This window comes from Priestia sp. YIM B13490 (assembly GCF_042787735.1).
GTDB classification, from domain to species: Bacteria; Bacillota; Bacilli; order Bacillales; family Bacillaceae_H; genus Priestia; species Priestia megaterium.
Genome location: NZ_JBHZOT010000001.1, coordinates 846,836 through 902,143, shown reverse-complemented (window position 1 = coordinate 902,143; position 55,308 = coordinate 846,836). Strand labels below are relative to the sequence as shown.

66 protein-coding genes (2 of these 66 only partly in view) are annotated in these 55,308 nt (G+C 38.1%); 31 read left to right on the top strand and 35 right to left on the bottom strand.

Features of this window, described 5'->3' with window-relative positions; all coding sequences use genetic code 11:
- From nfsA to ACFX4R_RS05140, 3 genes are all read left to right on the top strand, one after another.
- Positions 1-670, top strand: the 3' portion of a protein-coding gene (gene nfsA, locus ACFX4R_RS05150) for an oxygen-insensitive NADPH nitroreductase (RefSeq protein WP_016764733.1). Its footprint begins 68 nt before the window's first position; only the last 670 of its 738 coding nucleotides appear in the window; its start codon lies off the left edge, out of view; its stop codon occupies positions 668-670.
- Positions 671-762: 92 nt separating this feature from the next.
- Positions 763-1,200, top strand: coding sequence for a hypothetical protein (locus ACFX4R_RS05145; protein ID WP_016764734.1), 438 nt, complete (start codon positions 763-765; stop codon positions 1,198-1,200).
- Between the two features lie 115 nt (positions 1,201-1,315).
- Positions 1,316-1,996 carry a DUF4397 domain-containing protein gene (locus ACFX4R_RS05140; protein ID WP_165574963.1) on the top strand — a complete coding sequence of 227 codons (681 nt, stop codon included), beginning with the start codon at positions 1,316-1,318 and terminating at the stop codon, positions 1,994-1,996.
- A gap of 36 nt (positions 1,997-2,032) precedes the next feature.
- Here the strand turns inward: ACFX4R_RS05140 and ACFX4R_RS05135 are convergent, their stop codons facing one another.
- Complete coding sequence (locus tag ACFX4R_RS05135) at positions 2,033-2,566, bottom strand: GrpB family protein (RefSeq protein ID WP_013083815.1); 534 nt, start codon at positions 2,564-2,566, stop codon at positions 2,033-2,035.
- A 560-nt stretch (positions 2,567-3,126) separates the two neighbouring features.
- Between ACFX4R_RS05135 and ACFX4R_RS05130 the strand changes: the two genes are divergently transcribed.
- On the top strand, positions 3,127-4,647 hold the full coding sequence (locus ACFX4R_RS05130; protein ID WP_377569028.1) for an N-acetylmuramoyl-L-alanine amidase family protein: 1,521 nt from the start codon (positions 3,127-3,129) through the stop codon (positions 4,645-4,647).
- A 29-nt stretch (positions 4,648-4,676) separates the two neighbouring features.
- Here the strand turns inward: ACFX4R_RS05130 and rpsN are convergent, their stop codons facing one another.
- Positions 4,677-4,946 (bottom strand): 30S ribosomal protein S14, encoded by a 270-nt coding sequence (rpsN, locus tag ACFX4R_RS05125; protein ID WP_043981488.1) that lies wholly within the window; start codon positions 4,944-4,946, stop codon positions 4,677-4,679.
- Positions 4,947-5,358: 412 nt separating this feature from the next.
- Between rpsN and ACFX4R_RS05120 the strand changes: the two genes are divergently transcribed.
- The 3 genes from ACFX4R_RS05120 to ACFX4R_RS05110 all read left to right on the top strand — a co-directional run bounded on the left by ACFX4R_RS05120 (position 5,359) and on the right by ACFX4R_RS05110 (position 7,177).
- The gene (locus ACFX4R_RS05120) at positions 5,359-5,634 is read left to right on the top strand and encodes an AbrB/MazE/SpoVT family DNA-binding domain-containing protein (protein WP_013057736.1); all 276 of its coding nucleotides are present in this window, start codon (positions 5,359-5,361) and stop codon (positions 5,632-5,634) included.
- 120 nt (positions 5,635-5,754) lie between these two features.
- The gene (locus ACFX4R_RS05115; RefSeq protein WP_098965111.1) at positions 5,755-6,216 is read left to right on the top strand and encodes a DinB family protein; all 462 of its coding nucleotides are present in this window, start codon (positions 5,755-5,757) and stop codon (positions 6,214-6,216) included.
- A 193-nt stretch (positions 6,217-6,409) separates the two neighbouring features.
- Positions 6,410-7,177 carry a class I SAM-dependent methyltransferase gene (locus ACFX4R_RS05110; protein ID WP_043981486.1) on the top strand — a complete coding sequence of 256 codons (768 nt, stop codon included), beginning with the start codon at positions 6,410-6,412 and terminating at the stop codon, positions 7,175-7,177.
- Between the two features lie 15 nt (positions 7,178-7,192).
- Here the strand turns inward: ACFX4R_RS05110 and ACFX4R_RS05105 are convergent, their stop codons facing one another.
- Positions 7,193-7,873, bottom strand: a complete 681-nt coding sequence (locus tag ACFX4R_RS05105) for an FHA domain-containing protein (protein WP_043981485.1) — start codon at positions 7,871-7,873, stop codon at positions 7,193-7,195.
- Between the two features lie 318 nt (positions 7,874-8,191).
- On the opposite strand from ACFX4R_RS05105, the gene ACFX4R_RS05100 reads away from it, so the two are divergent.
- Positions 8,192-8,326 (top strand): hypothetical protein, encoded by a 135-nt coding sequence (locus ACFX4R_RS05100; protein ID WP_013057740.1) that lies wholly within the window; start codon positions 8,192-8,194, stop codon positions 8,324-8,326.
- Positions 8,327-8,384: 58 nt separating this feature from the next.
- Here ACFX4R_RS05100 and cobT read toward each other — a convergent pair whose 3' ends face one another.
- Positions 8,385-9,422, bottom strand: coding sequence for a nicotinate-nucleotide--dimethylbenzimidazole phosphoribosyltransferase (cobT, locus tag ACFX4R_RS05095; RefSeq protein ID WP_237074425.1), 1,038 nt, complete (start codon positions 9,420-9,422; stop codon positions 8,385-8,387).
- A 162-nt stretch (positions 9,423-9,584) separates the two neighbouring features.
- Here cobT and ACFX4R_RS05090 point away from each other — a divergent pair, with 162 nt between their 5' ends.
- Positions 9,585-10,451 carry a YitT family protein gene (locus tag ACFX4R_RS05090; protein ID WP_013057742.1) on the top strand — a complete coding sequence of 289 codons (867 nt, stop codon included), beginning with the start codon at positions 9,585-9,587 and terminating at the stop codon, positions 10,449-10,451.
- Positions 10,452-10,518: 67 nt separating this feature from the next.
- Positions 10,519-10,875, top strand: coding sequence for a hypothetical protein (locus ACFX4R_RS05085; protein ID WP_377569024.1), 357 nt, complete (start codon positions 10,519-10,521; stop codon positions 10,873-10,875).
- Positions 10,876-11,203: 328 nt separating this feature from the next.
- Here the strand turns inward: ACFX4R_RS05085 and ACFX4R_RS05080 are convergent, their stop codons facing one another.
- Both ACFX4R_RS05080 and ACFX4R_RS05075 read right to left on the bottom strand, forming a co-directional pair.
- Positions 11,204-11,650: a GNAT family N-acetyltransferase gene (locus ACFX4R_RS05080; protein WP_162214534.1), complete on the bottom strand. Its 447-nt coding sequence runs from the start codon at positions 11,648-11,650 to the stop codon at positions 11,204-11,206.
- Between the two features lie 184 nt (positions 11,651-11,834).
- Positions 11,835-13,004 (bottom strand): MFS transporter, encoded by a 1,170-nt coding sequence (locus ACFX4R_RS05075; RefSeq protein ID WP_377569020.1) that lies wholly within the window; start codon positions 13,002-13,004, stop codon positions 11,835-11,837.
- A 359-nt stretch (positions 13,005-13,363) separates the two neighbouring features.
- Here ACFX4R_RS05075 and ACFX4R_RS05070 point away from each other — a divergent pair, with 359 nt between their 5' ends.
- Positions 13,364-13,927, top strand: a complete 564-nt coding sequence (locus ACFX4R_RS05070) for a YitT family protein (RefSeq protein ID WP_016764744.1) — start codon at positions 13,364-13,366, stop codon at positions 13,925-13,927.
- A 28-nt stretch (positions 13,928-13,955) separates the two neighbouring features.
- Here ACFX4R_RS05070 and ACFX4R_RS05065 read toward each other — a convergent pair whose 3' ends face one another.
- The gene (locus tag ACFX4R_RS05065; protein WP_237074423.1) at positions 13,956-14,840 is read right to left on the bottom strand and encodes a diacylglycerol/lipid kinase family protein; all 885 of its coding nucleotides are present in this window, start codon (positions 14,838-14,840) and stop codon (positions 13,956-13,958) included.
- A gap of 188 nt (positions 14,841-15,028) precedes the next feature.
- Between ACFX4R_RS05065 and ACFX4R_RS05060 the strand changes: the two genes are divergently transcribed.
- Positions 15,029-15,493, top strand: a complete 465-nt coding sequence (locus ACFX4R_RS05060) for a DUF4306 domain-containing protein (protein WP_230183450.1) — start codon at positions 15,029-15,031, stop codon at positions 15,491-15,493.
- Positions 15,494-15,548: 55 nt separating this feature from the next.
- On the opposite strand, the gene ACFX4R_RS05055 is transcribed toward ACFX4R_RS05060, so the two are convergent.
- Positions 15,549-16,652: a citrate/2-methylcitrate synthase gene (locus ACFX4R_RS05055; RefSeq protein ID WP_280559905.1), complete on the bottom strand. Its 1,104-nt coding sequence runs from the start codon at positions 16,650-16,652 to the stop codon at positions 15,549-15,551.
- Positions 16,653-17,061: 409 nt separating this feature from the next.
- Between ACFX4R_RS05055 and ACFX4R_RS05050 the strand changes: the two genes are divergently transcribed.
- Positions 17,062-17,976, top strand: coding sequence for a LysR family transcriptional regulator (locus ACFX4R_RS05050; protein ID WP_013083830.1), 915 nt, complete (start codon positions 17,062-17,064; stop codon positions 17,974-17,976).
- Positions 17,977-18,089: 113 nt separating this feature from the next.
- Here ACFX4R_RS05050 and ACFX4R_RS05045 read toward each other — a convergent pair whose 3' ends face one another.
- Positions 18,090-19,007: a DMT family transporter gene (locus ACFX4R_RS05045; protein WP_280559907.1), complete on the bottom strand. Its 918-nt coding sequence runs from the start codon at positions 19,005-19,007 to the stop codon at positions 18,090-18,092.
- A 144-nt stretch (positions 19,008-19,151) separates the two neighbouring features.
- Here ACFX4R_RS05045 and pdxR point away from each other — a divergent pair, with 144 nt between their 5' ends.
- Complete coding sequence (pdxR, locus tag ACFX4R_RS05040) at positions 19,152-20,585, top strand: MocR-like pyridoxine biosynthesis transcription factor PdxR (RefSeq protein ID WP_377569015.1); 1,434 nt, start codon at positions 19,152-19,154, stop codon at positions 20,583-20,585.
- An 85-nt stretch (positions 20,586-20,670) separates the two neighbouring features.
- Here pdxR and ACFX4R_RS05035 read toward each other — a convergent pair whose 3' ends face one another.
- The 3 genes from ACFX4R_RS05035 to ACFX4R_RS05025 all read right to left on the bottom strand — a co-directional run bounded on the left by ACFX4R_RS05035 (position 20,671) and on the right by ACFX4R_RS05025 (position 22,765).
- A complete protein-coding gene (locus ACFX4R_RS05035) occupies positions 20,671-21,495 on the bottom strand; it encodes an STAS domain-containing protein (protein ID WP_025751158.1) in 825 nt (274 codons plus the stop codon).
- Positions 21,482-22,147 (bottom strand): cobalamin B12-binding domain-containing protein, encoded by a 666-nt coding sequence (locus ACFX4R_RS05030; RefSeq protein WP_034650750.1) that lies wholly within the window; start codon positions 22,145-22,147, stop codon positions 21,482-21,484. The genes ACFX4R_RS05035 and ACFX4R_RS05030 overlap by 14 nt, the downstream gene beginning before the upstream one ends.
- 354 nt (positions 22,148-22,501) lie before the next feature.
- Positions 22,502-22,765 (bottom strand): hypothetical protein, encoded by a 264-nt coding sequence (locus tag ACFX4R_RS05025; RefSeq protein ID WP_080781662.1) that lies wholly within the window; start codon positions 22,763-22,765, stop codon positions 22,502-22,504.
- Between the two features lie 152 nt (positions 22,766-22,917).
- On the opposite strand from ACFX4R_RS05025, the gene ytvA reads away from it, so the two are divergent.
- Together ytvA and ACFX4R_RS05015 are read left to right on the top strand one after the other, a co-directional pair.
- Positions 22,918-23,700: a YtvA family blue-light photoreceptor gene (gene ytvA / locus ACFX4R_RS05020; protein ID WP_377569012.1), complete on the top strand. Its 783-nt coding sequence runs from the start codon at positions 22,918-22,920 to the stop codon at positions 23,698-23,700.
- A 239-nt stretch (positions 23,701-23,939) separates the two neighbouring features.
- Positions 23,940-24,773 carry an STAS domain-containing protein gene (locus ACFX4R_RS05015; RefSeq protein ID WP_043981475.1) on the top strand — a complete coding sequence of 278 codons (834 nt, stop codon included), beginning with the start codon at positions 23,940-23,942 and terminating at the stop codon, positions 24,771-24,773.
- Positions 24,774-24,809: 36 nt separating this feature from the next.
- Here ACFX4R_RS05015 and ACFX4R_RS05010 read toward each other — a convergent pair whose 3' ends face one another.
- From ACFX4R_RS05010 to ACFX4R_RS05000, 3 genes are all read right to left on the bottom strand, one after another.
- Positions 24,810-25,292, bottom strand: coding sequence for a hypothetical protein (locus ACFX4R_RS05010; RefSeq protein WP_043981474.1), 483 nt, complete (start codon positions 25,290-25,292; stop codon positions 24,810-24,812).
- A gap of 138 nt (positions 25,293-25,430) precedes the next feature.
- Complete coding sequence (locus ACFX4R_RS05005) at positions 25,431-25,907, bottom strand: hypothetical protein (RefSeq protein WP_014459392.1); 477 nt, start codon at positions 25,905-25,907, stop codon at positions 25,431-25,433.
- 143 nt (positions 25,908-26,050) lie between these two features.
- A complete protein-coding gene (locus tag ACFX4R_RS05000) occupies positions 26,051-26,815 on the bottom strand; it encodes a GNAT family N-acetyltransferase (RefSeq protein ID WP_043981473.1) in 765 nt (254 codons plus the stop codon).
- 198 nt (positions 26,816-27,013) lie between these two features.
- Between ACFX4R_RS05000 and ACFX4R_RS04995 the strand changes: the two genes are divergently transcribed.
- Both ACFX4R_RS04995 and ACFX4R_RS04990 read left to right on the top strand, forming a co-directional pair.
- Positions 27,014-27,277, top strand: a complete 264-nt coding sequence (locus tag ACFX4R_RS04995; protein ID WP_013083841.1) for a GlsB/YeaQ/YmgE family stress response membrane protein — start codon at positions 27,014-27,016, stop codon at positions 27,275-27,277.
- 158 nt (positions 27,278-27,435) lie between these two features.
- Positions 27,436-27,621: an aspartyl-phosphate phosphatase Spo0E family protein gene (locus ACFX4R_RS04990; RefSeq protein ID WP_013057763.1), complete on the top strand. Its 186-nt coding sequence runs from the start codon at positions 27,436-27,438 to the stop codon at positions 27,619-27,621.
- Positions 27,622-27,664: 43 nt separating this feature from the next.
- Here the strand turns inward: ACFX4R_RS04990 and ACFX4R_RS04985 are convergent, their stop codons facing one another.
- Positions 27,665-28,480: an STAS domain-containing protein gene (locus ACFX4R_RS04985; protein ID WP_043981472.1), complete on the bottom strand. Its 816-nt coding sequence runs from the start codon at positions 28,478-28,480 to the stop codon at positions 27,665-27,667.
- Positions 28,481-28,830: 350 nt separating this feature from the next.
- Here ACFX4R_RS04985 and ACFX4R_RS04980 point away from each other — a divergent pair, with 350 nt between their 5' ends.
- Positions 28,831-29,100: a GlsB/YeaQ/YmgE family stress response membrane protein gene (locus ACFX4R_RS04980; protein WP_043981471.1), complete on the top strand. Its 270-nt coding sequence runs from the start codon at positions 28,831-28,833 to the stop codon at positions 29,098-29,100.
- A 279-nt stretch (positions 29,101-29,379) separates the two neighbouring features.
- Here the strand turns inward: ACFX4R_RS04980 and ACFX4R_RS04975 are convergent, their stop codons facing one another.
- From ACFX4R_RS04975 to ACFX4R_RS04960, 4 genes are all read right to left on the bottom strand, one after another.
- Positions 29,380-29,796, bottom strand: a complete 417-nt coding sequence (locus ACFX4R_RS04975; protein ID WP_016764756.1) for a YhfM domain-containing protein — start codon at positions 29,794-29,796, stop codon at positions 29,380-29,382.
- Positions 29,797-29,957: 161 nt separating this feature from the next.
- Entirely contained in the window at positions 29,958-30,122 is a 165-nt protein-coding gene (locus tag ACFX4R_RS04970; protein ID WP_165574957.1) for a hypothetical protein, read from the bottom strand.
- Positions 30,123-30,134: 12 nt separating this feature from the next.
- Positions 30,135-30,716, bottom strand: a complete 582-nt coding sequence (clpP, locus tag ACFX4R_RS04965) for an ATP-dependent Clp endopeptidase proteolytic subunit ClpP (protein WP_013057768.1) — start codon at positions 30,714-30,716, stop codon at positions 30,135-30,137.
- A 427-nt stretch (positions 30,717-31,143) separates the two neighbouring features.
- Entirely contained in the window at positions 31,144-31,566 is a 423-nt protein-coding gene (locus ACFX4R_RS04960; RefSeq protein WP_043981470.1) for a MerR family transcriptional regulator, read from the bottom strand.
- 242 nt (positions 31,567-31,808) lie between these two features.
- Between ACFX4R_RS04960 and ACFX4R_RS04955 the strand changes: the two genes are divergently transcribed.
- A complete protein-coding gene (locus ACFX4R_RS04955) occupies positions 31,809-32,252 on the top strand; it encodes an HIT family protein (protein ID WP_080781661.1) in 444 nt (147 codons plus the stop codon).
- Between the two features lie 32 nt (positions 32,253-32,284).
- On the opposite strand, the gene aspA is transcribed toward ACFX4R_RS04955, so the two are convergent.
- On the bottom strand, positions 32,285-33,715 hold the full coding sequence (aspA, locus tag ACFX4R_RS04950) for an aspartate ammonia-lyase (RefSeq protein ID WP_013057771.1): 1,431 nt from the start codon (positions 33,713-33,715) through the stop codon (positions 32,285-32,287).
- A gap of 20 nt (positions 33,716-33,735) precedes the next feature.
- On the bottom strand, positions 33,736-34,719 hold the full coding sequence (locus tag ACFX4R_RS04945) for an asparaginase (protein WP_043981468.1): 984 nt from the start codon (positions 34,717-34,719) through the stop codon (positions 33,736-33,738).
- A 267-nt stretch (positions 34,720-34,986) separates the two neighbouring features.
- Between ACFX4R_RS04945 and ACFX4R_RS04940 the strand changes: the two genes are divergently transcribed.
- A complete protein-coding gene (locus ACFX4R_RS04940) occupies positions 34,987-35,343 on the top strand; it encodes a helix-turn-helix domain-containing protein (RefSeq protein WP_013057773.1) in 357 nt (118 codons plus the stop codon).
- Positions 35,344-35,366: 23 nt separating this feature from the next.
- Here ACFX4R_RS04940 and ACFX4R_RS04935 read toward each other — a convergent pair whose 3' ends face one another.
- The 3 genes from ACFX4R_RS04935 to ACFX4R_RS04925 all read right to left on the bottom strand — a co-directional run bounded on the left by ACFX4R_RS04935 (position 35,367) and on the right by ACFX4R_RS04925 (position 37,853).
- Complete coding sequence (locus ACFX4R_RS04935) at positions 35,367-35,759, bottom strand: hypothetical protein (RefSeq protein WP_162214540.1); 393 nt, start codon at positions 35,757-35,759, stop codon at positions 35,367-35,369.
- A 146-nt stretch (positions 35,760-35,905) separates the two neighbouring features.
- Positions 35,906-36,076: a hypothetical protein gene (locus ACFX4R_RS04930; RefSeq protein ID WP_013057775.1), complete on the bottom strand. Its 171-nt coding sequence runs from the start codon at positions 36,074-36,076 to the stop codon at positions 35,906-35,908.
- Between the two features lie 286 nt (positions 36,077-36,362).
- A complete protein-coding gene (locus ACFX4R_RS04925; RefSeq protein WP_043981466.1) occupies positions 36,363-37,853 on the bottom strand; it encodes an MFS transporter in 1,491 nt (496 codons plus the stop codon).
- A gap of 295 nt (positions 37,854-38,148) precedes the next feature.
- Here ACFX4R_RS04925 and ACFX4R_RS04920 point away from each other — a divergent pair, with 295 nt between their 5' ends.
- The 5 genes from ACFX4R_RS04920 (at position 38,149) to ACFX4R_RS04900 (ending at position 42,152) form a co-directional block, all read left to right on the top strand.
- The gene (locus ACFX4R_RS04920) at positions 38,149-38,463 is read left to right on the top strand and encodes an ArsR/SmtB family transcription factor (protein WP_013083854.1); all 315 of its coding nucleotides are present in this window, start codon (positions 38,149-38,151) and stop codon (positions 38,461-38,463) included.
- A 70-nt stretch (positions 38,464-38,533) separates the two neighbouring features.
- Complete coding sequence (locus ACFX4R_RS04915) at positions 38,534-38,962, top strand: DMT family transporter (RefSeq protein ID WP_043981465.1); 429 nt, start codon at positions 38,534-38,536, stop codon at positions 38,960-38,962.
- Positions 38,963-38,974: 12 nt separating this feature from the next.
- Positions 38,975-39,427: a DMT family transporter gene (locus ACFX4R_RS04910; RefSeq protein WP_013057779.1), complete on the top strand. Its 453-nt coding sequence runs from the start codon at positions 38,975-38,977 to the stop codon at positions 39,425-39,427.
- A gap of 241 nt (positions 39,428-39,668) precedes the next feature.
- The gene (locus ACFX4R_RS04905; protein WP_014459377.1) at positions 39,669-40,124 is read left to right on the top strand and encodes a hypothetical protein; all 456 of its coding nucleotides are present in this window, start codon (positions 39,669-39,671) and stop codon (positions 40,122-40,124) included.
- A gap of 405 nt (positions 40,125-40,529) precedes the next feature.
- Entirely contained in the window at positions 40,530-42,152 is a 1,623-nt protein-coding gene (locus tag ACFX4R_RS04900) for a glutamate/serine transporter AimA (RefSeq protein WP_043981464.1), read from the top strand.
- 30 nt (positions 42,153-42,182) lie between these two features.
- On the opposite strand, the gene ACFX4R_RS04895 is transcribed toward ACFX4R_RS04900, so the two are convergent.
- The 6 genes from ACFX4R_RS04895 to ACFX4R_RS04870 form a co-directional block, all read right to left on the bottom strand.
- Positions 42,183-42,602 carry an Rrf2 family transcriptional regulator gene (locus ACFX4R_RS04895; RefSeq protein WP_013057782.1) on the bottom strand — a complete coding sequence of 140 codons (420 nt, stop codon included), beginning with the start codon at positions 42,600-42,602 and terminating at the stop codon, positions 42,183-42,185.
- A gap of 99 nt (positions 42,603-42,701) precedes the next feature.
- Positions 42,702-43,346: a hypothetical protein gene (locus ACFX4R_RS04890; RefSeq protein ID WP_043981463.1), complete on the bottom strand. Its 645-nt coding sequence runs from the start codon at positions 43,344-43,346 to the stop codon at positions 42,702-42,704.
- Positions 43,347-43,538: 192 nt separating this feature from the next.
- Positions 43,539-43,904: a hypothetical protein gene (locus ACFX4R_RS04885; RefSeq protein ID WP_043981462.1), complete on the bottom strand. Its 366-nt coding sequence runs from the start codon at positions 43,902-43,904 to the stop codon at positions 43,539-43,541.
- Positions 43,901-44,206 (bottom strand): antibiotic biosynthesis monooxygenase family protein, encoded by a 306-nt coding sequence (locus tag ACFX4R_RS04880; RefSeq protein WP_043981461.1) that lies wholly within the window; start codon positions 44,204-44,206, stop codon positions 43,901-43,903. Before ACFX4R_RS04880 ends, ACFX4R_RS04885 begins: the two co-directional genes overlap by 4 nt.
- A gap of 163 nt (positions 44,207-44,369) precedes the next feature.
- Positions 44,370-45,602, bottom strand: a complete 1,233-nt coding sequence (ystJ, locus tag ACFX4R_RS04875; RefSeq protein WP_043981460.1) for an NADP-dependent malic enzyme — start codon at positions 45,600-45,602, stop codon at positions 44,370-44,372.
- A gap of 270 nt (positions 45,603-45,872) precedes the next feature.
- Positions 45,873-46,667, bottom strand: a complete 795-nt coding sequence (locus ACFX4R_RS04870) for an AAC(3) family N-acetyltransferase (RefSeq protein ID WP_377569006.1) — start codon at positions 46,665-46,667, stop codon at positions 45,873-45,875.
- A gap of 316 nt (positions 46,668-46,983) precedes the next feature.
- On the opposite strand from ACFX4R_RS04870, the gene ACFX4R_RS04865 reads away from it, so the two are divergent.
- Entirely contained in the window at positions 46,984-47,988 is a 1,005-nt protein-coding gene (locus ACFX4R_RS04865; RefSeq protein WP_043981458.1) for a DUF3231 family protein, read from the top strand.
- A 235-nt stretch (positions 47,989-48,223) separates the two neighbouring features.
- Positions 48,224-48,754 carry a GNAT family N-acetyltransferase gene (locus tag ACFX4R_RS04860; RefSeq protein WP_377569003.1) on the top strand — a complete coding sequence of 177 codons (531 nt, stop codon included), beginning with the start codon at positions 48,224-48,226 and terminating at the stop codon, positions 48,752-48,754.
- Between the two features lie 40 nt (positions 48,755-48,794).
- On the opposite strand, the gene ACFX4R_RS04855 is transcribed toward ACFX4R_RS04860, so the two are convergent.
- Positions 48,795-49,544 carry an SDR family NAD(P)-dependent oxidoreductase gene (locus tag ACFX4R_RS04855; RefSeq protein WP_377569000.1) on the bottom strand — a complete coding sequence of 250 codons (750 nt, stop codon included), beginning with the start codon at positions 49,542-49,544 and terminating at the stop codon, positions 48,795-48,797.
- 199 nt (positions 49,545-49,743) lie between these two features.
- Between ACFX4R_RS04855 and ACFX4R_RS04850 the strand changes: the two genes are divergently transcribed.
- Positions 49,744-50,010: a hypothetical protein gene (locus ACFX4R_RS04850; protein WP_043981455.1), complete on the top strand. Its 267-nt coding sequence runs from the start codon at positions 49,744-49,746 to the stop codon at positions 50,008-50,010.
- Positions 50,011-50,061: 51 nt separating this feature from the next.
- Here ACFX4R_RS04850 and cysI read toward each other — a convergent pair whose 3' ends face one another.
- A complete protein-coding gene (gene cysI, locus ACFX4R_RS04845) occupies positions 50,062-51,783 on the bottom strand; it encodes an assimilatory sulfite reductase (NADPH) hemoprotein subunit (protein ID WP_377568997.1) in 1,722 nt (573 codons plus the stop codon).
- 22 nt (positions 51,784-51,805) lie between these two features.
- A complete protein-coding gene (locus ACFX4R_RS04840; protein ID WP_377568994.1) occupies positions 51,806-53,614 on the bottom strand; it encodes an assimilatory sulfite reductase (NADPH) flavoprotein subunit in 1,809 nt (602 codons plus the stop codon).
- A gap of 618 nt (positions 53,615-54,232) precedes the next feature.
- Here ACFX4R_RS04840 and ACFX4R_RS04835 point away from each other — a divergent pair.
- Positions 54,233-54,415 carry a YolD-like family protein gene (locus tag ACFX4R_RS04835; protein WP_013083869.1) on the top strand — a complete coding sequence of 61 codons (183 nt, stop codon included), beginning with the start codon at positions 54,233-54,235 and terminating at the stop codon, positions 54,413-54,415.
- 25 nt (positions 54,416-54,440) lie between these two features.
- The gene (locus ACFX4R_RS04830; protein ID WP_165574954.1) at positions 54,441-54,593 is read left to right on the top strand and encodes a hypothetical protein; all 153 of its coding nucleotides are present in this window, start codon (positions 54,441-54,443) and stop codon (positions 54,591-54,593) included.
- A 34-nt stretch (positions 54,594-54,627) separates the two neighbouring features.
- Here the strand turns inward: ACFX4R_RS04830 and ACFX4R_RS04825 are convergent, their stop codons facing one another.
- Positions 54,628-55,308, bottom strand: partial view of an MDR family MFS transporter gene (locus tag ACFX4R_RS04825; RefSeq protein ID WP_237074414.1) — the final stretch only. The gene runs 927 nt beyond the window's last position; 681 of the gene's 1,608 nt are visible here — the last part of the coding sequence; its start codon lies off the right edge, out of view; the stop codon is at positions 54,628-54,630.

The following is a 55,308-nucleotide window of genomic DNA, read 5'->3' as shown; positions in this document are numbered from 1 at the left end:
TGACGAGCATTTAGATACGATTATTCAATCTGCTCAGTCAGCCGCTTCTTCTATTAATGGACAGCAAGTGACTATTATTAGCGTCCAAGATAAAGAAAAGAAGAAAAAACTTTCAGAGCTTGCCGGCAACCAAGCGTGGATTGACCAAGCTCCTCTATTTTTAATCTTTTGTGCAGATTTTAATCGTGCTAAGATTGCAGCTGAACTTAACGATGCCCCTCTTGGCGTAACCGATGGGCTTGAGTCAATTTTAGTCGGGGCAACTGATGCTGGAATTTCTTTAGAAGCCGCAACAGTTGCAGCAGAATCACTCGGTTTAGGTACAGTTCCAATCGGAGGAATTCGCAGAAAGCCGCTAGAAGTCATTGAACTGCTAGATTTACCGGAATACGTATTCCCAGTAAGCGGTCTTGTGGTTGGACATCCGGCAGATCATTCTGCGAAAAAACCTCGATTGCCACAAGCTGCTGTGCACCATCGTGAAAGCTATAATCACGACTTAAAGTCATTGATTCAAGACTATGATGCTGAAATGGCAGAGTATATGAAAAAGAGAACAAACGGTGCTGATGACCGCAACTGGTCACAAACTGTATCAGCTATTTATAAAACCATTTATTACCCAGAAGTGCGAGCGATGCTTGAAAAACAAGGATTTAAATTCGAATAACCAAAAGCTGCGATGAACATCGCAGCTTTTTTATCTACTTTAACAGCGTGCTGAATAGACTAAAAGTAATACTCGATAAATGAGGTGTTGATATGGAGTTTATTTTAATTTGTAATTTTCTTTTAAGCGCAACCGCAGCGTTTTTATTGGTGCCGGCTTTTACAAAAAAGCACACTCTTCACGTGACTTTACTTTCTCTCCTTTTCCTCCTTTCAATTGTTCCGACTTTTCTTCTTGCTAATCCACATATCGGCGTTTTACCTTGGGCTATTCGAGACGGTCTTCTATTGTTCGCTGCTTTCCTTTTCTTTTGTTTAACCTTCACTTCAAACAAATGGAAAACGCTTTTGTTTTTTCTTCTATTTTTACTGTCGATTGCTCCTCTTTCCTACGTCGTATATGATGACTTCACGCATACGTATATAGATGCCAATATTGGGCTTGGCCTAGGCTTTTTACTGACATGGCTCTTAACAGCTCTGTACAATATTTTGGCTATTCTTCGATTTTTTCGTCAGAAATCTCAGTAAACACATCAAAAGTTAACAAACAAACGAATAGTTGATTTTATTTAGTATACGCTAACAACTGCACAGTCCTTCTCTTTACATAAAGCTGTGTATACTAAAAAAGGAGTGATACTTGATGAAACGACTATTCGTAATGGCAGCAGTGATTGCCTTCTTGGCACTTAGCCGCATGTTAGTATTTGCCGCTGAAACACCTCCTGCTGCAGATGAGCGAACAGCTCAAAATGCAGAAGTTCGCATCGTTCATGCTTCACCGGATGCTCCGGCTGTAGACATTTTTGTGGATGACAAAGCTTTAGTAGAAGGAGCAAAGTTTAAAGATGTCGCCAACTCTTTGCCTTTGGCAGCCGGTTCTCATAAAGTAGAAGTATACGAAGCGAAGACAAAAGGGACAAAAGATTCCATCATCGAAGCTACCCTTGTTGTAGACGGCGGAAAATCGTATACAGTGGCCGCTATAAATAAAGCAGAAAACCTTGAACTACAAGCTTTCACGAATAATAAGCAAGGAATGGATGGAAAAGCAAGCTTACGTGTTGCTCATTTATCTCCTGATGCTCCTGCGGTAAACGTAGGTCCTAAAGGTGCTGCTCCTTTATTTAAAGATCTGTCTTTTAAAAGCATTTCAGGTTATCAAGTAGTAAATCCGGGTTCGTATGATCTATCTGTTTCCACGGCAGATGGAAAAGAAATACTAAGTCTTCCTGGAACAAATCTTCAAAGCGGTAAAAACTATACGGTTCTCGCAGTAAATACTGCTGACAAGCTTGAGACCATTGTTTTACAAGATAATTAATTAAAAAAAACGTCATTTCAATTGAAATGACGTTTTTTATAGACTGCGCTGAATGAATTCCTCTTTTTTGTACTCATAGGTAGAAATATCGTTCCACAGTCGTTTTGAAAGCTCGTATTTCATACCTTCATATTTTTTTCTAGCACGTTCGTTCGAGCGTAACTGCTCCCTGAAATTAATTCGTTCGTTCCAGTAAGGTGATTCACTGACCGTTACGTACACATGACTTCTTCTCGCATCATGTGGAATGAGTTTACGGGCATTTTTAGCTGTCATAATTGGAGGGTAGTGTGCAGCTGGAACGCCTTCTTTTAATAAGACAAACATCTCTTTTTCCGCTACATATACGTGAGATTTATTTTTTAATATAGCGCGCACTTCATTTATATCTTCTTCGCGTTTGACTCCGATTAAAATATCAACGATTGGTGAACCAGCTAATCCTGGAACGGACGTGCTTCCAATATGTTCGATGTCTACTGAAAAATCTTTTAGTGTATTAAGCAACGCTTCTTTTTCCATTTGATACAAAAGCGACCACTTTGTTTCATACTGAACAATCTTTCGCATATCAGTTTCCACCCTTTCACTTTTTTATACTGTACCATGTTTCAAAGTAAAAAGAAAGAATTTTCTAACTATTTACTTTTAGTTTATGCTACGAGCTTTATACTCCTCCAGACAGGCTTTGTATTATTTTATATATTTTTGTTATTTTTATTCTACATGTTTCATAATTGTGGATGTTTCCTCCTCCAAAAGATAGATACGCTTTTATTTTCTATCTCTCCTCTATCATATTCACACTCAGCTGTTTTATACTATTTTACGTTCTTACTAGTAGAAGACATATCCTCAAAATGTAGATGAACAAAGGATTAAAGGTCTTTAATATCGCTAAATTCCACCTTTAATATAATTATATTTTACATTAATGTAAAATTTTATCGTTAAGGATGGCAGATAGTTCAAATTCATTATACAATTGAATTTCGACATATAGTATGATGGATAATATCGGTATTATGAGATAATAGTAGATTTAACTCAAAATTTTGGACTATTTGCCGATATATGCTTTGTATACCAATAACCTTATGTTGAAATTTGTAATTTGCAAGGAGGAAAAAATGAATAAAAAACATGTCATGTACACAGCCGTTTCTTCTGTTCTTTTAAGCTCTTCATTGCTTTTGCATTCAATTGATGCAGATGCAGCTGAATCGGCCAAAGTAACTGCTACATCGTTAAATGTACGTGCAACGCCTAGTACAAGCGGTGCTATCGTTGGAAAAATAACGAAGGGAAACACCGTTGATATAGTAGATGAAAGCAAAGGATGGGCTAAAATTACCTATAACGGTAAAGAAGCTTGGATTTCATCTCAATACATAAATAAAACGCAAATAAACAGTACGTCTACCGCAAATTCGACATCGAAGTCAGCGGTCGTTAATGCCAGCTCATTAAACGTTCGTTCTTCTGCGAGCACAAGTGCCTCCATCGTGACGAACTTACCGCGCAATTCGAAAGTAACGGTGGTAAAAGAAAGCGGGTCTTGGTCACAGGTTAAAACGGCAAGCGGTCAAACGGGCTGGGTAGCAAGTCAGTACCTACAAGCAAGCTCCGGTTCTTCTACGCCGACTAATGACTCTGGTTCTACGGCAACCAAGCCAGCGGTCGTTAATGCCAGTTCATTAAACGTTCGTTCTTCTGCGAGCACAAGCGCGTCCATCGTGACGAACTTACCGCGAAATGCAAAAGTAACCGTGTTAAAAGAAAGCGGATCCTGGTCCCAGATTAAAACAGCAAGCGGCAAAACAGGCTGGGTGGCAAGTCAATACTTACAAACAGGTTCTGGACAGTCTTCACAAACAGCCCAGTCGATTCAAATTACAAAAGCTTCAAATTTACGCACTCAGCCGAGTTTAAGTGCTGGAATTATCCGTGTAGCAAAAGCAGGTGAAAGATTCAAAAAAGTAAACGAAACGAATGACTGGGTGCAAATTCAGTACTCTGCCAGTCAAACAGCATGGGTATCAAAAGGGTTAACAGCTGCGGCTGATTCTACAACTTCAGCTAGCTTGCCTTCCTCATCTGCTGCTTTAAAAGATAAAATTATTGTAGTAGACGCTGGGCACGGCGGATATGATCCTGGCACTTCAGGCAAGTCATCGATTGAGAAAAATTTAGCGTTAACAACAGCAAAACTTGTGGCAAGCCGCTTAGCTAATGCTGGAGCAAATGTATTTATGACGCGTTCAAACGATACTTTTATTTCACTGAGCGGACGGGTGAATGTTAGTGAAGCAAAGCATGCAGATGCATTTATCAGCATTCACTATAACGCGTCTACTTCATCTTCTGCAAACGGCATCGCATCATTTTATTACAGTGAATCTAAAGATAAAGAATTAGCAAAATACATTCAAGAAAGCATGGCTGAAAACGCGCCTTCTATGAAGGATATGGGGGTTCGTTTTGGAGATTATTATGTTACTCGAGAAAACAACCAGCGGGCTGTACTTCTTGAATTAGGCTTTTTATCAAATGCTCACGATGAGCAAGTTGTTTCTTCTAACGCGTATCAGCAGCAAATATCTACAGGTATTTACCAAGGGATTGCTCGATATTTTGCAGCTAATAAATAATAAAAGCCCTCATAATGAGGGCTTTTATACTACCAGCTTGCTTTTTTAACCCCTGGAATTTGTCCTTTGTAGGCCAATTCCCTAAACGCGATGCGTGACATTTCAAATTTTCTAAGATAGCCTCGCGGACGACCGGTAACGCGACAGCGATTATTTAAACGCGTTGGTGAAGAATCTCTAGGCAATTTTTTTAACGCTTCGTAATCTCCTTTTTCCTTCAGCTCCTGGCGTAATTGCGCATACTCCGCTACCATCTCTTGACGTTTTTGTTCTTTTACCACTTTTGATTTTTTAGCCAAACTCTTTGTCATCCTTTCGTTTTAATAATTTTTATTTGAAATACGTAATCATTACGATTTAATTATTTTGAGCAAGTTACTTTTTAAATTTAATCATATTTGCTTCATTTTTTCAACTTGTTTGCTTTCACGCTTAGATGTACTCTACCCCCACGCTGCTGTATAAACATAAAAAAAATTGTATGTCAAATGTAATTAATTCCTGCATCTCCTATATCATACAAAGAGCCCTACATATTCCATATTGTAGGAGGATTTGTATTTACAGATAATATTTCAATAATATTACAGTTCATTTACATATTAATAACTTCGACAAATTTAGCGGTTATCTAGTATATAATCATCTTAGAAATTCCAAAAATAATATTTTGCGTACTCAATAAAATATAAAAGTAAAGGTGATTAAAAAATGAAATCGACTGGTATTGTAAGAAAAGTAGATGATTTAGGTCGTATCGTAATTCCTAAAGAGTTAAGACGTGTTCTTGAAATAGATGTAAAAGATCCTGTTGAAATTTTTGTCGAAACAGATCGAATTATTTTAAAGAAATATGAGCCGAACGGTGCTTGTGCGATTACTGGCGAAGTATCTTCTGACAACGTAACAATCGCAGATGGCAAATTAACTTTAAGCCGCGAAGGTATGGAGTTATTGCTTGAAGAATTAAAACAACGTAATTTCTAATAAAAAGAAAAGCAGCTGCTCACATGCAGCTGTTTTTCTTTTTGTTAAAGTTTTTTCTTCGCTTTCTGATTTCCAGATGCTATACTCAGAAGCGAATACATAATAAAGGAGCCTTTTATCATGACAGTTGAACAAATGACTCATCACTTTTTAGCACATCGAAACGTAACTAATGAATTAATCAACAAAATTGAAGCAGATCACTACGAATACAAGCCTGCCCCGACATCTATGTCCGCTTTTGACTTATCTACGCATATTTTAACATCCTTTTATGCATTTGCATCAGTGGTAAAATCCGGTGATTTATCGCCACTTGGTCAAAAAGCTGATTTTAGCGGTAAGTCATTATCGGACCTTGCAGCTGAATATACCCAAAAAACAGTAGACGTATTACGTTCACTTAGCGAAGATGATTTAAACAAAACAATTGACGCCACTGCAGCGTTTGGAAGAAAGCTTCCTGGAAGTCAACTTTTACAAATGGCCATTGACCATGAAATTCATCATAAAGGAAATTTATACGTCTACGTACGTGAGATGGGTCATACGGATCTTCCCCTATTTGTTCAGTTTGGTTAAGTTAATGGTTATAAAATAGTTCGTGCTTGTAAGCGCCCAAGCTAGAAGTTTGGTGCGCTTTTTCTTTGCAGTTTTCGGCATAATAAGTAAGATATATGGTATAATTCTATCAATAACTTCATATCTACTATTCAAAGCTTGTTTCTTCTTATAAAACGATAGTCATCATCTTTTACAAAGGAGGAATCACTTCATGAGTCAAACTGTTAACCAACAAAAAATTGCTCAAGTGTATCATCTTCCGTTTGTTTCTTCATTTGGAGGAAGTGCTATGAACCTTCTTTCTCCTCAAGCTGGCGAACATATTTTAGATATTGGCTGCGGCACTGGCGAATTTATTTCGCAGCTCCATAAGCTTCATGTCCGTGCAACGGGCATCGATTGCTCTGAAAATATGATTGAACAAGCTCGTCATCAGTACCCGACTCTATCCTTTGAACAGTTAAATGCCCTTAACCTTCCTTATTACGAACAATTTGACGCAGTTTTTTCAAATGCAACTTTACACGACATCCATCCCCCTCACCTTGTCATTAAAAACATTTACAATGCTTTAAAACCAAACGGCCGATTTGTAGCAGAATTTTGGGGAAAAGGAAACATGGACGAAATTTTCACAGAAATCATTCGTCAATTTAAAACGTTTGATATCCCTTATAACGATGTAGATTTCCCATGGTACTTTCCTTCTGTAGCTGAATATTCTTCTCTTTTGGAATCACAGAATTTTCAAGTCACCACGGCTATTCACTACAGCCGTCCCTTCTTGTTAAAAGGGGAAAACGGCTTGCGTAATTGGCTGGAAACAAATGCAGCCCCTCTTTTTGCTCACGTGACGACAGAAACTAAAAATGTTCTCATTACGCGCTTAGAAAATCGAATGCAAGACAAACTATTTCAAAATGGATCTTGGCTAGCAGAAGCTAAACATATACGTGTACATGCTGTAAAACGAGATTAAAAAATGGACGTGATTCTATTCACGTCCATTTTCGTTAAAGTGCAGCCAATACCCTTTTCCTCGAATCACTTCGATTTCTAAATATGTTCCTATTTTTTTGCGAACCCGGTAAATCAGCGCATTCAGCTCTTCTGCTGCTACTAGAATTTCTCCATTTGACTCTACTCGTTCAGGCCAAACGCTTTTTTTTAATGCTTCTTTTGAAACAAATTGATTGTTGTATTCTAGAAGATAAGCTAAGCACGAGTATTCTTTATCTGACAGAATATACGTTTCCTCTTTTACTTTTACTTTCTGCAAAATTGGATCTAATGTGTAAAATGGCTTATTTATTTGTTTTAGCAAAGGTCCTAAATCGAGGGTTGCATCCATATCATCATTTCTAAATACTAAAGCTGCCTCCTCATTTGCTAAGGTAATGACATCCTGCTCTTTCAATAAACGAGGGGTTCCAGGCTGTAACTCTTCTCCGTTTACTTTTGTCCCGTGTTTACTAAACAAGTCTGTAATGAAAAAGGCATTGCTTTCGTACGTTACTTCAAAATGCTTGCGTGAAATGTAAGCACTTTGGAAGGCCAGATAAGGCTCCCATTCTTCACTGCTTCGTCCGATAATACAGGCTTTATCTTTTGGAATAGGCACGGAAGCTCCTTCATAAAAAGGAGCACCGTTCCGAATAATCAACATACCGTTCATTGTTTGCTCACACTCTTTTTTAAAATTTTCTGACTCTTATCATGTAATTATAACACTCACATTTATTGAGATTTCTTCCAACTTTGGATAACATCATAGTATAGTCAGTTATATGATAAAGGTTGTTGCCATGTAAGTAAACCTTTAGAGCAGTCCTTTTCTAACTGAAAAAATACGTATTCTTTGCCCTACTGTAACGGGGATACAATTTTTTTGTAAAATAGTTTGATTTTTAGTAACTTTGACATATGTTCTCTCTTTTTAAAGCGAAGTAAAATAGGAAAATACGTGAAATATTTACATAATGGAGGAAGACCAATGGGACGTTTGCCAAAAGATAGAGAAATTCAAGCGATTAAACGACGCGTTGCACTGGTATTGTTAATTATTGGATCATTTATTTTAACAGGTGCTAGCTTTAGCATTTATTGGTTTATGATGTTAAAAATATAAGATTTTTTTATAAAATAAAGAAAAAAGACATGGTTTTGTTCCCATGTCTTTTTTAGGTTTATTCTTTCTCAGACACTCCCGCAGATTGAAATGTGGCCATATTGGCAATCATCAGTGAAGCTGAGTGCAGCAGTGGAAATGTAACAGCAGCTCCACTTCCCTCACCTAAACGAAGATTGAGGTTGAGGAGCGGTTTCTTGTCAAGAAGCTTCATTGCACACGCATGACCTTGTTCAACAGATTCGTGACTAGCAAACATATAGTCTCTTGCTTGTGTATTGATTTCTGTCGCTAGAAGGGCTGCAACTGTACATATAAAACCATCTACTAAAATAGGAATACGGTGAGCAGCTGCCGCCAGCATAGCACCTGTCATCCCGGCAATTTCAAGCCCCCCTATTTTACTAATAATATCAATCGGATCCTGAGGGTTAATGTGCCTGTTTTGCAGCGCTTCTTCAATCACATTCACTTTGTGGCGCAGTTGTTCGTCAGAAATCCCTGTGCCCATTCCTGCAAGCTTAGAGACTTTTTCTCCTGTCAATACAGCTAAAATAGCCGTGCTTGATGTAGTATTTCCGATGCCCATTTCTCCTACAATCAAACATTTAATTCCTTGGGCAATAAGCTCTTCAGCTTCTTCATATCCGACTTGAACAGCCAGTTCTGCCTCACTGCGCGTCATCGCATCTTCTTTATAAAAACTTGCTGTGCCCAGCTTCACTTTGCGTTGTACAAGGTCCGTATGGGAAAGGTCAGAAGCAATTCCGATGTCAATCAGTTTGAACTGGGCATCTATTTGCTGACTAAACACGTTAATAGCTGCTCCTCCCTGCAAAAAATTCAGCGCCATTTGTGCCGTTACGTCTTGCGGATAAGCTGAAACTCCTTCTTTTACAATTCCATGATCGCCTGCAAAAACGAGGACTCCTGGCGGCGTGACTGTCGGAAAAACTTCCCCGGTCATGGCCGCTAATTCCACTGCTATTTCTTCGAGTCTTCCAAGGCTTCCTATCGGTTTGGTTAATGTATCAATATAGCGTGCCGCTTTTTCGCCAGCGCTTGTTTCAAGCGCTGGAATATAAACGTTTATCATATGTACAGCTCCTTTATTTCAGCAAATGTCTACCGTTTAATTTAACAGGATTTTGTTTATTCTGGCTAGTCTTTTTTAAAGTAGATAATTGGATAGAGTTCCCAAGACTTAGTTATACTAGTAAGAGTTGCGTATAGGCAGTATTTTGAAAGGAAAGATTTTATGACAACGAAACAGCACAAAAAGGAAAAGGCAGGTCGGCTCATTTATCGCTACATTATGATGTTAATTGGGGCTTCCTTGGCTGCCGTTTCTATCGAATTATTTTTAGTCCCAAATTCTGTAATTGATGGCGGTATTATCGGTATTTCTCTAATTTTAGTTTACTTAACGAAATTGCCGTTCAGTCTTCTTATCATCATCTTTAATCTCCCTTTTTTATATAGTGGATACAAACAAATTGGTCGTAACTTCTGCTTTTCATCTATGTTTGCAGTTGTTGCTTTATCCATTGTAGAATCTCAGTTGCACCATGTTCCAGCTGTAACATCTGAACCGCTTCTTGCTACTGTATTTGGCGGGCTGCTGTTAGGAGCAGGTGTAGGAACGGTCATCCGTCACGGCGGAGCGTTAGACGGAACTGAGATTTTAGGTATTTTATTAACAAAAAAAATCCCGTTTTCTGTGGGCGAATTTGTGATGTTTTTAAATATCTTCATTTTTGCTTGGGCAGGTTTTGTGCTAGGTTGGGAACAGGCCATGTACTCGATCCTTACGTACTATATTGCTTCTAAAACAATCGATGCGATTATTCAAGGACTTGATGAAACAAAAGCAGCCTTTATTGTTTCAAATCACTATGAAGAGCTATCAGATGCTATTACGCATCGTCTAGGCCGTGGTGTGACGAAACTGTATGGTAAAGGCGGATTTGAAGGTACGGAAAAAGAAGTCATATACGTAGTGGTGACGCGTTTAGAAATTACCAAGCTTAAAACCATTATTTCCGAAATAGATCCGCATGCCTTTACAACCATTATGGATACCCAAGAAGCGCATGGCGGCAAATTCAAATCAGCCATCCACTAACTTATACATAAGCGTGGATTTCTCTGAGCATGCTAATAGCTGACTACCGGTAAAGGAGATCACCACTATGAAAGAACAAATGTCCAACTTATTTCACCAATTAAAACAGTCGGTTTCCGATGTATCTGATAAGTTATATGACAAAGTACATACGCTGCAATCATCACCAGGAGTGAGTGTGTTTGAACTGTATGAATGGATTAAAGAAAATCCAAGCACAAGCGTACAAAAGCAAACGCTGCTCGGGATTTCGTACTCTTTTTATACACTGCGCACAGACGGGGTTTTTTTCTATATGGAAACGAAATATGATTATTTACTTTACATGACTATTTATAGTCCAACACGTCATTATTTCACCTATCATTCTTACAGAGGTTCTTTATCAACAGTGACTCCCTTGAAGTTTCCTATTACTAAATAATAAAAAGCTCCTCAATCGAGGAGCTTTCTTTATATGGTTATCTTCCTTTTCGGACTTTAAAGATAAACAGCGCAAGTAAAAAACCGCCCGTCGCAGTTACTATTTTCCACGCGTTTAAGATTGGATTTTTTTTCAAGGTCCTGCTCCTTCCTTGCGGCTATACTAAAAATAGGATGGCCGCCTTTCAAACAGCTAGTCCAACTTCCCCCTACTATTGATACGATCATCTAACATATAGCCCACCGACATTTTCATCAATTTCACTTTTCATACTATAACATATTTTTGCCATTTAGTAGAAGTCTTAAAAGTAAAAGCTGCACTTCTCTTAAAAAAAACGATATTGAACCCCTGCATTTTCTTTACCGTTCATTTTTTGATAAAGGTTTTGAGCCACTTTATTTTCACTGCTGCACTCAGCGGTCATCCCTGCAAACTCATACTTTTGAGAATAGGCCAGGCAGATCTTAAACAAACGTTCACCAATTTTATTTCCTCTGTTTAAAGGAGATACGTACAAGTCTTTTAAGACGGCTGTTTCTTTAAAATAATAGGTGTTCCACGATAGGTACACCGTCGCAAAACCTACTAGTTTCCCTTCCAATTCAGCAACAAACTGGATACCATAGGAAGGATTATTCAATAAGCGCTTAATATGTAAAGTTAAAGCTTTCCTGGAAGGGGCAGGCTGCTCACAGAATTTCACTATATATTCTTGCATTAACGTAGCCAGTCGCTCTCGATCAGTTTCAACCGCCTGTCGAATGACAACCATTTAATCACTCCTTTTAGCTCAACGCTCTTAACATAATTCGATAGCCATACTCTTTTTCCTTTCGTTTTCGTGAAAAGCTCTCTACTTTTACACAAGGGGTATTTAAAGCAAACAACCTTATACGGCTTATGGTTGATGAGAGAAAATACGATGTTTAAAAAAAGGTTGCAAATAGCAACCTTTTTTAGTTAGCAAGCGCATAATTTCGCAAGAATAAACCTACACAGCCGCTGATTACAATCAGTCCTCCTGCTGTTAGAAACGCCGCCGTTACATTTAGCGAAGCAACAGCTCCAAGCAGCAGCACCGAAAGCCCAAACGTCACATATGAAACGCTAAGCGTAGCGGAAAGTACCTTCGAAAGCTTTTCTAAAGGAACGGCCGTTTGTGTAAGCGTGTAAGAACATGTAGCGCTTATTTGAAGGGCAATGCCAATAGCAAAACTAAGTAAAAGTGAAAGAAAAGGAGCAGGCATCACTCCGAACAATAATGTAAAGAAACCTGATAAAAGACTGCCTAGTGTTACAATATGATAAAGACTTTTCTCTTGTTCAACTGAAATCTTTAACAAAACGAAACCTCCAAGAACCGTTCCAACAAAAAAACTGCTGTTGATATATCCCCACCAAGCTTCATTTTTATTTAATATCTCTTTCACAAACACGTAGACAATTGCTGATGCCCAAACGCCGGCAGCCATTCCTTCTAAAATCTCCATGACTAATAAAACCCGCAGGCGCGGATAATGCCAAATTAGCTTCCATCCCTCTTTTAACCCTTGTTTTTGCTTCATTTTAGAAGAATGAGCGTTAATGCGAATAGCCTGCATAAATACGATTGACAAACTGAATAACGAAAATGACAGCCATAAAAGGCCAGTAGCATCCCAGCTAATGATCAGAAAGCTTCCAAGCGGATAGGCTGCAATTTGAGTCGTTTGATCAGTGACGTTAAACATACTGTTCCATTTCAACAGCTTCTCTTTATCTACTAAATGAGGAAGCATAGAGCTTTGAACCGGAGCTGCCCACCCATCGAAAAAAGCAATAAGCGCCACGCAGCACAGCATGCTGATAAGCGACATATGCCACAAGAAAAACATAGATAAAACACTGGTTTTTAACAGCTGAGACACAACAAGAATACGCTTAGCCCTGTAGCGATCTATAAGAAAAGGCACAATAAAACTGCTCAAAAACTTAGCAGTCGTAATGGTAAATGGAATGCATGAAAGCAGCACAGGAGAACTATTTTGAGCATAAAGAATACTGATTAACGCAACAATATATAATACATCTGCTAAATTGGCTTGACTTTGACCAAACCATAAAAAAAGTACGGAACGATTTTTCACGACAATCCCTCTTTCTTTTTAGTATGACTGAAAAGAAAGAGAATCCTACACGTAATCAACCCCTTTTATATAGCGGCTTGCTTTTATCGAATTATTACAATCGTATGCTTTTTGCAGAACGAACCTTTTTTATATAGTAAAAATACAAACAGTTAAACAGTATCGTAAAAAATCAAGAAATTGTCGTGAAAACGAAGTTAGATTAACTATAGAATATCAGAGTTATAGAATCAATACTTTTTACATAATTTTCTTTTTCTTCTTCTTCACTTCTAAATAACCTAAGCTCGCCATATACATAGAGGGACGAGTACTCCTATTAAAATTTAACGTATAGGGTGAGGAATATTTTTTCGAGGGTGGTTTCGATTTGCTGTGGCAGCTTATTAATTGGACTAGGGCTAAACGGATTTATTGCTCCGTATCACTTACTAGACGGTGGACTTATAGGATTTGGACTTATCGTATATTATGTGTTTGGAACTCCTATCGGACTGTCCATTTTCTTTTTGAACGTACCTGTCTATTTATATGCTTTTTTTCGTCATCGTCAAAACTTTTTTTACGGAAGTATAGGTTTATTTGTTTCTTTTTTTATGACAGAATGGCTGTCTATTCTCGAAGGCACGCTAGAGCTTCCTTTGCTCTTTAGCTCATTGCTTGGAGGCGCACTCGTAGGAATGGGAATAGGACTGATGCTTCGCTACGGCATCAGTTCGGATGGGCTTGATTTAATTGCCATTATTGTATCGAAAAAATGGAAAATCAATATAGGAATAACCATTTTTATCTTAGACAGTACGATTATGATAGTGGGCTTACATATTATCGGATTTACTGCTTTTTGCTACTCCATGCTTGTTATTACGATGAGTAGCATAATGATTATGCTCTTTACTTCTCCGCGATGGCTGTCTTCATAAAAAAAACGCTGGAACTTCCAGCGTTTTTTTATCTGTTTCCGACTATCATATTGATGTGATTGTGGAGAACCGTAACCGTTGAAGGTGTCGTCGTTTCTTTTTCTCCATCACAATCTACCGTTTTTTCAGGAGTAGTTTCAATATGAACTTCTTTTGCACGAAAATGCATAAGGTTGCTTTCAGGGTTAAGCTGTTCCTCATCAGGGCTTGTTTGTAACCATGCCATAACCGGCTCGATTCCCATTTCTTTAATAACGAATACATCTAATAATCCGTCTTGAAATGAGCTGTTTCCTAGCATAGCGCGAGTTCCTCCTAAAAAAGGGCCGTTTCCAATTAACACCATAACAGCTTCTCCTTCATAGGAAGCTTTTTCGCTCGTCATTTTTAATTGAAAAGGCTCTGCTTGATTTAAAGTTCTGCCTACGCTCATGTAGTAAGAGAGCTTACCAAATTTCTCTTTATTTTCTTCCAAAATATTTTCAGATACATCAGCTACGAGGCCGATTCCCCAAAAGTTTAAAAAATAATCTTCGCCATGTTTTCCAACATCCACTGCCTCCGTCTGCTTTTCTATAATTTGCTCCACTGCCTTTAAAGGATTTTGATTCATTCCAATTGCACGCGAAAAGTCGTTGCACGTTCCACCAGGTAAAATAGCAAATACAGGACGTTGCTGCAGCGGAGCAAGAGCATTGATGAGCTCATAAATTGTCCCGTCTCCTCCTGCTCCAATAATGACATCCGCTTTGCCTTCCAATTTCCTTACCAGATCGGCGCCATCTCCAGGTTGCTCTGTTTTATATAAAGTAACCGTCTCAAATGCAGTGTTTAACCGATCACATATAAAGTCAATTTCATTTACTAATTTTTTGTTTCCTGCGTTTGGATTCAAAATCACTGCTGCCTTCATCTTTCTCTCTCCTCTATTCATATCTTCCGTTTCACTTTTTTTCCCTTTCTTTTAAAAAAACAAACCTTTTCAAATATGAACGTTTTATGAAACCATTCCAATAGTACTTTTTTTACTTTCAAAACCTGCTATAATAATTTTCGGACTTGTATTAACAAAAGATGGTTATTGAGAGGAGCTTTCTATACGTGTCAATAAAATGCATGACGCAGCTATTTGCAAGTTGTTTTGTTTTTTTACTTTCCTCAGTCGCTACTTGGTATAACGGCTCTTCGATGCTTGAAGGACCTTTATCAGCTAGTTTGACCGGAGGGCTAACAAAGTCCTCGGCGGTTCATCACTATTCTCACATCGATTATTTGTTATATACAATTAAATTCCACCCTCAGTTTCCAATTATGATGATGGTGAGCGGAATTTATTTGATTGTATTACTATCTATTATTGGCTTCAAAAAGCGGTATGGATTGATTAGCTCCTGCTGTTTATGTATCACAGCTCTCTTATGCTACAGCAGCTATAAACTTTCACATACCCCTACCGAAGGTGAGCACGCCATGATTACCTCTAGCTTAGCTGCAGCAAGTTTATGCTTAGCAGTCGGATTATTCTATTTATTAAAGCAATTTTATTCTCAAAAAGAATATATTTAACCATATGAAAAAAACGTCGGATCTACCGACGTTTTTTATGTGAAAGCGAGTTTATTTATTGATTTTGTTCAACTGGCGTATAACCTATATACGCAGACTGAGGTCGGTAAATACGATTATTTTCTGACTGCTCTACGACATGAGCTGTCCAGCCAACTACACGGCTTGCTGTGAAGGTTGGTGTGAATAGTTCAGACGGAAGCTCAACCGCTTTCATAACCGCTGCAGCGAAATATTCTACATTGGTATAAATGCCTCGACCCGGCTTGTATTCATTGAGTAATTCAATGGTTTTATCTTCAATTTTAACAATTAAATCAAATAGCCCGTTGTCTCCTGAGATTTGTTTCGATACTTCTTTTAATGCTTCTGCTCTTGGATCATGTGTACGATAAACGCGATGACCAAATCCCATGATTTTCTCTTTATTATCTAATTTTTTACGAACCCAAGGCTCAATATTCTCTTCACTTCCAATTTCATCAAACATGGTAATAACACCAGAAGGAGCTCCTCCGTGAAGCGGACCTTTCATCGCGCCAATTGCTCCGCAAATAGCTGAAATCATGTCAGATTCGGTAGATGAAATAACGCGTGATGAGAAGGTTGAGGCGTTCATCCCATGCTCAATTGTCAAAACAAAATATGCGTTCAGTGCAGTAACCAAACTTTGATCTGGAATTTCTCCGTTAATCATATATAAATAGTTTGCTACATGATCCAAATGCTCGTTAGGCTCTACTACTTCTAAATCATTCATTTTACGATACCAATAGGCAATAATGGTAGGTGTGACGGCTGTAATCGCAAGTGCCTGCTCTTTTGTCGGAGGCCAGCTGTATGAAGGGTCTCCTAAAGCTGAGATACATGTGCGAAGCGCGCTCATCACTTCTGTATCTTTTGGCAAACAGTCCATTAATGCAACAATATTAGCCGGAAGCGTACGATGAGTCACCATTTTTTGTTTAAATACTTTTAACTCATCATGATTTGGCAGCGTGCCGTTCCAAATTAAATAAGAAACTTCTTCAAAAGAATAATTGATCGCCAAATCTTTTGCCCAATATCCGCGATAAATCAGCTGACCTTTCTCTCCATCAACATGCCCTACTTTTGTTTCAGCTGCAACGATTCCTTCTAATCCTTTAACGTATGTCATCTCAACCACTCCCCCAATTATTTTTAACAAACAGGCCCTTTTTTCTATGTACGGCTCGTTTGCAGAATGAATAGACTCACCTTAGTGGTGCACTATACCATTTTATTCCTCTTTCTTAATTGTCAGAACAGTATACAAAATGAACATTTCAACACGCGTTATTTCTGCGCTCGCGGCTTTGTTTTACGGGAGAAAAAAATATTTTTCTAGGATTTTCTTCGAGGGTGCTTTTTTGTTAACGCTTACAAACATGCGGGTTTCTAACGTATTTAGAGGAATTTGATGTACTATTTTTAGATGAATCACTATTCACTTCCTTATGTAAGAGTTTACATTTATTTGAATCATAAGTAAAATAGATAAATAGAATAAATAGTATGAAAACTAAGAATACTAGTGAGGAGAATTTATGGATATTCGAGAACTGCAACATTTCATGGAAGTAGTTAATCAAAAAAGTTTCACAAAAGCAGCAGCCGCAATTCACTTGTCTCAGCCAGCATTAAGTAAAATTGTAAAAAAACTAGAAGAAGAACTCGGCGTAGATCTTTTTGATCGCTCTACTCGAAAGCTGACGTTAACCGATGCAGGACAGATTGTGTATGGGCAAAGCCAAAAGCTGGTATCCACTCTTCACGAGCTGCATGCTCTGTTAGATGATTTACGAAATCTCCCTACAGGAGATATTAAAGTAGGAATTCCTCCTTTAGTAGGGACTGTTGTTTTCCCGATGATTGCAAAAAACTTTACATCAAAACATCCTCAGGTGAAATTAGAGCTTGTGGAGCTTGGCGCAAAGCGAATTGTCGAACTTGTAGAAAACGAACAAGTAGACCTTGGCATTATCGTGTTGCCTATTCAAAACCCTCTTTTTCACGTCTATCCGTTTATTGAAGAAGAGTTTAATTTATACATTCATCATGAGCATCCGCTGGCAGCTAAATCAATCGTTGCTTTGAGCGAGCTTAGAGAAGAACCGTTTGTCCTATTCAGCAAAGATTTCTCTCTTCATGATCGCATTATTCATGAGTGCATTCAAGCGGGTTTTCATCCGAAAATAGCGTACGAAAGTTCTCAATGGGACCTAATTATTGAACTAGTCGCTTCTGAATTAGGTATTGCAATTTTACCAAAGTCCGTGTTTCCAAAGATCAATAACCCTTTTATTAAAAGTATTCCAATTGCCGCACCTACTCCAATGTGGGAGCTCGGCATCATTTTGAAAAAAGATCGCTATATGTCATATGCTACACGGGAACTTTTATCCTTTCTCGTCGACCAAGATATCATTTTACCGTCTCATACGATGTCAGCAAACTCTTAACAAAAAAGCCTCTTCTTTCATTAGGAAGAGGCTTTTAGTCATCTTTTATATCTTTCTTCAATCTTTTTTGTCTTGCGATCAACTAAAAACAAGTCAGCAAATGGCGACTTGTTTTACAGCTGCTTTTTGAATAGCACACCTTTTTTTAAATGTACTCCCAAAGCTTCACGATTGGCCATAAACACTCCTATTAAAATAAGAAGGCCTCCGCCAATAATAGAAGGCGTAATAGCTTCATTTAAGACTACATAGCCGATTAACACCGCGATTAAAGGAGATACATACAACCAAGTAGATGGAAAAACCGGATTTGTTTGGGCGATGAGCCAATAATATAAGCCGTGTCCAGCAATTGAACCAACAAAAATTAAATATACAATAGACCATACTGCGTTTCGAGGGATAATAGTTGAAACATGGATCTGCTCTGTACATAAAGATAGCACCAGCAGAAATATTCCCCCGTAAAACATTTGAATACCGTTAATTAAAAATGGTGACACTTCTTTTAGTTCATTTAACAAGGCTTTCGAATAATTGCTGCCTATGCCGTAAAATACCTCTCCTACTATGATAATGATACACCCTAACGTCCACGAATAAGACATAGTGGCTGTCACATTTGGAAGTGAAATGCAAATAACACCGATAAAAGCCAGAAGCAAAGCCAATAACTGCTCTTTTTTTAATTCCATTTTTCTTTGCATCACTTGAATAAGCAATATTATCATTGGGCCAGTAGCAGATAAAACAGCTGCAAGACCCGATGTCACATGTTGTTCTGCCCAATAGAGCGTTGAAAATGTCATAAAGGTCAAACAAAACCCTACCATCATCACTTTTTTTGAAAATAATAACGAGCGTCGAACGTCTTTTTTATATGCAAAGTACGAGATTACTAAGATTCCTGCTAAAAGAAAGCGAGTTCCGGCTGAGAAAAGTGGAGGCATTCCTGCTTCAATCCCTAATTTAATAGTTAAAAATGTCGTGCCGAAAATAAAACAGATAAGTACGTAATTAATAATAATCATATATCTTCCTCCTTTAAATATGCCACGAGTATAAAAGAAAGGAAGTATAACAGTAAAACCTTGACTATAACAGTTGCTGTTTTTCCAGTTGCGCCCATGCTTATTTTGAGGTTAACTAAAGAAAAAGAATAGTTAGGTGACACAATGAGATTTAATGTACATAAAAAATCTTCTACCCCCATTTATCAGCAAATCTATGAGCAGATTCGTTATCGCATCCAAACGAGCATGATAAAACCTGGTGATCAGCTCCCTTCTTTACGCAAGCTATCACAAGAGTTAGAAATAAGCTTATTAACGGTACGAAAAGCGTATCAGCTCTTACAAAAATCAGGATTAATCGTAATACAGTCAGGAAAAGGAGCTTTTGTTAAAGGGGTTACTAAAGGTTCTTCCAAGGTATTAAATAATTTTTCATGGCAAGATGAATTAAACGTAAATATCACGCGCTCTCAGTATAGCTTAAATCGTGATCGTAAATATTATGATTTCTCTCAGGCTATTCTTTTCCCTCGTCTCCTTCCTAATCAGTTTTTAGCGCAAGAAATGCAAAGTCTGTTACGTACCAATGAGCTTGTTTTAGCCACATACGGTCCAATTCAGGGAGATCGTGAGCTTCGCATAGAGCTTTCTTCTTATTTACAGAGAGAGCAAGGAATAAAAGCTGATCCTCATGAAATTATGATTACAAGTGGCGCTCAGCAAGGTATTGATTTAATTGCTCAAACGCTTTTAAAGCCAGGGGATACGGTTATAGTAGAGAGTCCATGCTACGGAGCTGCAATTGATGTCTTCACCAATAAAGGTGTTAATGTCATTTCAATTGAACTAGATGAAGAAGGAATACAATCTGATTTAGTAGAAGAAGTCTGCCAAAAAATAAAGCCTTCGCTTTTGTACGTGAACCCTTCTTTTCAAAACCCTACAGGTATACTAATGAGCAGACAGCGTCGCAAAGAACTAGTTGATTTGGCCGAATTGTATCACTTTTTTATTGTTGAAGATGATTCGTTTGGAGAGATTTATTTCGATGATATATCGGTGCCTCCACCGATCAAAACGTTTGATAAAAATGGGCATGTTTTGTTCTTGAAGGGGTTTAGTAAAACCTTGGCTCCAGGACTTCGAATAGGATTACTTTATGCACAGGGTTCTGTATTTGATTGGCTATATGCGGTTAAAGCACTGATGGATATTGGTAGTCCCTTACTAACTCAAAAAGCCGTGCTAGCTTTTTTACGCACTGAGCGAATGAAACATCACATGGAAAAACTGAGGACCGCTTTGCAACTGAGAAGAGATCATGCAAGCGATCTGCTTTCGTCTCTTTCCGAATCCGTTCAATTCCAAGTTCCTAAAGGAGGATTCAACTTATGGTTAAAACTGCCTCAAAAAGTAAACACATTTGAGTTATTAAAAAAAGCCCAGGAGCACAATATCTGCTTTTTACCTAGTGAAGCTTGTTTTGTTCATAGACCGCTTCATGCTTACATTCGAATAAGCTATTCCCTCCTTAGTGATACTGATTTGAACACAGGACTTCAACGTCTTAACGCCATTCTTTCAGCTGAAATATAAAAAGATTCTTTAATAGATGTTTAATTATAAGAAGAGAAGTGTATACAGAAAAAGGAGAAGAATAACTTTCTTCTCCTCCACTCTTTTAACTCACATTTTTATTCACAGCAATAATTTCACTCAGGTTATTCATATAAATAATTTGATCACCAAACGTTCTATTTTTCAAAGCAGCCGTATGGTGCGGCTTCATGCCAATAATATAGCATGTGATACCCATGAGATAGAAGGACTGCATAAAGCCTGCAAAAGCTTGAATTCCTTCGGTCGTTAATATATCTAGTCCTCCAAAGTCAAATAGAAGCGTGGTGTAATTTCCTTCATGCGCAAAGTTTTGCAAAATGGACGTATTTTCAGCTACAAGATCTGTATCTAAGTCTCCAAAAAGAGGTATAAGTCCTACTTTAGAGGATAACTTAATAAAAGAAGCGGACAATTGCTTGATTTTCTGTAATGATTTTTCAAGACGTTCTTTTTGTTCAAGCAGTTCAAAATCTGTATCTGCTAATCGTTTCCGATGGTCTTGAACAAGACTCGTTAACTCTTGTATACGTTCATCTTGGCGAATACAAACTAAATGACCTATATCGCTATCCCATTGAATTAAGCATTCAAACAGTGAATAAGGCGAATCATTGGTTTGCATCACGAGCTCTACTTTCTGAATAGCCTGGCCTCGGCTTTGGACAAGCGTTTGCTCATCATGGGGTTCGTCTACAGACAATTCTCGAGAATCTTTTTGGCGCAAGCTTAAAAACTTTCTTGCCTTTTCTTGACTAAATACGTCTACAAGATCTAAAAAATTAGCTGAAGGCTTAAATGAATGACCTGATTGTTGCGACCATTCCAAAATATTAAATTCAGTATCCACTAAAAAGTAAGGAATTGGAACATATTCAAGCATCGACATTAACTTCCACTCCTTTGTGATAACTGAGTAACCAGTTATTTAGTTGGTAAAGATCCGGAATTAGGCGTGTATGCTCAGAACAGTAAGAACGGAAATCAATTTGAGAAACTAAGCGCCCTCCTACCATTACCGTTGGTCTTGGTTCTAATTTGTCCAAAGTTTTGGTGTATTCAGCAAGCCTCTCAATATGATAAGGGATGCTGACAGATAATCCTACCATGTGCGGCTTCCATTCTATAGCCATTTTCTCAGCGTATTCCAGAGGGAGATTGGCCCCTAAAAAGCGAGTATTCCAACCATGTTCCTCAAACAATAAAGCCACCATCTTTAAACCAATGAAGTGCTGTTCTTGTTCCAAGCATAGAAGCAGTGCCCTTGGAGCGGTGTCTGAAGCGTGTCCCTGAATTTTTTTATAAAAGCGATAGCGAGTTAGCACATAATCACATGTCGTAGTTGCAACATGCTCATCAGCTACAGAAATGATATTTTCTTCCCACATATCTCCAGTTACTCGCATTGCGGTTGTAATTAAATTTTCATAAATATCTAGGCTGTTCTTTCCCTGTTGGATTTCTTCCAGCACAATTTCCCAAGCGCTGTCTTGATCACCAGCTAATAAATAGCCTACAAATTTTTGTACTTGAGATTTCATTGTTTCACCTCAGTAAACGTAAAGCTTTTAAGAAACTTGAATAAAAGCTTCTCGTCTCTCTTTTTCAAGATCGCCTAAAATGTATACCACTTTTAGACTAACACATGTTGCCAATAGCAACAACCTAAAAATAGAATAATAACTTTTTATTTTACTACACTCAGTAAAATATGACTAGTATTTCTCTAAATATTCTCCTTTCCCTTTTATTTATGAAAAACACCTCGGCATTTTGTACCGAGGTGTTTTTCAAGTTGTTATCATTTCGTCGGCTAAAAGAATGTAAGTGCGTCTCTTTTTCTTTTATGCATCTTTCCTTTTTTCCACTTTCAATAGACTTTCAAACATATGTATTTATGACTCTTCTGCTCCGACCATAATACTGATAAGATAGAGCGCTGTCATAACTGAGCCGATTGTATTGCATATCAAATGAATATATTGGCTGGTCGCCATAAACAAGTATAAGCTTAGCGACAGCAGCACCGTTCCGAACAAAAAAGACCATTTAAATAATGACAGTGGCCGGTTAAACTTTAGACGCAAACAAAAAATAAGAATAAAGCCTACTAGCGCCATCACAAAGAAACTAACATTAAATAAATTGATGGTTATCACGTTTGTTCACACTCCCTTTGCCCCTGAAACTATTATAACATATTTTTCCTTATCTTCATTCTTTCTCTAGGAGCAAACGCGTCGAAAATTGTTTTTTTAATGTGTTTATGTCACAATATTTTTATAAAAATTCCAAGGAATGAGGGAATGCATTGACTACACCTGAAGCTCAAGATTCAAAATGGTCCATTTTAAATAAAGCCCTTCATAGCTCACAATCTGGCGTTATCGTGACAGACCCTTCTTTGCCTGATAACCCAATTATTTACCTCAATCAAGGGTTTTCCCTTATGACCGGCTATAAGGAAGAAGAAGTATTAGGAGAAAATTGCCGTTTTCTGCAAGGGCCTCTAACAAACCCGCACCACATTGATGAAATTCGCAGCGCTATTAGCCGCAATCAATCAGTCTCTGTTACGCCCGTTAATTATCGAAAAGACGGCTCTTTCTTTCATAATCAGCTAACGATTGACCCGACATATATAGAAGAAGAAGATAAATACTACTTTATTGGCGTTCAAAAAGATGTAACAATAGAGATTACAGCCCAGGAACAGCTACAGCAAGCTTTGGAAGAAGTTGAAAGGCTATCCACCCCTATCGTGCCAATAGAGGAAGGAATCTCTGTTCTTCCATTAATCGGAACGTTAAACGAACGGCGTATAGAAATGCTATTTAATAGCTTCACCTCGCGTAACACAAGCAGCAAAGACCGTTATTTAATCCTAGACGTCTCAGGGTTAGCGCGATTTAATGATTCATTCGGCCGTGATATTCTTAATATTTACAATTGGCTGAAGCTCATGGGAACTCAGCTTGTTTTAACAGGAATTTCTCCTGACATGGCCATACATATGAGCACTATGGAAGATGATATGTCCTTTATTTTAGTCTATCAAAGCATTAAAGATGCCTTACCCAAGCTAAAGCTATAAGCACAAGAAGTGGTTCTTTATGAAAAATAGGTAAAATGCATGAATATGGTAGTCAAAAAATGTTTATTTTTTAATAAATTGGGTTTGAGAGTATACAGTTAGGGAAAACAAGGCGTATAGGAAAATAAATGCGCTTCATAATGGATTTATTTATAAGCATCCTCACTCTAGATCAGGGGATGCTTTTATGCCTTTATTTATTAAATCAATTAGACTATACATATATAAGGAGAGTCTTCATGCATAAAAATCAGGACTTATATCATTTTTTCAAAGAACATTCTCTTCAATTAACCGAAGACTGGTACAATCAGCTCGACGATGAAAATGAGTTCTCTGTCTATTCGAGTAAAAATCCAGCAATTGTGAAAGAACTGAAGCAGCAAAATCAAGATTATTTTCAGCATTTATTTGACGTATTTATAAGAGATGAGGAGTATTTTTTTTCAGATTTTCAGCAGTGGTCGATAGAACTAGCGCGTGATCCAAAGCATTTAAGTACGCCTCTTCACTTTATTATTCGAGAATATTTTAATTCCCAAAAAATTGCCGTTAATTACTTAAAGAAGTTTATCTCTTTGCATTCGAATGAGGTAAGCGTAGATAAGATATTTATGTGGTATGACATTATTGTTAAAGCTTTTGATCTATCTATTTATATCTTTATTCAAGAATATCATAAAAATACGCAAGAGCAGCTGAACGCTCAGAAAGAGTTAATTAATGAATTAAGTTCTCCTGTTATCATGCTTCAAAACAAAGTTGCACTTCTGCCTCTTGTGGGGGATATTGGAACGGTCAAAAGTCAGTTTATTTTAGAAAACACGCTTCAGCAATGCTCGGAAAAAGGCGTTGAACATTTATGTATTGACCTGCTCGGGGTAGCTACGATTGATACGATGATGGCACAAGAGATTTTTAATTTGGTAAAAGCTCTTCGTTTAATTGGTGTGCAAACAATTTTATCTGGAATTCGACCGGAAATTTCTCAAACTGCCATTCGTTTAGGGCTTTCATTTGAACATGTTAAAACTACTTCTTCTCTTGCACAAGCACTTAATTCTATTGGTTAAGCATATGGCTCTCTATTACAGCATAGAGAGCCATATCTATGGTGTTTCAAATTTTACGGGGGTGTAGTAGACACGCCCAATTAACTTTTTCCCTTTGCTATCTTTCCAATCTGCTACGAGTATATACCGATCACTGTCACTGTGAGAGGCAGAATCTACTGTAATAGCAGATGTTTTTTTTATGTCCTTTTTTTCTACTATGTTTTCATAAATAGACTGATTACGAATTTGTTTGTAATAAAGGGCATTAGGTTTTTTACCATCTATTTTAATGGACACTTGACCACCTTCAGAGACGGGAATACTATTTTTCATAACAATTTGTCGAAAATTTCTTCGTTCGCCAAAATCAGCTTCACATTCGGTCCAGCAAAAGAATAAGGGCTTGATGATGGCTTCTTTGCCTTCCGCTATTATTTTTATAGCGGGTGGATAAGAATCTTCAAGCGTTTCAGCTGTAGGAACCTGACATGCGGCTAATGAAAACAAACTAAATAGGATAATCACCACTTTCTTCATACTATGTCCTCCCTTTTTTGTAAACGTGGTGCACGTAAGCGAGTGGGTGCATAATATACTCTTTCGCCTGCAACCAAAAGATTCCTTTTATAATCAACAAAAAAACAGCTGCCTATTTGTTTAGACAGCTGTTTTGTTCTATTTACTTAGCATGCTTATTTCTTTTTTCATATCTTTTTCTACATATTCCATTAAATCAGATACGTAGGTTTGAAGCGGTTTTGTTGCGTCTTTGTGATCATTCATCGTTAATTCATAGATGCTATCGATATTATCAATCATCAGTTCCATATCATCGATGACGCCCGTATGCTTATACATCGTTTTCATCGTAGGATCAAGGGAAGCTAATTCATTATATTCATAGTTTATAGTATTTGAAATATCATCGAGTTCATTGATAAATTGCTTTTTGGTTTTTTTTTCGGCCATAAGCTGATTATACTCTTTAAAAGCAGTTTGAAGGTTTTTCTGAGAGGCAGTCAATACTTTCAGCTGTTCTCGTCCTAAATAATAATCATAAATACTAGTAACAGTAAAATATCCCCCAAATGTGAGCGCGATTCCGACAACCAAACCTATCCAAAACGTGCTCGTTTTAAAAAAATGTTTCATAATGACTCCTTTTATCTGTGTTCTATGTACAACACTAGCTCATGCTGCTGCTTTTTCCTAGGATACACCAAAAACGAAGTGGAAGCTACACTTTTTTTAAAAATTTGTCGAAATTTGTCTTTTTTCTCACAAACTGCAGCACATTACGTTCCATCTCTATTTCTCCACCTGTATACATCAAATTCGTTAACCGCTGTAAAACCAATTTTTTCATAGGTTGGCTTTCCTGCACTTGTAGCATGCAAAATACACGTATCCGCATGTTTTTTTGCTTCAGTAAGAACTTCCTTCAAATATGCGGTGGCCAGGCCTTTTCTCCTCATATGTCTAGCTGTAGTGATACAATACAAGCCAGCTGTACCGTCATAAAAAAAGAGAGACCCAGCTACAGCTGGCTGGTTGTGATAAAGGCCCAGATATAACTGATATTGGTCAGCGTGTTGCATAAGCTCTCTAAACCTTTTAAGAAAGTCAGCTTGATATTCTTTTGGTTTTTGATAGCCGTCTATGTATACCGTTATCCATTCTTTCAATTCAGCTTCTGTGTGCACTCGCTTACATTGAAACCCTTCTACTCCTGTATGTATGTATTCTTTTTCTTGAATGTGCTGAATCATTCCGATCCATTTTTCATAAGGAACAAATCCATTTTTATGAAGAACTGGCCCAAGGTTATCATATGAAGATGGACCGACAATCCATAGAGGTTCCTCCCCTTCCGAAGAGCATATCCCTAACGCAGGCTCAATGTGACGGGTTCCTGCATATATGCCGCGATTGTAAGGAGATGCAGAAATCCATTTAATTTCTGACGTATCCACCTTCACAGATTTCTTCGTATGCTGAAAATACATCCAGTGCTGAATCAAGTGCTGTTCTACTATATCGCTTTGATTTTTTATTTTCACTTCATGTCTCCTTTCTCTTCTAAACTATGTTCCGTTTTCTATTATATACTAGTTAGTCTATTTTCTATGACTCTATCGCAGTTCTTAAATCCTTTTACAAGTTTTTTTTATTTTTTTTGCTATTCTATGAATAGTTTTCTTTTAAGTGGGGTACTAACCTATATAAGCAATACATCATTAAAAAGGAGGATGATATTTATGTCATTTTTATGGGCACTTATTGTAGGTGGTATTATTGGGTGGCTTGCCGGATTAATTACGGGAAGAGACGTTCCAGGAGGTATTATTGGTAACATTATTGCCGGTTTTATCGGTTCTTGGTTAGGTTCAGCTATCTTTGGAAGCTTCGGACCAGTTGTAGGTGGATTTGCTATTATTCCTGCTATTATCGGATCAATCATCTTAGTGTTAATCGTAAGTTTCATTATGAGAAAAATGCGTGGCAGTCATAAACATGCCTAATAAATTATTATATTAGAAAAAGAACCTCCGTTGAAAAAGAGGTTCTTTTTTTATATGAAAAATTCTTAAAATTTACTATTTTTAATTTCATAATATTGAAAAATAAACCTATTAATGTTAATTTAACCATAATCACTATAGAAAAAAGAGGAATTAACATGCTGCTTTCAACCCACTCAAAAGACAAATCCATGTACCAAATACTAATAGAAGAAATCGAACAGACACGAACGTTAATGATTCAAACGGCTGTCCGTGAAGGAATGACAAGTCCTAACACACTTCAAGTTAGTCAATCATTAGATGCTTTATTAAATAAGCTTCAAATTTTCTTCTACCAATAAAAGCCCATGATATGGTTACATACTCATGGGCTTTTATGTTGTATTAGTCCGCTTGATTAACGTGTTCCACTGCTTGGTGAAGGCTACTGAAAGTCGTAATGTCAGCCAAATCTAACCCTAAGTTTACCATCGTCTGAGCAATTTCAGCCCGAATCCCGCTTAAAACCACTTGAATTCCTAATAATCTTAGAGCACCGATTACTTTAAAAATTTGGTCCGCTACCATCGTATCAATAATTGGAACCGCGTATAAATCAATAATCAACCAATTTAGCTTGTAGTCGCTGCCGTGTTGAAGTGCATTTTCCATTAGAATTTGAGCGCGATTTGTATCTAAATCGCCAACAAGAGGAATCACGCCAATTTCTTTCGTAATGCGTACCACAGGAATTGAAAGTTCATCAATTGCATAGCGAGCCGATTGGATTTTGTTTGCAAAGTCGGTCATATATGATTTACTAACCCAGTGTACGGCCTTATCTACTACTACGTTAAAACGAGAAATAACTTGATAGAAGGCATCAAACGTAAACGTTTCAGTTTTTGCTTCTTCTTTAATAATTTCCCCGATAAGATTTCGGTAATAGCTGATTTCTTCCAATGCTACATCCAAAGGAAGCTGAAGGACAACGAGTAAATTCGCTACTTCTCTTCCCCACTCCTCAAGCACTTCAAAGTTTTTTGTATCATTTGTTGAGACAGAATCAGCATATATTTGAATTAAATGAACGCGCCACGGTTCTAACTGTTGTTGAATATCTTTTTCTTCATATCTTTTTTGTTTTGAGAACTCTTCTTTTTTTTCTAGAATTAAATTCGTAATGTGTTTAAGCTTTTTATCTAATAATAATGACTCCATATTGTTCTCCCGTTAAGAATTTGTTTACTTAAAATGATATCACAAATACCGTTAAAAAAAGTAAAACTAAGGGAAAAAGCTTTAAAAAATGAACCGGATGTCCCTTTTTGCGAATAGAATGAGCTAAATTGAATCTAAAACGTACATAAGCTGAACTTCTCTCCTTCCTTTTATCGTTACTTTCACAGTGAATTCTCATACATAACTCTTCAGTTTAATGTTGCGCTATCTTGGCATATATGGTAAATGGATGAAAAAATGTAAAAGGGTTTGCAGCAAGCATGTCGCATGACAGGATGTGTTTTAGGAAAGAATGAAAAGGAATTCCCTATAAAAAGGAGGTTAGGTATATGTCATTTATTTGGATGCTTATTGTTGGAGGACTTATCGGCTGGCTTGCTGGTGTGTTAACGGGACGAGATGTTCCAGGTGGAATTATCGGAAACATCATCGCTGGTTTCATTGGAGCATGGTTAGGCTCTCTAATTTTTGGAGATTTCGGTCCAGAGATCGGCGGATTCGCAATTGTTCCTGCTATTATTGGTGCTGTTATTTTAGTCTTAATTGTGAGTTTTGTTTTACGCAAAATGCGCGGAAATAATAATCATCGACATGCCTGAATAAAAAAGAGAAATCAGCGTCTTGATTTCTCTTTTTTCCTTACTTCTTGTAGCAAAATGTTTTAACAATGACGTACCTGTAAGTGTAATTCTTTATTGCTACATTTAATAATTGCCGCTTGTCACCTCTCACATTTAATACTTCTACACCCTCATATCAAGCGCGTTAGTAATGAGCAGCTCTGGACCTTCGAGATCATCAAGCATATCGGTGAAGATAGCTTCGATATGAACAAGTGAAGTTTTAGCTTTCATTGGACATTGTTGTATAGCTGCTTTCTATTTCGGCTCTACTAATTCAATAAATGATCTTGCTTGTTTGCCCTTTAACTGTGCGTAGTGTGTATCTGTAGCTAATTCAACGGTTTCGTTTTCTAAGTTGACCCACATGCGATAAGATTGTACCTTTATATCCTTTTTTGTTTCCACCGGTTCAAAGTGAAGAATGTAGTTAGGTTTTCGAATCATTTCAGCTTTTTCTTCTCTCCATGATACATCTTTTAACCACTGCTGCACTTTCTGCACTTGATTTTGGTCTTTCATTTTAACCGCATGGCCATATTGATTATCGGCTATGTATTTTTCGATTACGAGCTTTTGTTCAACAGTACCGCTTGAAGCACTGCTTTGCTGACATCCTGTTATCACCCAACAAATAGCAATGAGAACAACTAATCCAGACCATACTTTTTTCATTTACATCTACCTTTCTTTGTGTAATTGAAATGAGATGTTCTTGCTGAATGATGCTACCAGCTGCTCGTTTTTAAATCTCTTTTTGCATTCTCCTTTCTTCATCTAAATCCCTGCTTCATTTGCTCAAAAAAACTGAATCCCCGAAAGGATCCAGTTTTTCGTTACGATTCGACATCTTCTATGACATGAACAGCGCGAATAGCAGCGTTTACTTTTGTATGTTGAATGCGCTCTTTTGCTTCTTGTATAGTCATTGCCTCTACTTCTTGATAAAAAATCACGTTCGCCCATTCATATTCTACTGAATAACGATTTATTTTTTCCACACGGCATCCTCCTTATTGATGAACTAAAATTTGATCAATCATGCCATATTCTTTTGCTTCATCCGCTGTAAAGAATGTATCTCGATCAGTGTCTTTTTTAATTGTTGAAAGCGACTGTCCTGTTCGTTCAGACAGCAGTTCATTTAAGTGGTCTTTTAACCGCAAAATACGCTTTGCTCGAATCTCAATTTCAGCTGCTTGTCCTTTTGCTCCTCCTAGCGGCTGATGAATCATCACTTCGCTATTAGGAAGAGCAAAACGTTTCCCTTTTTGACCGCCTGCTAGTAAAAATGAACCCATAGATGCCGCTAGCCCTATACACAATGTGCTTACGTCTGCACGTATAAGCTGCATCGTATCAAAAATAGCCATGCCCGCTGTAATAGATCCTCCCGGTGAATTAATATAAATGCTGATATCTTTTTCTGGGTTTTCGGCATCTAAAAATAGAAGCTGAGCGATAATACTAGTAGCCACCTCGTCCGTAACTTCACCTGTAAGCATAATCACGCGGTCGAGCAACAGCCTTGAATAAATATCATAGGCACGCTCTCCTTTGCTTGTTTGTTCCACTACATATGGAGTTAAGTTCATGTGACCGCCTCTTTCCCCTGAATTAGTATGAGCAAATTTTTTCACTTTTGCACTGATTTCATGATTTAAAAATGAATCCCCTATCAAATCTTCATCCGTAAATTTAATCATTAGAGAATGCCTTTTTTGCTGTATATGCAAGCTTTCATCGCGGTAAGTCACAGCAACTGCAATTTCTGCCTGTGGATATAAAACGGCCTCTTCCGTGTAGAGCTCTATTAATAGAGGTTCATCGTCGATATGTTTTACTTCGATTTGCCCCTGTTCGTTTTCCCGGTATCCATTTAAGTTTGTCGTTTTAAACAGGCCTTCGGGCAGCTGAATATCAATCGTGATGTTTGTTACTTTTACTTGCGAACGTTCAAATGTAATACAAAGGTGGTTCATTCCTTCTTCTTTTTCCATCACTGATTTTGCCACAGCTAATTTAATCATGCGATGAATGATCCTTTAAAATTTGAGTAACAGACTCAATTACTTTTTGCCGTACGTCCGCTGATAAATTTCGGTTCATAGCGACAAACACATCTTCGTTCACTTGATGCATTTCTTGATTCTGAATTTGTTTGCTTTGGTAAAGAGGGAACTGCGCACCGATATTTTTTACTTCTTCATCACTCATTGAACGCAGCATTTCTTGAATCGAAGCTAGTGACTCCCCTGCTTTTGATAATGTTAAAACGGCTCGAAAGTAGTGAACATGCTGATCTGTATACACGCGTTTGTTCCCTGCTAGCACTAGCGGAGGAACGATTTCTATTTGCGTGTAATACCGTACCGTACGCAGGTTCAAGTCCGCACCTTCATTATTTAATAACTCCGTAATTTGCTTTCCTGTATACGTATTCAAACAATCCCCCCCTTATTAGTTACAGTTAACTGTTACACTATCATTATACTGTAAAGGTTTTGTTTTTACAATTAAAACCATGGTAAATTTTAGATAAATATATGAAGAGAACGAAACAAAGAGCCTAGGTCATATATCCGGGCTCTCTTTACTAAGCGAAAAAACACCTGTGTATATTTCAAACTATTTCTCCTGATACTTCTCGTGCTACACTTTAGTTATCTTAAAAAAGGAGAGAAAATATGATGGGGAATCCACGTATAGATTGCTTAGGGTGTCGATTAGCAAATAACCAAGAGAAATCACATATAATATTTGAAGATTCCTTTGTGACGTGCCTATTAGATCACAAGCCGTTTAACGAAGGACACGTCTTAATTCTTCCTAAAACACATATAGTGGAAATTGACGAATTTGATACTGAACACATACTGGCCGTAATGAATGCAGCGAAGCTAATGACAAAAACAGTAAAGACGCTCTTTTTTCCAGACGGAGTTACTCTCTCTCAAAACGGGGGAATGTTTAACGAGTTAACTCATTTTCACATGCACGTCGTTCCGAGATATAAAGAGGAGTGTTTCGGAGATTTTTATACGCAAATTCCCCAGTTTGCTGAAAAAAATGACGCTTTGGCTGCAACAGCTCAGAAAATGCGCCGCGTCATTCAGCAAATGTCTTTATAAAAAAAACGGCTTCCTTATGGAAGCCGTTCTTTTTACTGACGATCAAACAATGAACTTCCTGCAATACCAGGGTTCGTCATTTCAAATGGATTTAAAATAAGATCTAATTCTTCTTCTGTTAACACATCGTATTGAAGGCAAAGCTCACGAATTGGTTTTCCTGTTAAAATCGCTTCACGCGCAATACGCGATACGACTTCATAGCCTAAGTGAGGGTTAACAGCTGTAATAATCCCTACGCTTTTTTCTACATATTCTTTCATGCGCGTTTCGTTTGCTTCAATTCCTGCTAAACAGTGATCTGTAAAGCTTCTGAAACCGTTGTTCATGATGCTGATTGATTGAAGCAAGTTAAATACAAGCACAGGTTCCATGACGTTAAGCTCCATCTGACCTGCTTCTGAAGCAAGAGAGATTGTTTGGTCATTTCCCATTACTTGAAACGCAATTTGATTGATTAATTCAGCCATAACCGGGTTTACTTTTCCTGGCATGATTGAAGAACCAGGCTGACGAGCAGGAAGGCTGATTTCTCCTAGACCTGCACGAGGTCCAGAGGCCATTAAACGCAGGTCATTTGCAATTTTAGACATATTCGTCATACAGATTTTAAGCGCTGCAGATACTTCTGTATAAGCATCTGTATTTTGAGTAGCATCTACTAAATGCTCTGCATGCACAAGCGGCAGACCACTGATATCCGCTAAGTGTTTGACTACATTTTCAATATAGCGAGGATCTGCATTTAAGCCTGTTCCAACAGCTGTCGCCCCCATATTTACTTCATGCAAGTGGTCACGCGTTGCGCTGATACGCTTAATGTCGCGCGCTAACACGCGGCTGTATGCTTCAAACTCTTGACCAAGACGAACGGGTACAGCATCTTGAAGGTGCGTACGGCCCATTTTAATTACATGATCAAATTCTTGCGCTTTTCGTTTAAACACATCATGCATGTCATTCATTGTAACAAGAAGTTTATTTAATAAGTTCAGCGTTGAAATATGGATAGCCGTTGGAAATACATCATTTGTTGACTGAGACATATTCACATGGCTGTTAGGACTTAATTTACCATATTCCCCTTTGTTATTTCCCATAATTTCAAGAGCACGGTTCGCAATAACTTCATTGGCATTCATATTCATTGACGTTCCTGCTCCGCCTTGAATAGGATCAACAATAAAGTATTCATGCCACTGACCTGCTAAAATCTCATCAGCTGCTTGAACAATTGCATTTCCAATACCTTCATATAAGCGCTTTGTATCCATATTTGCAAGCGCTGCCGCTTTTTTTACAATAGCAAGCGCTTTAATCATTTCTTCATGTACTTTATAACCCGTAATCGGAAAATTTTCTACGGCACGTGCGGTTTGTACACCGTAGTATACGTCTGCTGGGATTTGTTTTTCTCCTAGAAAATCAGCTTCTGTACGATATCCTGCTGTTTCTTGTTTCATAGCTGTACCTGCTTTCTTTTTTAATTAATATCTTCTGCAATCGATGTTTCCATTATCTTTTTAACTTGGTGAGGATCTTTGGTTTGTCCGAGCACCCACATTAATTTAGGAACAATGGCTTCTGTGTTCATGTTTTTTGAGCGAACGACGCTGTCATGATTAATCATTCGGCCTACTTCATAAATGCCCATGTCTTCTCCTTCTTCAAGACACTGAGTCGTAATGACAACGGATACACCGTGGTTTGTTAACTCAACAAGCTTGGCTAAAATGTTACGAACTTGAAATGGAATGCCTCCACTTCCATAGCTTTCAACAACAACGCCTTGATATACATCCTTTAATCCATCGAAAAATTCGGGTTTAATGCCGGGAAACAGTTTAACAACCGCTACATCCGTACAAAGAGATGTATTAACCACCAACTCTTCTTTACTAGAGCGAACGGATTTTGTATATTCCACCGTATTATCATGGATAGACGCCACGTATGGATAATTAATGCTTTCAAATGCATCATAGCTTTTTGTACGAAGCTTAATTGCTCTTGTACCTTGAATCACACGACCGTCAAAGACTACATAAACTCCGCCTGTTTCTTCACATGCAAAGCGAATCGCATCTGCAATGTTGCGCTTCGCGTCCGTTTTACTAAATGAAATAGGAATTTGAGATCCGGTAATCGCAATTGGTTTTTTAGAATGCTGAAGCATGTAAGAAAGAGCTGCCGATGTGTAGGCCATTGTATCAGTTCCATGGGTAATAACAAAACCATCGTATTCATTATAATGCTCTTCAATCGCTTTTGCCATCTCTATCCAACATTCTGGCTGCATATTTGTACTGTCAAGATTCATAAGAGATTTGCTGTCAATTTGACAGTGTTCATTTAAATCAGGTATGTAGCTTAGTAATTGATCTGGCTCCATTCCAGGAACAAGTCCATTTTCACCTTCAAGTGAAGCGACCGTTCCACCAGTTGATAACAATAATAGTTTTTTCAAAACCGACATCCCCTTTGCTTAATTTTTGTAAAAAAACCTGACAATCTATCAAATAAATTATATTCATTTCGCGTACTTCACCTGTAATTATAGTAACCAAAAATCAATAAATCAAGAGAAAAATTATTCGTTTCGCGTACACTTTTCTCTGCAGCAATGATATAATGAATAAAAATGTAAATTAGCTCACGGTTTGATTACAAAGATCTGCGCGCGAGCTGAATGCCTCGGTTTTTTACATACTACACCTACAAAGGAGCGTCATGAATGTTAAGCAGATTAGCTCAACTCAGGAAAGAAAAAAAATGGTCTCTTCAATATACAGCTGACCAGCTTGAAATTGCTAAAAGCACCTACGCAGGATACGAATCTGGCTATCGTCGTCCTTCTCTTGAAGCACTCGTTACAATCGCAGAACTATTTGATACATCAACAGACTACTTGCTAGGTAAGGAAAAAGAACCTCACTCTCTTTCAGATGCACCCATCGAATTAACATCGCCTCAAACTCATACGATTACGGTCGACGGTGCAGAACTATCTCAAGAAGAAATTCAGCAGCTGACGGCTTTTATTCGTGCTAAAAGACAAATTGAAAAAGAAACTGCACCTTCTTCAATTTAAAGAAGATTAGAAGCAGGGTGCTTCTAATCTTCTAGCTGCATTTCTAAATACCCTACTACTTCTTTTGTTATTTCCTCTTCTGTTTCTTCCAGCAGCTCGCCGGTTATCTTGCTGCCTGGGAGCTTCCTCGAAGAACGGATGCCCCAAAACGTGCGTACACAGTGCCAGATAGGAATAAAAAGACTGTCTAAAAACTCATCTTTTTCCAAAATACCCACTTGAATAGTGGTGTGGTAACCGGGCTGAAAAGCATTTTCCCCTTCACGGATCACACCTACAGAAATCTCTATCCCTTTTTTTTCAAAAGCTTCTTTATATTGTGCATATATTGATTTGAGAAGTTCTTGCATAGATCTTTCAACTGTATGTATATGTTGCTCTAACTGCGGCGTAAATTGTTTTGCGGTGTATTCCATCTATCTCCCTCTTCTTTCGGTTCCCTATCCCTTATTTTAGCGACTTTCATTTTATTGTATCATAAGAAAAGCTTTTATCTGTCTAGCAGAAAACCCCGCTTTTTTATAGAAAAGCGGGGTTCATACGTACCTTTACGAGCAATAGCTTACATTGCTTTGTCTTGTTTAGAAGATGATTTTAATTTTTTATTTTTAGTTGGATCTGGCTCATTAGAAGACATGATGATGTTTCCTTCGCCGTTGCACACTTTGCACTTTATAAATCCAAATTTCTTACCGGCTCCTTGGCATTGTGGACAAACATATCGAATTGGCATAAACTGTACCTTCCTTCTTTCTAATTTATACCTGCGCCTTGAAAGCGCCTGTGGCTAGTTTATAATTTTATTATAAGTTGTACAATCCACCCTATCAAGACGTGCCAAATTGCACATCTTTAATGGCAAGAAATCCTCCCTTTCTAAAATTCACCTGAAAAATGAGTCGATAGACAGGAAAATTTCTTTTCTTGTCAAAAGGCAATACGTCAGAGGAAGTTTCTTATTGGATATAATTAGCGATTGTTTGCGCTGAAAATTTTGCGTTTTTTCGCGAAGTTATAGGTTAAACAACCGTTTTATCTCGGATTTCTTTTGAAATGGTTACGTCTTTCCAAAGCTGTTCGTATTTATAACCCGTTAAACTTTCACAAACCGCTTTCGCTTCAGGAGTAACGTCTTTCGCTCGGCCTCCCTTTTTTCTTCTTTGAATTTCAGTTAATAAGATTTTGTGATTTTCCGGACTTATTTTAAACCATATAGTTGCGATAATTCCAGCGAGAATCAAAATAGCAGGTACAATCATGAACAGCTTTTGCAAGCCGGCTAGCGTAGACGCTGACTGCTCGGCGTTTGGTACATAGCCAATATTCTTTAAGGCAACACCAACCAGAAAAATCGCAAGCGCCTGAGAAGATTTTCGAATAAACGACATCAGCCCTGCATACACGCCTTCTCTTCTTTTTGTCGTAATCATTTCATCTACATCTGATACGAACGGCAGTACATTCCATGGAATCATAATCGCTCCAGAATGACCGCTTCCTAAGAAAAATGCTGCTAAGTAAATAAGAACTAAAGAGCTGTCTGTTGTTAGGAAACTGAATAAAACAATGCCCGTTCCCCAGATGATCATGCTGAAGTTATAGGTTAATTTATTTCCTAACTTAATGGCTATGTATGTAACAAGAGGAATAAATAGCACCTGTGTAATTTGCACAAAGCTTAGGGTGTCTGCATAAATAGCTTCGCGCAGCATGTAATAGGCAATAAAATAAAAGAAAAGAGCATTAAATACATCCATTGCAATGTAAGATGCTAAGTACATGGCAAGGTACACGTTAAACGACTTATTTTTAAATGCACTTCCAAAACTGATAAAAAGCTGCTTAAATTCTAACCAAAATCTGTTTTTCTTTTTTCGTTCCACTACTTCTCCGCTATCCCAAGTTCCTTTATAGACAAAAATCCATGGAAGAGCAAAAAGAAGACCAAAGATAATGCCCATGATTAAATATCCTTGTCCACCTGGAAACGCATCAATGATTCGTTTTGGAAAGAAAGCTCCTAAAAATGAAGCGCCTTGCGAAAAGACCATGCGTATTCCCGTCATTTTCGAACGAATGCTATAATCTGTCGTCATCTCTGCTGCTAGCGTATTGTAAGGAACCATGACCATACCAAACGCCGTGTTAAATAAAAGGTAGGCTAAGATAAAATAGGTGTATTTGAACATATGCGAGCCTTCAATAGGAATCCATAGCATAGTGAACGTGATGGCAACTGGAATGATTCCAAAAAGAAAAAAGACTCTTCTTCGTCCTTTTTTTGTCTGAAGATGATCAGATATGTACCCAATGGTTGGATCTAACAAAGCATCCCACACTTTTCCAAGAGCTACAATCGTTCCTGCTTCTACAGGAGAAAGCCCGACTACATCCGTTAAAAAAACCATAAATAATGTGCCGATAATAAAAAAGGATCCTCCGCCAAACAAATCCCCAAATCCATACGCTACCATATTACGAAAGCGCACTTGTTTTGTTTTCCCTTGCATATGCAGCCCTCCCCCTGAGTAAATAGACTAGCTTCCTTTGTTATTCACTTTTTTCTATTTTACTAAACTACCCCTTGAAAAATAAGGAATATGTCACCTTTTCTACTCAAAAGAATAAGATACTTCTTGGTCATATAAATAGAAAAAGGGCTGGGTAAACCGTTCTTTTTTATCCTCTATTATAAGTTGACTTTTTTTTCACAGCTGTTATAATTCAACCCATCGCTTGTTATTCAACTATAAAATGCAAACTTGAACATTTGACATCTGAGCTGTGACGAATAAAATAATAAGTATGAAACCTATTGATATCTTTAAAGCATTATCTAATGAAACTCGATTAAATATATTGGAGTGGTTAAAAGAACCTGAAAAGCATTTTAAAGACAAACAAGCACATTTGCCTAAGGAGGTCAGCAGCAGAGGCGGTGTTTGCGTGGGAGATATTCAGGAAAAAGCTCAGCTGTCTCAGTCCACAGTGTCCAGTTATCTTTCCATGATGCAAAAAGCAGGTTTGTTAGAGTCAATTCGGCACGGTCAATGGACATACTATCGCCGAAACGAAGAAACGCTTCAAGAGCTTTCTTCATTCTTACGAAAAAAACTTTAACGAGTTTTTTTCACTTATTATATCTATTTTTCTAGATATACAAATATAAAGAAATATTGGAGTGATAAACGTGAAGTTGTTGGTTTATTTGATTGCGGTTCTAGGCGGCGCTGCTTTAAGTATGGAAGGCGCTATTGCCGGAGAACTTGGAAAAACAGTGGGGAAACTTGAAAGCAGTTATTATATTTTTATCATGGGAACACTCATTTTAGGTCTGACCACTTTATTTGCTGGAAAAGGAGATTTACCTTACGTCTTAAAAGCACCTAAGTGGAATTTAACCGGCGGTTTATTAGGTACGGTGTATTTAACAATTCTAGTGATTAGTATCCCCTTTATCGGAATTGGCGTTTCAATGGTTGCTGTTATTGTGGGCCAAATGATTACAAGTATGATTATTGAGCATTTTGGTTGGCTTGGCAGCAGCAAAATTAAAATTAACAAAGAACGCGTAATGGCTATTGTATGTATGGGAATTGCGCTTGTACTTATTTTCTAGGAGGGTTTTACGATGAGTTTATTGATGGTGATACTTACCTTAATAGGAGGATTAACGCTAAGCGCTCAGTCTTCTATTAACGGCACACTAAGTAAAAAAACAGGTACGTTTGAAACAGCTTTTTTAACCTTTGCAACAGGCGCCATGATTTTAACAATTGTCGTCGTATTCTTTGGGCAAGGAAACATTCTCTCGGTTTTCGATGTCCCTAAATGGCAGCTTACCTGCGCTTTATTCGGAGCATCTTATTTATTTCTAACGGTTTTAGCTGTACCTAAAATTGGTGTAACAGCAGCTAATATCTCAACTGTTATCGGTCAGTTATTTGCAAGTATGATTATCGACCATTTTGGCTGGTTTGGAAGCAAGGAAGTACCCTTTGATCTATCTCGCTGGATTGGTGTAGCATTTATGTTATTAGCTCTTTATTTTATTTTTAAAGGCAATAAGAAAACAGCAGCATAAAATGTTCATGAAAATAGTCAAGTGCCCCTATGTAAAGGCGCACTTGGCTATTTTTTGTACGTAAACCGCATTTGAATTTTCAATCAATTATTTAGAACATATTTTATTTAAACTAAATTGATTTTAAATAAGGTAAATTCCACAAAAAAAATTGTGCATACCTTCCTGCCTTTGTTCAAAAGATAAAGAGGCAGATCTAGAAAATCAGCTACATAAACGAACAGGTAAGGTGGGTTTTTTCGTGGGAAAATTTTTATTTTTAGCAGCATTTGTCTTTTTTTGTTTTACGCTTTCCATTTCCGCAGAAGAAAATATACCAGAAGAAAATATAGAATCACACGTAAGTCAGCCTGTTGTAAAAGATTTTATTTATCAATCTCTTGAACCTTGGGTACATCAAGATATTACTTCTCATTATGAGAAGGTTTACGGTAAACAGCATAAAAAAGTAAAAGTTCGCCCTATTAAAAAAGATGATATCGGGATACAAATGGGTGAAATACAGCCCGGTAAAGGCGGTAAGTTCACTCATATTGTGCGGGTGAAAATCTTAAACTTAAAAGTAAAACCTGAAGGAGAAGATGAATTTTTTGCAACGGATACGCTTATTTATAAAGTGAATATCAACGAACTTTCTGCTGAAAATGATGTAGAAAACGTCGTAAAACTACTCGAGTATAAACATCAAGAAAGATAAAATTCCAACTCTCCCCCCTTTTGAAGGTATTTATTCCTCTATTCAAAAGGGGCTTTATTATGAAGTGTGTTTTCTCTTCACATATTTAGGGAATATAATTATCACTTATCCCCTAATTTTTTCATATTGCTAGTGCATAAGGTATGAACTTGATAACTTTTTGTCGGTTTTTATCTATTTCTGTAGGGTTTCCTGTAGGATGAAAAAGAAAGTAAAGCGCTTTAATTATCGTGACAGAAAGGTTGAGGATAGCTGTCCTGCGTAACTGGAAATCAATAGGTATTAAGAACTGCATGCAACGACAAAAGTTGACAACCAAAGATTTCAGAATAATAATAATAAAGCAACAATGTTTACAACAGTGTTTAAATGAAAGACTTATTTTACATGAAAGGTGTTAGTCAGATGAACAATTTACATCGAAGAATGGGAACATTCGCGTTAACCATGACGGGACTTGGATCAATTATTGGTTCCGGCTGGTTATTTGGAGCGTGGCGAGCAGCTCAAATTGCAGGGCCGGCTGCTATTTTATCATGGGTCATTGGAATGGTCGTTATTTTATTTATTGCACTTTCTTACAGTGAATTAGGATCCATGTTTCCCGAAGCCGGCGGGATGGTCAAGTATACGCAGTACTCACACGGTTCGTTTATTGGTTTTATCGCTGCTTGGGCAAACTGGATTGCGATTGTATCCGTTATTCCAGTCGAAGCAGTAGCTTCTGTACAGTATATGAGTTCGTGGCCTTGGAAGTGGGCACAGTGGACAAGCCACCTCGTAGAAAAAGGAACGTTAACTGGCGAAGGATTAGCTATCGCTACTGTGCTATTGATTATTTACTTTTTACTGAATTATTGGACAGTTGGACTATTTTCCAAGGCCAACTCGTTAATCACTATTTTTAAAATTGTTATACCGGGACTTACAATTGGAGCACTTTTATTTGTCGGCTTTCACGGCGAGAACTTCACTTCTGGAAGCAGCATCGCACCAAACGGCTGGGCTAGTGTGCTAACAGCTGTTGCTACGTCTGGAATTGTATTCGCTTTTAACGGCTTTCAAAGCCCCATTAATATGGCTGGAGAAGCAAAGAATCCTGGGAGATCTATTCCAATTGCGGTTGTAGGCTCAATTTTAGTGGCTACTGTCATTTATTTGCTTCTTCAAATTGCTTTTATCGGGGCGGTAAATCCTTCTGATATTGCGAAGGGATGGAGTCATTTAAATTTCAACTCTCCATTTGCAGATTTAGCCATTGCCCTTAACATTAACTGGCTTGTCATTGTCCTGTATGCAGATGCGTTTGTTTCACCATCTGGAACAGGTATTACGTATACAGCTACTACTGCTCGAATGATTTATGGTATGGAACAAAATAAATATTTGCCAAGTGTTCTAGGACGCCTTCATCCTATTTATGGTGTTCCGCGTCAAGCCATGTTTTTTAACTTAGCTGTTGCTCTTGTCTTTTTGTTTTTATTTCGAGGCTGGGGCGTGCTTGCTGAAATTATTTCAGTCGCTACGCTTATTTCTTACATTACAGGTCCTGTTACGGTTATGACGCTAAGACGAACTGGAAGCGATTTATATCGTCCCCTTCGTTTAAAAGGATTAAGCATTATTGCGCCGCTCGGCTTTATTTTTGCTTCATTAACGCTATATTGGGCGCGCTGGCCGCTAACTGGACAAGTTTTGTTTATTATTTTAATCGGTCTGCCTATTTATTTTTATTATCAAGCAAAGGCTAAATGGAAGGGATTCCGCCAGAACTTCAAAGGTGGCGTATGGATGGTTGTATACTTACTTTGTATGATGACTATTTCATGGCTTGGAAGCGAAAAGTTTGGGGGCCTTAACGTCATTAAATATGGATGGGATATGGGAATTATTGTTGTTGTTTCTCTTCTCTTCTACACATGGGCTTTAAAAAGCGGCTTTAAAACGGAGTATTTAGAGAATGGAAGAAAAGTAAATGACGACTTAAAAGCAGCAGCGGCTGAAACAGCCGCTTCCAAAGAGTCATAACAAAAGCACCTTGCTCATGCAAGGTGCTTTTTAGTGAGCAGTTCTAACTTTTTTCAGCACGTCTTCGATCGTAATTTGATCTAAATGCCTGATTACGCTTTGCTCACTCTCTGTAAAAATGTCGTCCATCACTGTTTGAATGTTTGATTTGACAATACAGTCAGCGTCAGGGTCGCCGCTGCACCAGTGAGGCTTCAGCGTTCCTGTCGATATAACCCGGTAAATCAATCCAAGACTTATTTCAGCAGGGCTGCAGCCTAAAGTATAACCGCCGCCTAGCCCTTCTTTTGTCCGAACCAAGTTGTTTTTTCTGAGTGTACTCATTATTTTCCGAACCCGTGCAGGATTGGTACAGATGTTATAAGCAATCGATTCACTGCTTGCTCGGTGATCTGGTAAATTTGCTAGGAACACTAAGCTGTGCACGGCAATGGTAAATTCACTGTTCATCTTCCATAAACCACCTTTTTTCTTTCTCTACTGTAACGTTAAGTGACACAGTTGGAAAAGTCAAGAGAGCAAGGAGGGAAAGAAGAACTGTAGCTTTATTTATTCACGGTCTTCTTTTTCTATACTTTCTACTTCATTAGCTGAGTTGATTTCAAGGTATACCGTCTTTTCTTTTAAACTGCCCTTTTCTTCTTTTTCAAAGTCTGTGCTTTTTTGATACGTTTTTTTGCCGTTTGGAACTTTTACCGTTATATGTTTGTTACTTTCTTCTATAAAAACACCTACAATTTTACGCTCGTCTCCATCTTGTTCATAAACGCCATTTTTATCTGCTTTTGCTTTTGGAGTTAATTCAATACTAGTTGCTTCTTGTTTAGCTGCGTCAATTTCAGCTTCTACTTCTTTATTAATCATATCTTTTAGCTGTGAGCCTTCCACTTCCATCCCAGAGCTTTTTGGTACTTTAACGAGTTGATCATCGATATTCAGCGTTATTTCTTTTTCAGCGTCTTTTTTTAACGTACCGATCAAGTCAAAATCTTCATCTTTCCCTTTTTTAATGTCCGGGTCACTCGAATACTGCTGTAGCTTTGTCAATTCTTGACGGTCTTCAATTGGTTTTTCCTCTGCTTTATGATTATCAGATTTTGTTTTATTAGCTGGTTCACCTGAACAAGCTGCCGCACTTCCAATCATACATATAGCGATTAAAGACAGGGTTCCTTTTGTTAGCTGTTTTTGCATATGTATTCTCCTTTTTCTTTTTTATTTCCACCTTTATACATATGTAAAACAAAAAAAGTGAGACATAACTACATACAGGAAACCTACGTTCATTCTACTCGTGAAAAAATCCGAACAGATTAAATTCTCTTTCAAGAATCAAACCCGTTCGGATTTTCTTTTAACTAAAACACTTTTGTCCTAGCCTCTTTTTTAAAGCTGCTGTTGCTTCAGTATATGATTTGCTTCTTCTAAGTAAGTCACATACGCCTGTACTTGTTTATCACCGTAATTATCTAATTCAAACAGCGCTTCTTGTATAAAATTAAAATTATCAATAATATGCTGTGTTTTCATGCCTCGGCTTGTGAGTAAATTGTTTAACCATAAGGCGTAGTCCGTAAAAATTTGCAGGTTGTCTAACTTATATGTTGTCTCAAGATACTTCATATGATAATGATTATCTTCATGGCATCTTTCTTTGCCGCGCTCTCCGAATTTTTCGAGCAAAGAAGGTTCTAACTCGTAGATTTTATCCGTTACTCTTTCGACGATCTTATTAACGGGAAGTGAACTCATCGTGCCACCACTTTGTACTGGGAAACTTTTGGGATGACGGCTGCCAGTTCTTGATCAGGGTATTTTTTCTCTAAATCATGAATACGCTTGAAATCTTCGCTTCGTACCCAGCTTAAATAATTCTCTTTCGTATCAAATGTAAGCTGAACGGTGAGCTCCCCTGCTCGCTTATCGTTTTGAAGAAGTAGAAAGTCTACAAATCCTGGAGCCTCGTCGACGGATTTTGAACGACTTTTATAAATTCCAATCACTTCTTCAGCTTTTTCATCCGGTACATTAAATGTTGAAAATACGGTGTACATCTTTGTTCCTCCCTTTATGATACAAAACCTGGGTTCTTTTCTCTTTATTGTACATCATATGGGAGATGAAATGGTGTTACGTTTAGATTTCACAGCGGTTACAGCAGATTTTTAAAACAAAAAGCCCTTTGAAACAGCGTTTCAAAGGGCTTTTTTACCGTTATTAGTTTTCGATTTTTGTTAATTGTTCTGTATGTGTTTTTACACGTGCTGGATCAATTGTAATACGGGCAACGCCTGAATCCATTGCCGCTTTTGCTACAGATTCTGCTACAGCTGGCGCTACGCGAGGATCAAATGGTCCAGGGATAACGTAATCTGCGTTTAGCTCTTCTTCTGTAATAAGGGCTGCAATTGCTTCAACAGCAGCTTTTTTCATTTCTTCATTGATATGAGTAGCGCGAACGTCTAACGCACCGCGGAAAATTCCAGGGAATGCAAGAACGTTATTTACTTGGTTAGGGAAGTCTGAACGACCTGTTCCAATAACAGCCGCTCCTGCTTCTTTTGCCGCGCCTGGCTTGATTTCTGGATTAGGATTTGCCATCGCAAAGATAATTGCATCTTCATTCATTGATTTAACCATCTCTTGAGATAATGCATCTGCTGCAGATACGCCGATAAATACATCTGCGCCTTTAATTACATCGCTTAGCGTACCGCTTTCTTTGTTTACATTTGTATAAGAAGCCACTTCCGCTTTTACTTTGTTCATACCTTGAGGGCGTCCTTCATAAATAGCACCTCTTGTATCACACATAATCATGTCACGTACGCCGTAAGAATAAAGAAGTTTTGTAATGGCAATGCCGGCAGCTCCTGCTCCGTTTAAGACGATTTTTAAGTCTTCCATTGATTTGTTTACAATTTTTAATGCATTTACAAGTCCTGCTACCGTTACGATTGCTGTACCATGCTGATCATCATGGAATACAGGAATATCTACTTCTTTTTTCAAGCGCTCTTCAATTTCAAAGCACTGTGGAGCTGCGATATCTTCTAAGTTAATGCCTCCGAATGTGTGAGCCATTAATTTTACAGTTTCAACAATTTTATCTGTATCTGTTGTATCAAGTGCAATTGGGAATGCGTCTACGCCTGCAAAGCTTTTAAATAAAATTGCCTTTCCTTCCATAACAGGAAGTGAAGCTGCAGGTCCGATGTTTCCAAGGCCAAGAACAGCCGTACCATTTGTCACAACGCCGACCATGTTTCCTTTCATTGTGTAATCATACACCGTTTCTGGATGTTCATGAATTTCTTTACAAGGTTCTGCTACTCCTGGAGAGTAAGCTAAGCTTAAATCTTGAGCGTTTTGAACTTCAACTTTTGATTTAACTTCTAACTTACCTTGTTTTTCTTGATGCATATGTAGTGCTTGATCACGTAGTGACATAATTGTATTCTCTCCTTTTTTTCTATACATTTAAATTTTTTGATGAATTTATTTAACACTTGCTTTTTATCTCCATAATTGTAAGACAACCTGACCGAATAAATTCACTGACAAGTGCCATTATGAAACAAGGAATATAAAAAGTAAACTATCTTGCTTAAACCACTTCTGCGCTTTGTTATTATAAAGTCTAGACGCAGCGGCAACTCATGTTTGTCTCACTTTAAGTTGTCTGATATACAGACAACTTAGAAAGCATACAACCGCTCACTATAGCGCTTTCAAATACGTTTCAGAAAAATCGACGGCTTTAGGCATTGAAAAGAAGTATGCACGTGCTGAACCGATTTTTTCAGCTTTTATTCCTTTTGCTTCAATAAACGCTTCACCTATCTTTTCAAACAGCTCTTCTCTAAACTCTAATTCTTTATACGTCTTCCATACTCGCTTTCCTCCATCCATAACTGGAGATCCTTTTTGAATCACGTTTCGATATGGAATACGATATTCTGCTAGATGAAAAGAAGTATTGTTCCCAAACCCGACACCTAATAATAAAACAAAGGCATGTTTTTTGTAAAGCCTTTCAAGAGGAGAATTTTCGCCTAAACTGAATTCAAGGGGATGATCTCTTAAGATGTCTTCGCTGCCCTTTCCCCAAGCGGCGAATGAATACATTGGATGGCTGCTTCTTCTTACGCCAGGGTATGTTCGAAAAGTTTCCACGATTTGTCCCATACCGCTTGTTGGTGTATGAGCTGGATCATATGCGGGCATCGTTTCCCGAATAGTTTCCCACCACTCTTTTGGCACAGCCGGATTGCCCCATTCTGATGGATCCGAAAGATCGACCGACTGTGACGGCATCACGATCGTTCCTTCCTCTGTCACTGTCTCCATTAAAGCTTGAACAACGGCTACTGAACCTCCGTTTACCCACCCTAATGAAGATAGCGAAGAATGAACCATGATAGTCATCCCTTTTGTTATGCCTAACCTGCGTAAATCTTCTTTTAATGTATCTTTCGTTCTAGGATGATCTGTTGCTTGGACAATGTGCTTCATCGTAAGCTCCTTACTTATGGTGCTGCTAGAATGTGTTGCCGGACTCTAGCAATATATGTAAAACTTATGTTTCCATAATAGTAAGAATAACACCAATTGTCAAATTATTTAAAGTAATAGAAAAACTTAGTTTTATTCATATCAGTTATCATACAACTGACTTGTTGGTAAGGTTTATTTCTTTCAATTATCTTACTATAATAACCGCTACTGAAGCTTTTCAATAAATTAAAAAGAAGAATATTCCTATAAATAAAAGAAATACTAATGAAGCTATACTATTTACCTATCACTATTTTCAGGAGGAATGTGTACAATGAGCACATCAAAACTTCCGCCGCTCACGTCCTCAGAGCTTGCTAACTTATGGATGACTTATCAGGAAAAAACGATGATTTTGAGGTTTTTAGAATATTGTCTTGAAGGTAAAGAAGATCATAAAGAGCTTTTTGAGCTGTATTATAGCTACTCATTAAATATTACCGAGCAAATCAAAGAAATTTTAGAGCACGAAGGTGCAGTTATTCCTTTAGGCTTTACTAAACATGATGTAAATCTAGGAGTGCCGAAACTGTTCGACCCTATGTTTGAAGTCATGTACGTACGCTTAATGGCTCAAATTGAGACTGGACTGTTCGCTTTGCATTCAACGATGTCCTACCGGGAAGATATCAGAAGTTTTTTCGTAAACGCAACAGCAGAAGCGCAGCAAATATACAATCAGTCTACTCAGATATTATTAGAAACCGGCGTCATTGCAAAGCCTCCTTACGTTTCAATGCCAAAAGAAGTTCGGTTTGTCCACGAACAAAATTATATCGGAGGGTTAAGCTGGCTTAGTGAAAAAAGATCACTTAATACAATTGAAGTGTCTCTTATCCAACATGCGGTTGATACAAATCTTGTAGGAATGCAGCTGATGATTGGCTTTGCTCAAGCAGCTAGCAACAAAGAGGCACAGCAGCATTTTGTCAACGGAATGAAGCTTTCAAAAAAAATTGAAACAGAACTAGGAGATATTTTACGTCATAGCTATATAGAGCCTCCTGCTACGCATGCAGGAAAAGCGACAAGCTCAACGATCTCCCCTTTTTCAGATAAATTAATGATGTACAACACGAGTCTTCTGAGCACCTTTGGTCTAGGAAGCAATGCTTTAGGAGGCGCTTTTAGTTTACGAAGTGATTTGCCACTGAAGATGCTGCAGCTGGCTAAAGATATTTATTTCTTTGCGAAAGAAGGCGGTAAAGTCATGATTCAAAACGGATGGCTTGAAGAGCCTCCTCAAATTGAAGATCGCAATCAGTTAACTAAAAAATAGGTTCTTTCCTATAGGAAAGCTAGCTGCTCTACGTGCAGCTAGCTCTATTTGTTTTTTTAGTATACTGTTTTTAGGGCTAGTACGTAACAACTGTTTGCGTTATTTAGAAGTTTTCCCGTCTTTTTCTCAGTCGTTTAGCTCGTACTTCCACTTAATTTATAACAAAAAAATAAAATAAAAGGTATTTTCTCTGAGCTGACGAAATCTTTCTATATAAAATAGAAAGGAGAAAAGTATGTTTCCTATTCTTCTTACACCTCGCACTACACTGCGTGAAATAACAGAAGTCGATGTAGATACTATCTTTGACTGCTTCTCTCAGAAAGAAGTTATTAGATATTACGGGCAAGAAAAATTCACAACAATTCAAGAGGCTCTGGTTCTGATTGATATTTTTGCTGAAAATTACAGAAAGCAAAAAGGCATGCGCTGGGGAATTGAACGGCTCGATACGGGGGAATTAATCGGGACAGTTGGATTTAATCAGTGGAACCAAAAGCATAAGCGCGCGGAAATTGGCTATGACCTACTCCCTCAGCACTGGGGGCACGGCTATGCTTCAGAAGCTGCTTCGGCTGTTATGGCTTATGGCTTTGATACCCTTCAGCTAGTGAGGATTGGAGCTGTTGTGTTTCTTGAAAACAAAGCATCACAGCATGTGCTTGAAAAGCTCGGGTTTCAAAAAGAAGGAGTGTTAAAAAACTATATGTATCAAAACGGAAAAGCTCATGATACGTTTGTTTATAGTTCCCTGCCTGCTACATAATAAAAAAGGATTCTTTTCTTAAGAAGAATCCTTTTTCCTTTTATTTAAATGCCGCATACCCATCATCAGCCATGATGACGCTGCCGTTTACAGCTCCCGCTTCTTCTAAGGAAAGCAAATAAACCATATCTGCAATTTGTTTTGGTGTAGTAAGCTTTCTGCTCATCGTTTTCGCTTTCATTCCTTCAATCATACCGTTTTCTTTATAGCCTTGAATAATGGGCGTATCAACAAATCCTGGCGCAATGGCGACGACGCGAATACCGTATTTAGCGAGATCTAGCGCAGCTGATTTCGTCATCATCACAACAGCTCCTTTCGTTGCGTGATAGGCATAGGTACCGGGTGAGGCTAAGAAGCTAAAAATAGATGCCGTATTGATAATGACGCCTTTAATACCTAACTCTCTCATTTTCCTGCCCGCTGCCATAATCCCGTATGTAACGCCGTGCTGATTCACATTAATAATGCGGTGATATTCTTCTAAGTCTTGATCCAAAATAGACGTAGGGCGTCCAATACCTGCATTGTTAAACATCACATCAATTCGCCCAAAGCGGTTCACGGTTTCTTCAATCAGTGCTTCCACTTCTTCAAACTTTGTGACGTCCGTTTGCACAAATAAAGCGCTCCCTCCAGCTTCTTCAATTTTTTGAAGGGTATCTTTTCCTTTCCCTTTATCATAATCAGCAATGACCACCGCGTCTCCTTTTTGCGCAAACTTTAAGGCAGTTTCTTTGCCAATTCCGCTTGCTCCCCCTGTAATAACCGCTACTCGTTTTTGCTGCATGTTTCTCCCTCCTTGGTGAAAATTCCTTTCTTTTACATTATAGCATTCTTTTTTTCTATCAGCTGTTTCTATTGATTACTTCATTGCCGTGAAATTAGTTAACTGGGACATAGTTGAACGCCTTTTTTAATAAAAATCAGCGTGTGTACAAGCAGTCTGTTATTTTTTGCATTTACTATAGTGTAAGGAGGTGATGGTTATGCATGAACACACAGATAATGTATCTATTCCCCGTCCTCCGGATGTGGTGACAATTCTGTGGGAGCGAAATCCTTTGGATAGACAAGCTCCTCGTACTGTCGTAGAAGCAACAGTAATCGGCAGCGCAAATCCTTGCGGACGTTTGTTAGCTCAAGGTCAGCGCTACCGCACTGCAGCTCATTGTTTGCTTGACAACGGCTTTGAACAAATTACTGCTGAAAGATTAGGAGTATTTGGAGTAGCTGTATTTGTTAGAGAATATTAAAATAGAAAAAAGGGACCTTTCTGTAAGTTTAGAAAGGTCCCTTGATACGTATTATGCGTGGAAATTCGTGCCGTCTGTTACAGCTTCGATTACACCAGCGCGAATGACAAAGTCACCAAAGTGCTCGCCTTCTTCTCTCTCTTTTGCATAGCGAGGAAGCAGGACGCGCAGTTCGTTTAAAATTTCTTCTTCACTGATATTTTCACGGTACATTTTACTTAAGCGGCTGCCATCAAATGCTGCTCCAAGATACATATTGTATTTACCCGGCGCTTTACCGATAAAAGCAATTTCACCTAAAGCAGGACGTGCACAGCCGTTAGGACAGCCCGTCATACGAATGGTAATTTCTTTATCGCGAAGGCCGTTTTCATCTACAATTGCTTCAATTTTCTCAAGAAGAACTGGGAGATAACGCTCAGCTTCTGCCATCGCAAGCCCGCATGTTGGAAGCGATACACAAGCTAATGAGCTGCGGCGAAGAGCCGAATAATGCTTGCCGTCAGTTAATCCATATTGTTCGATGAGATCACTAATTTGTTTTTTCTTTTCAGTTGATACGTTCGCGATAATTAAATTTTGATTGGCCGTTAAACGGAAATCACCGCTATGAACTTTTGCAATTTCACGAAGACCCGTCATAAGCTTATAGTCTTCAAAGTCAGCAATACGTCCGCCTTGAACAAAAAGAGTAAAGTGCCATTTTCCTTTTACACCTTTTTCCCAGCCGTAGCGGTCGCCGTTATGATCAAAGTGATAAGATTTTGCTTCTTCTAAGCTCCAGCCCAGACGATTTTCAAGCTCTTCTTTTACCGTTTCTAATCCAAGACGATCAACCGTGTATTTAAAACGCGCGTTTTTACGTACAGAGCGGTTTCCGTAATCACGTTGAATCGTAATGATTTTTTCAGCTACTTCTAGAATTTGATCAGGTCGACAGAACCCAATCACTTTTGCAAGCTGAGGGTAAGTTGCTTTATCTCCATGCGTCATACCCATACCGCCGCCGATTGCTACGTTAAAACCAACAAGTTTCTCGTCTTCTAAAATGGCAATAAAGCCAAGGTCTTGTGAATACACGTCAATATCGTTAGACGGTGGAACAGCTACGCCAATTTTGAACTTTCTTGGCAAATAGAGCGGACCATACATTGGTTCCACTTCTTCTTCCACTTCCGGTGTGCTGATCACTTTCTCTTCATCTAGCCAAAGTTCGTGGTACGCTCTTGTACGAGGCAATAAATAATCACTTAATTTTTTTGACCATTCGAATACTTCAGCGTGTACTTCTGACTGATAGGGATTCGGATTGCACATTACGTTACGGTTTACATCTCCGCAAGCTGCAATTGTATCTAATAACGAAGCATGAATTTCTTGAATCGTTTTCTTCATGTTCCACTTTAAAATTCCGTGCATTTGGAATGCCTGACGAGTCGTCAGCTTTAACGTTCCATTTCCGTATTTTTGTGCTAAATCATCCATCACTAGCCACTGTTCTGGTGTTGAAACACCGCCTGGCGTACGGACGCGAAGCATGAATTGGTAAGCTGGCTCTAGCTTTTGTTTTTGGCGTTCGTTACGAAGATCTCGGTCATCTTGCAAGTAGCTTCCGTGGAACTTCATCAAACGATTATCGTCTTCAGAAATACCTGAGCTGATGCGGTCGAGCATTGTTTCTCCTAATGTACCGCGCAAATAATTACTTTCATCTTTTATGCGCTCAACGTCACTTGGAGGACCTTCGGGCGCTTTTAAAATTTTGTTTACCATGTTGAAAATCTCCTTTCAATCCTCAGTATACATCACGCTGATAACGTTTTTGTTTCTTCATTTCAGCAAGGTAACCTTCCGCCTGTTCACGGCTCATCTTGCCTTCTGTTTCGATAATTTCAACTAGCGTGTTGTGCACGTCGCGTGCCATATTTGTTTTATCTCCGCACACATAAAAAGATGCGCCTTCTTCTAACCATTGGAATAATTCTTTACTATGTTCGAGCATACGGTTTTGTACGTATACTTTTTCTTCTGTATCGCGTGAAAACGCCACGTCCATTTTTGTCAGTACGCCATCTTTTAACCACTTTTGCCATTCTGTTTGGTAAAGGAAGTCTGTTACGAAGTGCTGATCTCCAAAGAACATCCATGACTTGCCTTTTGCCCCTGTTTCTTCACGCTCTTGCATAAATGAGCGGAACGGAGCCACACCTGTACCAGGTCCTACCATAATAATTGGCGTTTCTTGATCTTGAGGAAGCTTAAAGTTTTTATTGCTTTGAAGGTATACAGGAATCGTATCGCCTGGTTGCAAACGTTCTGAACAAAGGACTGAACAAACACCTTTGCGCTCGCGTCCATGCGCTTCGTAGCGTACCGCTCCGATTGTTAGATGAACTTCATCAGGGTTTGCTGATAAGCTGCTTGCAATCGAGTAAAGACGCGCTGGCATTTTACGTAGAATGGCTACAAACTCTTGTGCCGATACGTTCCATGGACCGAAGTCACGAACTAAGTCAATTACATCACGGCCTTGTGTGTATGCTTTTAATTCCTGGCGATTTTCTACAAGCGCTTTTAACTTATCGTTTCCCGTAAGCTCAGCTGCTTGCTTTAAAAGAGGCTTTGTTAAAACGGTAATTTCAAAATTAGAGATTAGCGCTTCTCTAAGAGGACGCGTTTCTCCTTCTTTATTAACCGTTACACTTTCACTTGCATCCCACTTGAATTCGTTAAGAAGAAGATCAACAAGCTCCGGGTCATTTTCAGGATAAATACCTAAACTGTCTCCTGGTTCATACGTCAAACCTGAACCTTCTAGAGATAGTTCTAAGTGTCGCGTTTCTTTATTTGATCCGCGGCCGTTTAAGTTTAAGTTCTCAAGCACTTCTGCTTTAAAAGGATTTGTTCTTGAATATGGTGAAGTTCCTGCAGGAGCTTCCGCTGGAACAGCTGCCGAAGCGCTGTGTCCTTTCGCTTCGCTTAATCCGTCAATAACACCTTTAAGCCATTTATTTGCGGGCTCTTCAAAATCTAAATCACAGTCAACGCGCGGATACAGTCTTTCACCGCCAAGTTCTGCTAAGCGCACATCAAATTCTTTTCCTGTTTGACAGAAAAATTCGTATGAGCTGTCTCCAAGCGATAAAACAGAGAAACGGAAGTTCTCAAGTTTTGGCGCTCGACGGCCGTGAAGAAATTCATGGAAAGATAGCGCATTATCAGGCGGCTCTCCTTCTCCATGTGTACTTACGACAATTAATAAATTTTCAAGTTTCTTTAAATTATTTGGTTTGAAATCATTCATAGAAGATACAGTTACATTAAAGCCTTTTGCTTCAAGCGTTTTGCCTGTATTTTCAGCAAGTCCTTGAGCATTTCCTGTTTGTGATCCGTAAAGAATCGTTACGTCTTTTGAAACTGTCTGCTTCGTTTGAGCAGGCGCTGCTGTAGAAACGTCTGGCGTTCCTTCGGCAGACGTAGATTGAGATGCTGTTAAATAACCGCTCAACCACATTTTTTGTGCTTCTGTTAATGTCGGCAGAAGGCGATTAAGCAAATCTGCTTGTTCTTGATTAAAAGGGCTGTTTACTACCTTAAGTTGCAACACTGTCCACCTCACAAAAATATATAATTTAAATATGTATGCTTTTACGAATCATCTTCAACAACATTTAATACCTGTGTCTAATTAATCAATGATGTTTCCCTTCATACATTATTATTCCTATAGATTATATCAAATTTAATTATATAAATCATTAGAAAATTCTTATCAAATTCGTCTACCTGCATTTTATCGGAGAAGAATAAATTAGTAAAATACATATAATTGATAACTAGTATTAAGATCATTAATAATTAAAGCGGTCGTTACGTTTTTTATAAACGCAGTTACTTCTATATTTGTTTATTCTACATCCTTCACATGAATATGAATATTTTGTAATTTTTAGAGAAGTTTTGTAGAAACGGTTTTCTTTCTCATCAGAATGTTACATAATAAATGTAACATTAATCCTTTTAAAAAACACTATACGAAAAAGACAGTATATTCTGAAATTTAGGACAGTTTATAGGTGAGCTAGCAACCTTTTATTCCATCTATTCATACACGTTGAAGAATATAAAGGGAAGCTTGCAGTACATACAATTCCCTTTTGCTCATCTCAAATGAAAGGACTGGCTTTTAAATCAGGTAATCTTTTTTAAGGAGGCTTCTTGAATGTTTTTACGAGAATTAACGAAAAGTGGGACGATAACTGTTTCTTACTATAAAGATGGGACGTTGCAAACGTGCAAAGGCCGCGTGCACAACTTAAATCTCCATCAGCAAATTCTATCCGTAAAAGACGAAAATGAAGCCGTTGTTTCCCTTTTGCTTTCTGATATTAAATCCATTCATTAGTATGTAAAATTAAGGAGGAATTACCATGTGGAAAGATGATAAGCAAGCGCTTACAGATTTTGTGTCGGAAGATCGATTTGAACTGAACTTATATTTAACGTATTTGCTTGATCAAATTTCGTATGACACGTCTAAACAATCTCCTTTTCTTCGTAAGCCTAATGAAACAACTAGTTAATATAGAAAAAAGCGCACAAATTTGTGCGCTTTTTTTAATGTGATGGCTCTACTTCAGCAATGCCTTCTTCTGGTTTTTCTTCGGCTTTTTTATTTGAAAGCTTGATCTGCCTTAAGAACAATGTGCATACCGCTCCTAAAATAATAAAAGCTAAGCCCATGAAAAAGACGCTGTGCAATGCGCTCATTAGCGAGGTCTTCAAAATTGGCACAATGCTGTCTGAAAGCGCAGCTGGAATACTCTTTAGCGCCTCAGGGCTAAACAGCATCTGCAGCACACTTTCAGGATTCGTATCAATCGCTTTTTTAAACCCGTCTGCAAAAGCACTTGCTTGAGCAGGCAATGTGTTTAAATATGGAACGAGTTTGTCACTAAGAAGCGTACCTGATTTTGCATTCATTACCGCTCCTAAGATCGTAATACCGAACGTTCCTCCAATTGAACGGAAAAATTGACTTGATGATGTAACCACACCGAGCTCTTCTTTTGAAAAGCTCTCTTGAAGAGCAAGTGTTAAAATTGGCATTACAAGACCCATTCCTAAACCGATTATGGCCATATAAGAAGTGGCAACAAGTTTGCTAGTATGAAGGTCTAATGTTGTTAACAAGAAGAACCCTCCTGCCATAATGAGCATACCCGTAACAATTTGAGGCTTGATTCCAACTTTATAAACAAGCTGCCCTCCAATAATACTTGTTACAATCATTGAAAT

Bases quoted from the DNA above. Each gene is read 5' to 3' on its own strand.
- ACFX4R_RS05010 (WP_043981474.1), bottom strand. From the start codon at position 25,292: ATGAAGAAAGTGGTGATTATCCTATTTAGTTTGTTTTCATTAGCCGCA.
- ACFX4R_RS04850 (WP_043981455.1), top strand. From the start codon at position 49,744: ATGCATGAACACACAGATAATGTATCTATTCCCCGTCCTCCGGATGTG.
- ACFX4R_RS05045 (WP_280559907.1), bottom strand. From the start codon at position 19,007: ATGATTATTATTAATTACGTACTTATCTGTTTTATTTTCGGCACGACA.
- ACFX4R_RS04890 (WP_043981463.1), bottom strand. From the start codon at position 43,346: ATGCAAAAACAGCTAACAAAAGGAACCCTGTCTTTAATCGCTATATGT.
- ACFX4R_RS04935 (WP_162214540.1), bottom strand. From the start codon at position 35,759: ATGGAATACACCGCAAAACAATTTACGCCGCAGTTAGAGCAACATATA.
- ACFX4R_RS04865 (WP_043981458.1), top strand. From the start codon at position 46,984: ATGAGCACATCAAAACTTCCGCCGCTCACGTCCTCAGAGCTTGCTAAC.
- ACFX4R_RS05065 (WP_237074423.1), bottom strand. From the start codon at position 14,840: ATGAAGGCAGCAGTGATTTTGAATCCAAACGCAGGAAACAAAAAATTA.
- ACFX4R_RS05090 (WP_013057742.1), top strand. From the start codon at position 9,585: ATGACAACGAAACAGCACAAAAAGGAAAAGGCAGGTCGGCTCATTTAT.
- ACFX4R_RS05055 (WP_280559905.1), bottom strand. From the start codon at position 16,652: ATGACATACGTTAAAGGATTAGAAGGAATCGTTGCAGCTGAAACAAAA.
- ACFX4R_RS04975 (WP_016764756.1), bottom strand. From the start codon at position 29,796: ATGAAAAAAGTATGGTCTGGATTAGTTGTTCTCATTGCTATTTGTTGG.
- ACFX4R_RS04870 (WP_377569006.1), bottom strand. From the start codon at position 46,667: ATGAAGCACATTGTCCAAGCAACAGATCATCCTAGAACGAAAGATACA.
- ACFX4R_RS04835 (WP_013083869.1), top strand. From the start codon at position 54,233: ATGTTTTTACGAGAATTAACGAAAAGTGGGACGATAACTGTTTCTTAC.
- clpP (WP_013057768.1), bottom strand. From the start codon at position 30,716: ATGAACTTAACTCCATATGTAGTGGAACAAACAAGCAAAGGAGAGCGT.
- ACFX4R_RS04830 (WP_165574954.1), top strand. From the start codon at position 54,441: ATGTGGAAAGATGATAAGCAAGCGCTTACAGATTTTGTGTCGGAAGAT.
- ACFX4R_RS05005 (WP_014459392.1), bottom strand. From the start codon at position 25,907: ATGAAACATTTTTTTAAAACGAGCACGTTTTGGATAGGTTTGGTTGTC.
- ACFX4R_RS04930 (WP_013057775.1), bottom strand. From the start codon at position 36,076: ATGCCAATTCGATATGTTTGTCCACAATGCCAAGGAGCCGGTAAGAAA.
- ACFX4R_RS05120 (WP_013057736.1), top strand. From the start codon at position 5,359: ATGAAATCGACTGGTATTGTAAGAAAAGTAGATGATTTAGGTCGTATC.
- ACFX4R_RS04995 (WP_013083841.1), top strand. From the start codon at position 27,014: ATGTCATTTTTATGGGCACTTATTGTAGGTGGTATTATTGGGTGGCTT.
- ACFX4R_RS04855 (WP_377569000.1), bottom strand. From the start codon at position 49,544: ATGCAGCAAAAACGAGTAGCGGTTATTACAGGGGGAGCAAGCGGAATT.
- ACFX4R_RS04985 (WP_043981472.1), bottom strand. From the start codon at position 28,480: ATGGAGTCATTATTATTAGATAAAAAGCTTAAACACATTACGAATTTA.
- ACFX4R_RS05145 (WP_016764734.1), top strand. From the start codon at position 763: ATGGAGTTTATTTTAATTTGTAATTTTCTTTTAAGCGCAACCGCAGCG.
- ACFX4R_RS04880 (WP_043981461.1), bottom strand. From the start codon at position 44,206: ATGTACACCGTATTTTCAACATTTAATGTACCGGATGAAAAAGCTGAA.
- cysI (WP_377568997.1), bottom strand. From the start codon at position 51,783: ATGGTAAACAAAATTTTAAAAGCGCCCGAAGGTCCTCCAAGTGACGTT.
- ACFX4R_RS04990 (WP_013057763.1), top strand. From the start codon at position 27,436: ATGCTGCTTTCAACCCACTCAAAAGACAAATCCATGTACCAAATACTA.
- ACFX4R_RS05080 (WP_162214534.1), bottom strand. From the start codon at position 11,650: ATGGTTGTCATTCGACAGGCGGTTGAAACTGATCGAGAGCGACTGGCT.
- aspA (WP_013057771.1), bottom strand. From the start codon at position 33,715: ATGAAACAAGAAACAGCAGGATATCGTACAGAAGCTGATTTTCTAGGA.
- ACFX4R_RS04885 (WP_043981462.1), bottom strand. From the start codon at position 43,904: ATGAGTTCACTTCCCGTTAATAAGATCGTCGAAAGAGTAACGGATAAA.
- cobT (WP_237074425.1), bottom strand. From the start codon at position 9,422: ATGATAAACGTTTATATTCCAGCGCTTGAAACAAGCGCTGGCGAAAAA.
- ACFX4R_RS04910 (WP_013057779.1), top strand. From the start codon at position 38,975: ATGAGTTTATTGATGGTGATACTTACCTTAATAGGAGGATTAACGCTA.
- ACFX4R_RS05110 (WP_043981486.1), top strand. From the start codon at position 6,410: ATGAGTCAAACTGTTAACCAACAAAAAATTGCTCAAGTGTATCATCTT.
- ACFX4R_RS05050 (WP_013083830.1), top strand. From the start codon at position 17,062: ATGGATATTCGAGAACTGCAACATTTCATGGAAGTAGTTAATCAAAAA.
- ACFX4R_RS05115 (WP_098965111.1), top strand. From the start codon at position 5,755: ATGACAGTTGAACAAATGACTCATCACTTTTTAGCACATCGAAACGTA.
- ACFX4R_RS04900 (WP_043981464.1), top strand. From the start codon at position 40,530: ATGAACAATTTACATCGAAGAATGGGAACATTCGCGTTAACCATGACG.
- ACFX4R_RS04940 (WP_013057773.1), top strand. From the start codon at position 34,987: ATGTTAAGCAGATTAGCTCAACTCAGGAAAGAAAAAAAATGGTCTCTT.
- ACFX4R_RS04955 (WP_080781661.1), top strand. From the start codon at position 31,809: ATGATGGGGAATCCACGTATAGATTGCTTAGGGTGTCGATTAGCAAAT.
- ACFX4R_RS04895 (WP_013057782.1), bottom strand. From the start codon at position 42,602: ATGAACAGTGAATTTACCATTGCCGTGCACAGCTTAGTGTTCCTAGCA.
- ACFX4R_RS05100 (WP_013057740.1), top strand. From the start codon at position 8,192: ATGGGACGTTTGCCAAAAGATAGAGAAATTCAAGCGATTAAACGACGC.
- pdxR (WP_377569015.1), top strand. From the start codon at position 19,152: ATGAGATTTAATGTACATAAAAAATCTTCTACCCCCATTTATCAGCAA.
- ACFX4R_RS04925 (WP_043981466.1), bottom strand. From the start codon at position 37,853: ATGCAAGGGAAAACAAAACAAGTGCGCTTTCGTAATATGGTAGCGTAT.
- ACFX4R_RS05085 (WP_377569024.1), top strand. From the start codon at position 10,519: ATGAAAGAACAAATGTCCAACTTATTTCACCAATTAAAACAGTCGGTT.
- ACFX4R_RS05130 (WP_377569028.1), top strand. From the start codon at position 3,127: ATGAATAAAAAACATGTCATGTACACAGCCGTTTCTTCTGTTCTTTTA.
- ACFX4R_RS04980 (WP_043981471.1), top strand. From the start codon at position 28,831: ATGTCATTTATTTGGATGCTTATTGTTGGAGGACTTATCGGCTGGCTT.
- ACFX4R_RS04860 (WP_377569003.1), top strand. From the start codon at position 48,224: ATGTTTCCTATTCTTCTTACACCTCGCACTACACTGCGTGAAATAACA.
- ACFX4R_RS05035 (WP_025751158.1), bottom strand. From the start codon at position 21,495: ATGTCGATGCTTGAATATGTTCCAATTCCTTACTTTTTAGTGGATACT.
- ACFX4R_RS04920 (WP_013083854.1), top strand. From the start codon at position 38,149: ATGAAACCTATTGATATCTTTAAAGCATTATCTAATGAAACTCGATTA.
- ACFX4R_RS05135 (WP_013083815.1), bottom strand. From the start codon at position 2,566: ATGCGAAAGATTGTTCAGTATGAAACAAAGTGGTCGCTTTTGTATCAA.
- ACFX4R_RS05015 (WP_043981475.1), top strand. From the start codon at position 23,940: ATGCATAAAAATCAGGACTTATATCATTTTTTCAAAGAACATTCTCTT.
- ACFX4R_RS05105 (WP_043981485.1), bottom strand. From the start codon at position 7,873: ATGAACGGTATGTTGATTATTCGGAACGGTGCTCCTTTTTATGAAGGA.
- ACFX4R_RS05030 (WP_034650750.1), bottom strand. From the start codon at position 22,147: ATGAAATCTCAAGTACAAAAATTTGTAGGCTATTTATTAGCTGGTGAT.
- ACFX4R_RS05140 (WP_165574963.1), top strand. From the start codon at position 1,316: ATGAAACGACTATTCGTAATGGCAGCAGTGATTGCCTTCTTGGCACTT.
- ystJ (WP_043981460.1), bottom strand. From the start codon at position 45,602: ATGTCACTACGTGATCAAGCACTACATATGCATCAAGAAAAACAAGGT.